This is a genomic window from Enterococcus sp. DIV0170 (assembly GCF_051710765.1).
Taxonomy (GTDB): domain Bacteria; phylum Bacillota; class Bacilli; order Lactobacillales; family Enterococcaceae; genus Enterococcus_A; species Enterococcus_A raffinosus.
On record NZ_JBIOLG010000001.1, the window covers coordinates 3,048,428 to 3,106,098 of the forward strand.

Below are 57,671 nucleotides of genomic sequence, written 5' to 3' on the forward strand. Positions count from 1 at the left end.
ATGCCGCAAAGAAAAAGGAAGCTTACGGAAACTTAGTAGATTCACAGTCTTGGGTGATTCAGAATGGTTTATCTGAAGATGACTACTACGGCGACACATTAACGACCTTAGTAACCTTGCAAATGAATCAAAAATGAAAAAGGGAGTGACAAAAATCTTGTCACTCCCTTTTTACTAGGAAATAGTGTTCCAGAAGCAACTTCTGTCATATCCCTTTCTCTTATCGAAAAATATCAAATTCATTCAACAGGTTCTTCAAATTTTGTACGTCCCATGGCAATAGCTCAGCGATCGTCAAGCCCACGACTTCACTCTGTTCCGCGATTGCCTGCATCGTTTCCTTTACTTCCTGCAACGACATCTTACCAGCTGCCGCTCCAAACTCCGTGACGCCAGGTTCTGCAAAGTACAAGGAACGAAACTCATTCGGATCTAACACATCTAAGTCAAAGTGAACAGCAACCTTAGTAAACTGATGCCCACTTAACCAGCTCTTAATCTCTTCTGGTGTGAGCCTCACTTGATCTTGAACCCTGTAGTCTATTCCCAATCGTTCCAGAATGTTTTTCTCATCAGCTGTTGGTTCTTGAAGCCCAACATATAGCACATCTTGTGGAGCAAACGGATGCTGGACTTTTGAGGCAAGCGCCGGATCGCCGTCCTTTAGCAGATTACCTAAAACCATCGCATGCTCATTGTAGAAGATATCTGGTGTGGAAATATCCGGATGAGCATCCATCCAAATGATTCCTAACTCCTCACCGTATTGCCCATGCAAATAATCAAAAGGCGCCTGCGAGACTAAGCAATCGCCCCCCATCGTGATGATTTTGTCAGGAGCTTCTTCTTGGATCAGTGTGCTTGTTTTATCCACGATGTCAGCGACAATACTTTGCGCGATCACACCGTTTTCCTTCACTAAAGGAACTTCATACTCAGGAACAGGCACTAAAATTTCTTCTTGCTCCAAATTTTTAGGAATGATAAACGAAAGCAGATCAGCGCCCAGTGAGTAGGTTGGATTGTTGCCGCCTTGCCATTGAGGTACTTTTAACCGAAGTGTTTTAATCAAGGGTCCCTCTCCTTCACTCGTTTGTTTACTACTTCTTTCATCATACCTGTAATCAGCAAGCTGTTGCAAATTTGACCTCTCGTATGCCGTTAGTTTGCGCCGTATTGGCCAATCAAATATCCGTATTGCAGCAGGTGACCATCCATCGCTTCCAGAAGTTCCTTTTTATTGGCTGAAGCGGGCAACTCTAAGGAAGTATCCAAAACGAAGACATTGTATTTATAGCGGTGGGAGCCAAAGGGAGGCTTGGGTCCACGATACCGATGTTTTCCATAGCCTATTCCTTGGACCGCGTTTGTTAACTCTGCGACTTTCTTCCCTGCTGGGATGCCTGACGGAATTTTTTCCTGAACGGGAATATTCCAGATCAGCCAATGATTATAGACGCCCACAAGCGGATGATCCACATCATCCATGATGACTGCTAGCGTCTCGGCATTCTTATCCACTCCTGTTAAACACAGCTCCGGCGACAGATCCTTCCCATTACCGGTATAATCTACGGGAATCTCACCATCGTTCGCAAATGCTGGACTTGTAATGTTCAACTTCGGAATCCCTTCAATCACGATATCTTTTTGGCGTTTGACGGCTAAAGCAATTCCAATAAATAGGACGACTCCACCAAATATCCCAAGAATCATTTTGCTAGCCCTCCTCATCAGTTTTCCTCTCTCAGCGTCCGACGAATGCGGCTCAATGAAACAGGGGTAACACCGATATAAGAAGCAATATACCCATGATTTACTCGTTGATCAATATCCGGGATCTCTGCTTTTAATTTTATATAACGCTCTGTCGCACTTTCTGAAAGCAAAGCGGCTTCTCGAATCAGTTTGATTCTTAACGTTTCCTCCAGAATACCGATATAAACTTGAGTCAGCAAAGGTTCTTTTTTCATCAGAGCCTGAACTCGCTCGTAATCAAAACAAACCATTTTACAGGACTCCAGCGCCTCAAAATTACACATGACCTGACCACTAAAAACAACATGCTGTGTACTAAAGACCTGACCGCTCTCTAAAAACTGGTGGGTCAGATCATTTCCCTGATAATCCAAATAATACTTGCGGATTAATCCATCAATCAATAAATACAATTTGTTTTCATCGTCCCCCGCCGCAACGATTAACTCATTTGCCGCGAATTCGACAAGTTCCCCAAGAGCAGCCAATTGAGAAAGAACGTCGTCTTTGATAGTTATCTTAGTATAACGAGTCGCTAATTGCTCCACTGCTTGTCTAATTTCTGTCATCGTCGGCTCCTTCCAAGTTTTTATTTATTGTACCGAAGGATGAAAGCCTTGTCATTAACATAGGATAAGACAAAAGTGGAAGCATTTGACGAAGCTGAAAGAAGCCTTGAAACCTAATTCAATGTTGCTTTAGGATATTATCGAAAAATCATTTTTATCTAGCAGTGATACCAACATATCTCCTAACTGATAGCCTCTTCCCCACATTGTTTTTAATTCATTTTCATCAAAACCGACATGGACCATTTTTTCACGAATACAGCTGACCAAAAAAGAAAGCTGACAGACATTGGACGTATTCATCCCCGTTCCCCAAATTTCTTCGCAAAGTTTTTCTCTGGACAATTGCGCGCCCTTTGCCTGAGATAGATAATACAAAACCTTTCTCTCATTTTTTGTCAGTCTGGAAATGAATTTTTTGTAGGACTTGCTTGTGTCGTTTTTCATCTCGCCGATTTGTTCCTTCATTTCAGCAATTTTCTCAATGAATTCTTCCATGGGCGTTTGATCTGTTACCCAGCCATCAATGTGTGGAAGCATCCACTCCAAGTCAGTGTCCTTTAGCTGCTCGCTATTTCCCTTTCGTAACAGCAATAAATCTTTTTGCTTCAAGGTGTCTAAATGCTTGGAAAGCTCCAAACTAGAAATCGTGTCACTCACAATCGCGATAGAAAAGTAGCCCACCACCTCTGGATAAAAATCAACCTGTTCTAATAGGCTTGAGCTGCAAAAAACCTCATCATTGATTTTTTGAAGCGCAAGCTGCAGTGCTTGCTCCGCCAGAGGATTTTTCGTGATAATCAATATTTTTGCCATAGTACATCCCGCCTTCTTTTTTGTTCTATTCTGAATACAACGCACTCAGATTCGTAATCAATAAAACCAATATCCTATCAACAACATCACCAATATTCTCCTCAAAGCTCATCGCAAACCACTTTTCCACGATAGAAATTACACCGTTTGTAATAAATAACGAATAATACTCAATTCTAGCCCCTTCTACGGATTGATAGAAACGTTGAGGAAGCGCCTGAACAAAATGATCATGATAATTCTTTTGCAGGATTTTGATAAAATCTAGCTTTTCATGATCCATGCCATAAAAGGCCAGTACTAATTTCTTATTGCAATAAAAATAGTCGAGAATTTTATATGTATAGGGATACAGTGCTTGGTATGCATCTTTTTTCTTGCTGATGTTCATTCGTTCCAATAGACCTTGATCCCCTTTTAACAGCTCATTAAAGGTCTCCAAAAACTGATCCAATAATTCATTCAGCAGCGCGTCCTTATTTTTGAAATAGTTGTAAAAGGTAACCCTGCTAACATAGGAGTTTTCAACAATCTCATTGACAGTGATTTCTTCATATTTCGCTACGGTCAATAGCTCTAAAAAGGCATCAAAAATACTCTTTTTTACAAGATTTTTGTTCAAAGTATTGTTTTCTCCTTTCTCCATTTGGCTCAGCATTCAAATCAAGTTACAATCGCATTAGGGGGTGTAGCTATGTTCGATGAAAAACGCAATTTGATTGAACAAGCTTTTCTTGATTTGTTGTGTTCAAATACTTTTAAAAGCATCAGAGTCAACGACATTGCAGCAAAAGCTGGTGTCAGTCGTGTAACCTTTTATAAAAAATTTCAAAATAAAGAAGATTTGTTAGACAGTATTGTTGAAGAATTTTTAGCCGAATTAACCGTTGTTTTCCAATCAAATGCAAATTTTTATGATAAAACAGGCATTCCCAACGCAGAGCGTATCCGTTCAAATCTAGTTATTCGGATTGAAAATGTGATCCACTTTTTTTGGGAAAATCGTGAAAAAATAAAAATTCTCACTTCACAAAACAGCGAAATCGACTTGTTGAAACATATAAGAACGCTCTTCAATAAATATTTCAAAGGAAATCTTCCATTAATCTTCTCCGTTAACTTTGATCCCTATACGCTGAATCAGTATCTAGATTATTTGTCAAAGGGCAGCTATCTGATTATTGGCACATGGATTCGCAAAAATTTTGAGGAGAGTCCTGAGGAGATTACAGAAATATTAGTCAACACCTCATTGCCAATCTTTCTTGAGCTTTATCAGAAAAAAGGTCTTGACCACTAAGGCGTTTCTTCTGTGATAAACCTATCGCTTTGTATATTCAACACTATTTTTTATAAATACCACGCCATCATATTCGAATCATGTTTAAAAACCAAATTTCTTGCTCATTTAGAACAGTAGATTTAAAAATAAGATTCGATTTTTTAAAAATGACCACAATAATATTTACTTGTTGCAAATTTAGATAAGTTATCTTTATATTTATTAGAACTCTTTAATAAATTAACATCTTGAAACTATTTTTAGGTTTACAAAAATGGTCTTCGTGTTAATATATCCCTTCAACTAAATAAAATAACAATAGTTATTTATTTTCTTGAAATTTATTTTTGTGTGGGAATACTTCTTCCACACAAAACTTACTTTTTCGTGCCTATGGCACTTTAAAGTACGTACTATACATCTTCCTATCCTCCTCATATACTGGTGTTCTGAAACTTATAGGAGGGACTCATATGATACATTCATTGAAGGAAAACGTGCGATTAAACAACGGAACAGAAATTCCAGGATTGGGACTAGGCGTCTTTCAAATTCCTGACGAAGATACTGCTGAGGTCGTAAAAAAAGGGATTATCACCGGCTATCGCTTGATTGATACCGCTCAAATTTATGGAAATGAAACGGGGACTGGGCTTGGGATCAAAGAAGGCTTAGCCGCAACAGGACTAAGCCGAGAAGAGCTATTCGTTACCTCAAAGGTGTGGAATAATCATCTAACCTATGAAGAAACCATAAATGCCTTTGAGGAGAGCCTTGACCGTTTGGCATTGGATTATTTAGATCTGTACCTGATCCATTGGCCGGGCAATAATGCATTCAAAGAATCTTGGCAAGCAATGGAAGACCTGTATGAAGCAGGGAAAATTAAAGCCATCGGTGTCAGCAACTTCGAGATTCATCATTTAGAGGACCTGTTGTCCTATGCGAAAGTCGTTCCTGTCATTAACCAAGTGGAGCTCCATCCAAAATTATCTCAGCAAGCTTTGCGAGATTTTTGCGAAAAACACAACATCAACATTCAGGCGTGGTCGCCTTTAATGCAAGGAAAATTATTAACAGAGCCTGCCATTGTGGAAATCGCTGAAAAGCATCAAAAAACACCTGCTCAGGTCATTCTGCGTTGGGATATCCAACAAGATATTTTACTCGTTGTAAAATCGGTTCATGAACAACGAATGCAAAGCAATGCGGCTGTTTTTGATTTTGAATTAGACGATGCGGATATGTCTCGTTTGAATGAACTGAATGAATCACTGCGCAGTGGTCCTGATCCTGAGGCTTTCAATTTTTAATAGTTAGGAAGGGATTTGTAGAGAATTCACCTTTCGATCACTATCGCCAGCGATAGCCCCTCACGAATTTGAGGGGCTATTTTTGTACCTGTTCTATTCATTTACTATAGAAAATTTGGAGGATAGGATGGCAAAAAAACGCACCTTCCGTTATCCTTTTATTAGAAAGAAACAGCAACGGAGGGAGATCATGTGGCATAACTTTGAAGGTGAATATCTAAAAGAAGGCAATCGACACTTTTTAAAAATTCCATTTAATGTTTGGGAAATTTGTGGGCAAAAGGGCAATCTTCCTGTTGCTGCCACAGTTGAAAATATCCCTTTCGAATGCAAACTGATTCCTAAAGGTGAGGGAAAATACTATCTTCCTGTAGCAAAAAAAATAATAGCAAAGCTTCCAAAAAAAGCACGCTATCAGGGAAGCTTTAAAGTAATCGATCAGCTAACACGTATCAATCATAACAGTCCCTATTCCCAGCCCATTCGAAAAGTCGATACGATCGAATTAGTCAAGCAGCCTGAGGAGGGATTATGCGGTCAGGCTTGTATGGCGATGCTGACTCGTTTACCAATATATGACATTATTACTATTATGGATGCAAAAAAATGGCAAGCTTCTTTAAGTAAGGTCATCGAAACGCTAGACTATTTTAAATTTACCCACGCTGAAAAAATGATTTATAAAAAAGAAGCCTTCAACCAACTGCCAAACTTATGTCTGCTAAATGTAAAATCACCTAGTCAAAACGCTCAATACAGCCATCTATTAATCTATTTCAATGGCAAGTACTACGATCCTGCTTCTGGCATCCACACACATTATGATTCTAAACAGATAATCAGCTATTTAGAACTCTTCAATGTGTGAAGCTATTTTTGAAGATAAGCTAAATAAGCGATTAAGGCAGATCAGCCTTAATCGCTTATTGTTCTTTTGTTTTAAAATAGTGGTTAAAAAAAATATAGCTGGAGAAAAACGAAGCGATGGGCAGAATAACCACTGCGGCCATCCCCGTCAGCAAACTAATTAATAGCTCCCCAACAAAAGCTTTAGAATTAATGATCTCAAGAAAAGAGTAATTCAAATCCTGAATCCAAATAATCAAGGCCAAGCTCGAACCCATAAACGCAAATAGCAACGTGTTGATCGTCGAACTGAAGATCTCATGCACGACAGTCATGCTGGAATGCAGCAATTCCTTAAAGGTCCGATTTCCAGTGCGTCGATAGATTTCATAGGTTGAGCTGCTGACCGCGATACTGCTGTCGATCACTGCGCCGGAAAAACTCATCAGAATAATCGAGAGATTCAATTCTGAAAAAGGAACAGCCACCGAGAGATCCGTCATTTGTAATTCATCTAGCTCCTCTAACGCAAACCCATGTACCTTAACAAGCTGGATCAGCGGCAGGGTAACTAGAGTGAAGGCGATCAAGAAGAACAGCACACAAAGAAATGCCGCTTTTGTTTTTTGATTGACGTCATTGATATAAAACAATGTCACGACTGTTACACCCAAAAAGATCAAAAAAGTGATCGGATAAACCGGAAATCCTTTACTCAATAAATAAAGCAGTAAAATGAACAAACAAAAATTGGCAAAGGTTCCTGTAATCATGTAAATCGAATTCTTTTTAAAGAGCACCACCATCAACACCAGCAGAATCAAAGTAAGGCAGATCAGGACACTCATCGCAACGCCCTCCCCTTCATTTTCTCCGCCACACTAAACGCCAGCAACGCGGCTGGAACAGACAAGACAATGGCAAATCCGCCACACAGCGTTCGTAGGATTTCTAACGACAAATGCATTCCTAAAACCTCAGAGAAATTCCAGCCATTTGCCATATAGAAGACCACGGAAGGAATCGCTCCGCTAAGATAAGCGAACATCAAGACATTGATCATCGATGAGGCGGTATCCTGAGCGATCTTCCTACCAGACTGGAGTAATTTCTTCAGTGAAAGCTGGTCATTTTGTGCCCGAATCTCATCTAAAGCAGAAATGATCGTTACGACATTATCCATGCTGGCACCAATCGCTCCAATCAGTAAGCCAGCTAAGAATACCGAGCGGTAGGGACGGGTGATAAATTGCATCTCTTCATAACGTAAGCCTTCATCCTTTAATAAATTCATTGCGATTACGCAAATTAAAAACGCGAGAAAAACACTCACTAATGTCCCAAAGAGCTTCCGTCCGTCGAGTTTTTTAAAGCCATAGGATGTGCCCATCGCCACAAAAACTGCGATCACTGTGTAAATACTCATGAGAAGCATCAAGGATAAGCCGTTATTCTGTTGACTGAACCAAAGAAAAAAGAGCAGCAGAGCACTGTTTAAGGCTAAGCCGATCAAAGAACGAAGGCCTTTTTTCCCGCTGATGAACAGTACGGTCAAAATGAACAGCCCAAGTAAAATGAATACATAGCCATCTCTTTTCAATGCTGCAACGCGCCAATAATTATCAGATTTTTGCAGGATTAGCTGATTGCCTTTGCGATACAAAGGCGAGACACTCTCATTTTCATAGTACGTTGTTTCTAACGTTACTGTCCCCTTCTTGTTCAACAGTGTTCCTTTTATTTTCTGTGTATTTGAAGCGGTGTTCACCGTTACTTCCTCGACACGCAGTATGGGTTCTGAATAGAACACGCTGCTCTTTGTTTGGATGAAAAAGCCTAGCAGGATAATGGCGAATAAAGCGATTATATAGGTTAGGATTTTTTTCATAGAGACCCCCTTCTAGTGTTCTAATCTATTCATTCTAACATCTCTATGCAAAGTTAGGCATGCCTACAATTGTTCCTTAATAAAAATTAGAAGAAAAAATCTCCTAGTCAGATGGTTGATTAGGAGATTGGACTTGCTATTTTTTCACTTGATTTCGTTTGGCTTCTTTAATGATTTTTAACGCCCGTTTGCGTGTTTTGATATTCGGACTTTTTAAGCGGCGATAAGCACTCGCTCGATCTGTTTTTTCCATGAGTCCTCTCCTTCTTCCTTCAATTAATGGGCCAGCATTTCCTGAGCAATCGTGTGTCCGCTCATTTTCACTGGGTAATAAGTCGGCCAATTGTCCATTTCCTCCAGCAGAGCCTTCTGACTTTCGCCACCGAAATAAATATGGAAATGCGCGGCTTTGGCTGGAGCTATTCCGTGATCGCTGAATTGCACATATTTGTAGTTTCCAGCATCTGGATCTTTTGTTTCAAAGGTAAAACGAACGCCGCGATTGCCCTTTTCATAGGTTAGAATTTCGTACCCCTTGTACTCATACGTGTATTTGTGTTGTTTGCCATCAACGATAAAATCGATTTGCTTGTCTGTGATTTTGATTTCATTGACATCCGTTTTATACCCTGTTTCATAATATGCTTTGTATTCGGCAGCTGTTTTATCCTTCTTTATTTTTGCTTTGTAATCAAAAACCTGATCTAAGGCTCCCTCTTGCAATAACGGATAAACCGATTGCCAATCACCGGCATAATCCGATAATTTCCGATCCTTCACCTGAGAATCCTTGAAATAACCGTTATAGACCGTTTGCTCTGTCTCTGCTTGTGCTTCCGGTTTAATCTCTTTTCCCGCCACATCTGTGGTCTTCTTCAAGGCAGATAAATTTTCCTTCATAACGGAAATGTAGTCCTCTCCGGCGTCCATTTGTTTCTTCGTCAAGCTCTCTAATGGATTAAGTACTTCTAAGTTCACTTTGGTTTCATCCGCAAGTGTTTTGGCTGCTTTTCCTTGATTATTATTTTCAAAATAAATGTATCTTATGTCATTGTCTTCAACGTAATGCTTCAACTCTGCAATACGTGATGGGTCTGGCTCCTGATCGGGGTTGATTCCCGAGATCCCCACCTGATTCAATCCATAATCCAAGGCTAAATAACCAAAGGCTGTATGCTGCGTGACAAAGTTCTTTTGTTTTGCTGCTTTTAACGTGTCAGAGTACTCTTTATCCAACGCCTCAAGCTTGGTTAAATAGGCCTTCGTATTTTTTTCAAAATCTGCTTTCTTTTCTGGATATAATTTGGCTAATTGATTTTTGATTGACGTTACTTCCTTGATCGCTCGATGGGGAGATACCCACGTGTGAGGATCATAGTCATGATGATGCCCCTCTTCATGGCTGTGGTCATGCTCTTCTTCGCCTCCTGGCAACAGAAGCATGTCCTTAGTTCCCTCGATAACATTAGGCTCACCTTTTTTCCAAGATTTCACAGCACTTGGTACCCAAGCTTCCATGTTTTCGTTGTGATAGACAAATACATCCGCATCCGTAATCTTCGCCATGTCTTTAGCAGAAGGCTCGTAATCATGCGGCTCCGAGCCAGCAGGCATTAATAAACTTACCTCACCATCCTCTCCAACAATGTTTTTCGTAAAGTCATACATTGGATAAAATGTCGCGACAATTTGTAATTTCTTGTCTTTGTTTTCCGAAGCCGCTTGATTGTCTTTACAAGCACCCAGACCAACTAGCGCCAATAAACTAATCAATGCCATTCCTATCTTTTTCTTCATTTGGATCTCTTCCCCTATTCCTACGCGAATTCTTCCTGTTTTCATCCTTCACGTTTATTAAAAAAACAATTTTTTTATTTTTGACCTTCATTCTTATTCAGTCATTGAACCAAAGCCAAAACAAATTCTAATATCCCTCCTATTTGAAGTTCGAAATAGTATTGATTTAATCATTACTATTTACGTCACCCAAATCGTAATCGTTACGATTCAACAGCAATACTTTATCATTGCTTAAAAAGCGTGTCAAGATAAAATAACATGAAATTCCATTCATGTGAGTAGTTCATCATTTCTTCTTTCGATTCCTGGTAAACTCTTTTAACTTAAAACACTTTTTAAGCAAAAAAAGAAACGACTAAAATCATTTTGATTTTAATCGCTTCAACCGTTTATGCTAATTGTTCCTTCTCAAACTGACTATTATATAAGTCAGCGTAAAAGCCCTGTTCATCCATCAGCTCTTCATGGTTCCCTTGCTCGATAATGTTTCCTTCTTTCATGACTAAAATCAGATCCGCATTTCGAATGGTGGATAGTCGATGAGCGATGACAAAGGAGGTCCGATTATGCATTAATTGATCCATCGCTGCTTGAATCAACTCCTCTGTTCGGGTATCCACAGAACTGGTAGCCTCATCTAGAATCAGCATCGGTGCATCTTTAATAATCGCACGAGCAATCGTCAATAATTGTTTTTGTCCAACGGATAAGCTCACACTATCATCTAGGTAAGTATCATAGCCCTTCGGCAGTGTTCGGATAAAGTGATCAATCCCTACTGCTTTACAAGCCTTTACCACCGCTTCGTCGGTAACATGCTGCTGATTGTAAATCAGATTTTCTTTGATCGTTCCTTCAAATAGCCAAGTATCCTGCAATACCATGCAAAATTGGTCGTGGACCTCTTCTCGCGTCATATCCTTTGTAGAGACACCATCAATTATAATCTCTCCATGATTGGTTTCGTAAAAGCGCATCAACAGATTAACGATCGTTGTCTTCCCTGCTCCAGTTGGACCAACAATCGCGATTTTTTGACCCGCCTTTGCTTCAACGCTGAAATGATGAATGATCGTCCGTTCTTTTTCATAGCCAAAGCTGACATTCTCGAAGCGAACATTGCCTTCCGGCTTCCGTAATTTGGTTGTTTTTTCTGATTCATCAGCCAATTCCTCTTCGGCTAAAAATTCAAACACACGATTCATTGCCGCTGCCGCCGACTGCAGATTCGAAAAAGCTTGCGCCAACTGTGATAGCGGCTGTGAAAACAAGCGGATATAGACAGTAAACGCGACGATCACTCCAAGAGTGATGTCGCCTCTCAGAGCTAAAACGGCGCCAACTACGCAGACTGCAACATACCCAAAATTTCCGATAAAGCCCATTAACGGCTGCATGATCCCAGATAAGAATTGTGCCTTCCACACACTGCCATAAAAATCCTGATTCATCTCACCAAACTCAGTCTTCATATCCTCTGCGGCACTGTATGCATTAATGACCTGTTGTCCAGAATACGCCTCTTCAGCAAAGCCGCTGATATTCGCAAGCTTTTCCTGTTGCTGATTAAAATGGACTTGGGATTTAGCCATAATGACCGCCATGAATAAAAAGCCTAATAGAACAGAAATGACTGAGGTGATCGTTAATATAAGATTTGTTCGAAACATCATGATCAGACAACCGATAAAGAGCGTGATTGATGGAAACAAGGAGCTCAAGCTTTGATTCAAGGATTGGCTCACTGTATCCAGGTCATTGGTCACACGACTCAAGGTATCCCCCTGACTGTGAGAATCAAAATAATTCAACGGCACAGCATTAATCTTTTCCGATATCTGACGACGCATTTGTTTTGAAAAGCGTTGTGTTACTGTCGCTACGATGAAGCCTTGAAAATAAGAGAGAACCGCACCGATTACATATAATAGAACTAAACTTAAGCCAATCTGGCTGATTTGTGTGAGATTGATCGATCCTCGCAGGCCTTGAGTAATCAAATCTGTAATCTCACTTAATCGATTCGGTCCGACGATTTGTGTGATACTCCCGATCGTTGCAAAGATGATCGCTAAAATCAGTGGCCATTTGTATTGATTCAACGCGTTTAAAATATTTTTGCGCAAAGGATGTGCCTTTGGTTGTGTTTGAATGTTTTCCAATGTATTATCCATTAACTAATTCCTCCTTCGACAGCTGTGAATACGCAATCTCTTGATAGACTGAGTTGGTCGCCAATAATTCGTCATGGGTTCCTTGTCCGACGATTCGTCCTTCATCCAAAACAAGGATCTGATCCGCATCCATGATGGTACTGATTCGTTGAGCAACAATCAGTTTTGTCGTATCAGCTAATTTTTCTTTTAGTACCTGACGTAATTTTTTATCCGTTTTGTAATCTAGCGCAGAAAAGGAATCATCGAACAATAGAATTTCTGGCTGCCTTGCAATCACACGAGCAATTGCTAGACGCTGCTTCTGTCCACCGGAGAAATTGCTGCCGTTTTGAGCGACCGGACTCTTTAGCTTGCCCTCTTTTTCATTCACAAATTCACTAGCCTGTGCAATGGACAAGGCTTCCTGCATTTTTTCTTCATTCAGCGTCTGATTACTGCTGGTTCCGAAATCAAGATTCGACTGGATCGTTCCGCTAAATAAAATTGGCTTTTGGGGAATGTAGCCGACAATATCATTTAAATTCACGTGACTATACGTATTGATCGGCTGCCCATCAATTGAAATATTCCCTTCGGTTGTTTCATAAAAGCGAGGAATCAAATTCAGGATTGTACTTTTTCCGCTGCCGGTCGAACCGATAAAGGCAACAGTATCCCCCTGATCGGCCTTAAAGCTAATGTCATGAATCACAGGTTCAGAGGCATCCGGATAGCGAAAGGATACATGATCGAATTCTACGGTTCCTTTGATCTCTGATTGTGTTTTCTCGCCTTCCGTTGGAAATTCAACGGAGGATTTTTTCGTTAAAACTTCGTTGATCCGTCTAGCGGATACGGTCGCTCGAGGTAAAATCATAAAAATCATCGACATTAAAACAAAGCTCATTACTACCTGCATCGCATAAGAAGAAAAGACGATCATATCACTGAATAAGGAAAGCTTTAGTCCCCCTTGAGCTTGTTGAATCATGTAGGCACCGATCCAATAGACTGCTAGTGTCAGTCCGCCTGAAATCAGGCTCATTCCCGGACTCAGCAATGCCATTACGCGACCCGCGAATAAATTCGTTGCTGTGAGATCCTGATTAGCCTTCTCGAATTTCTCTTCTTGATAGTCTTCTGCGTTATATGCTCGAACCACTCGCAGACCCGTTAGATTTTCCCGTGTGATACTGTTAACTTTATCGGTTAATTGCTGCACTTTGGCAAAGCGCGGCTGCACTAGTGTCAAAACGACCGATAGCATAATCAATAGAATCAAAACAGCAACTCCTGTCGTAGTGGTCCACTGCCAATTTTTTCCGGCAATTTTCAATACCGCCCAGACCGCCGTGATAGGTCCTTTAATCATTACTTGCAGCCCCATCGCGACAACCTGTTGAATTTGCGTTAAATCATTGGTTGTCCGAGTCGTTAAACTGGGGATCGAGAATTGCTGAATCTCATACGTGGAATAATCCATTACTTGTCCAAACATCTCTTGACGCAGGCGGCAAGTCAAGCTCGCTGCTAGCTTTGCAGCGAATAAACCGACGATTGAAGAAAAGACAAAGCTCATTAGAGAGAGCAAGATCATCCAACTGCCAGGCTTCAAAAGCTCATTGATTGCTGTACCGGGACGTTGCAATAAAGTGGTAATTTGTGACATATAATCAGGGACCTTCAAGTCCATCCAGACTTGTCCAACGATGAACAAAACACTTGCTAGCACTAACAACCGTTCTTTTGTATTGGTTCGTTTTATTAGTTGTATCATAAGAAACCTCCTTGTTTGTTGCGTTAACACCGTTGAATAACGGGTAAAAATGCTGCTTTATATTAGCATGCTAACTATTAGTAGAAATAGAAATCTGATCGTCAGGACAACCAGATTATTGTTGAATATTTTTTTTGAACTTTTGCATTGTAGCATAAAATTGTGCAAGTTCTTCTTCTGAAATCCCTTGCTTCAAAATATTTTCAATATCCTCGATATTTTTTTCAACCTCGATCGTCGTTTGAATCGCTTTTTCCGTGACAATCAATTGCTTTAATCGTTTGTCCTTTTGCGAAGGAGCTGTCGTTAAAAAGCCATTCTTAATCATCCGGTCTACTAAATTACTGGCCGTAGATTTTCGAATTGACAACTGTTCCTCAAGATCCTTTTGATAGATTTCTTTGTCACGATTATGTACCAAATATCCTAAAGCAAAGCCCTGAGGTCCTCTGATATGACCCCCATCACTCGTTTTTTCGATATGTCGAGCAATCAAAATTGATAATTCTCTAATCGCGAATCCAATTGTTTCTGGCTCCTTCATTCTATTCTCTCCTCAAATAGTTATCATGCTAACTATATTAAAACGATTTTTCTTTTTTGTCAATCATATTTTTTGAGATATAACGTCACACCATCACTAACGAGAATACAAAGTACGCATGCAACGAAGACGCAAATTATCTTGTTACTGGCAGAAGGTTCACCAAATTTGAACCACAAATACAGAATCATCGATGCAGTGAAAAATAAGCTGCCAAACAAGCGATTGGAAAATTGCCAGATGCGTTTCCCGTAGCAGAGAAAAGCAATCCCCCGATAACCGATACCACCTGTATAGGGTTGCAGACTGATCAGTAAAACAACAAGACCCACCGCGCCAAATAACAAGGGAATCGAGTCGACATGTGCTCTTTCAATCGCGTTCACCACTAACATTGTTTTCCCTCCTGTTTTCTACCTACGATCCTTTGTCTTAATTATAGTCCTTTCTTTTGATAAAAATATAGGCTAAATTCGACGCAACTCTTATCTTTGTAAACAAAAAGGTGTGCCTAAAGTAACCGGCACACCCTTCATTGCTTATTCTGCTTCGTAATTTAACTCTTTTAAATTGGATTCTTCTCTGGCTAATCGCTTGATTCCGCCGATATAGAAGACACCCGTCAAAAGAGCCGCACATGCATCAGCGAAAGGCGCCGCATGAAGCAGCCCGTCCATTCCCCAAGTTTGAGAGAACAGCAAAATCGCCGGAATCAATAAGATGATTTGACGTGTCAGTGTTAAGAAAATAGCAGAACGCGTCCGTCCCGTCGCTTGAAAGAAATTCGACGCAACGATTTGAAAACCAATAACAGGTAAGAATAGAAACCAGGTTTGAAGAGCCTTTGCGCCAAAGGCGAGTAATTCCGGCTCATTATTAAATAAACGCACCAATTGTTCTGGCATGAACCGAGTCGCTAACCAGCCAAGTAAAACAATGATCGTCGCGATCGTAATCGCATACTTTTGAGTTTCTCTTACACGTTGAAATTTCTTCGCGCCAAAGTTAAAGCTGACGATCGGCTGAGCCCCTTGGACCAACCCAGTGATCGGCATCAATAAAATCGTTTGAATACTATTTACGATTCCCATACCGGATACCGCAATATCGCCTCCATAGCTTAAAAGCGTCATATTCAGCACGACATTCAACACACTGTTTCCCAACTGTAAAAGAAAATTCGGCATTCCCAACGCCGTGATCCTTGTGGCAATCGAAAGCTTGATCGGCATATTTTTTACTTGAATCTGATGATGGCTTCGCTTACTTAAGAAATACGACAAAATCCAAACCATTGAAATAAATTGAGACAAAATCGTTGCTAGAGCCGCCCCGGCCATTCCCATATCCAACACGTAGATGAAGACTGGATCAAGAATGATATTTACGCCAGCTCCCATGAACATCGTGATCATCGCTAACTTTGGTTGCCCATCTGCTCGTAAAAAGTTATTCAAACCAATACTGACGATTTGGAACACCGCCCCAGAAAAGATGATCCGCATATAACTCATGGCAAACGGTAAAATCTTTTCACTAGCGCCAAATGCGGACAACACCGGTGATAGGAAAATATGCCCCAGCAGCATAAATAAAAGACCGCTAATAATCAACAGTGAAAAAGCATTTCCTAATGCAAGCTCTGCGTCCTTGGTTTTTCCTTCTCCCAGCTTCATGGAGAAAAGTGTCGCACCGCCTACTCCAAACAAAATACCAATCGACAGTAAAATGATCATGATCGGAAAACCAATCGTGATCCCTGCTAAACCATTTGCCCCCAACCCTGGAGCATGTCCGATATAAATTCGATCCACCACGTTGTACAACGCGTTAACCACCATACCAATAATTGCTGGAATCGAGAATTGCCATAATAATTTTGAAACTTTTTCAGTTCCTAACGGATTTGCCGCCTCCATTTTTTACCCTCCTTTTAAATCATGCTGTTCAGTTTTTTCAACCATTTCCTCCAACAACTCAAAAAGCAGCTCTTGCTTTGCTTCGTCCATCCCCTCTAGCACGATCTTGTTCCAGCCGGAGAATTTCTCTATCATTGCTTCTCGCATGTCCAAGCCTTTTTGGGTTAAAGAGATTTTATTGCAGCGTTTGTCCTTTTCATCTTTTTCCTTCGTGACTAAGCCCTTTTCTAATAGGGACTGTACGGTTCGAGTCGTCAATGCCTTGTCTACTTGAAGATAGGCGCTGATTTCCTCCTGCGTGACCGCGTCATGTCGATAGAGATACATCAAGATCGGCTGTTCCGCGGTTGTAATGTTTAACGGCTTCATCGCCGCATTTAAATAAATTTGATTTTTTCGATACAAAATCGAGATCAAACGTCCAACACTTCGTTTCATAGGCCTCATCCACTTTCAAAATAAATTAGTTGACTACTCAACTAATTTACCAAATAATAGTTGAGTGGTCAACCATTATTTGAACAAAAGAAAAAACGATTGAACATAACATCAATCGTTTCCTCTTTTACTATTCAACCTAATAGCGGCTGCATCTTGTTTCCACAATACTGACTCGTAGCTTTCAATAATGGACCGATCATTATTACACCAATAATTGGTCCAATCATAAATTTTCCCCCTAAAATCATGCCGGTCACAAAACAGATCAGGTCAAGACCCATCCGAACCTTTGCTAGATCAAACGTTAGTCGTTTGCTTAAGGCAAAACTAAGGGCAATGTACCCTTCTTTTCCCGCGTTGGTCGCAGCGGCAATTCCAGAACCGATCCCGATAAAGGAAATCCCGACGATAACGACCAGCACTTTTACCCCTGTTCCGACATTCAGCGATATCTGATTGATAATCACGTCGGTAAAAATACTGGTAGCGATGGGATTTAAAATGGTCGCGAGACCTAACTCCTTTTTATCCAGCAAAGCGACGATAATCAGACAGGTACAAGTGACTAATAATGAGGCTTGTCCGACGGTAATCGGCAAATGCTTGGCGATCCCTTCCCACAAAACACCCAAGGCATCCGCACCCAATCCCGTCACTACACAAAGCCCGACACCCACACCAACTAAGGAAGAGCCCAGAACAGAGATTACATTTCGTAAAAACATCTTCATTAATCCAATTTCGTTCCATTTGAGGCGATGACCTCTTTGTACCAATAGAAGGAGTCTTTTCTTATTCGCTTGCACTCTTTTGCATCATCGTCTGTTCGATCAACATAGATCAAGCCGTAACGCTTTTTGTATCCATTGCTAGTAGACAGCAGATCAAGGGCTGACCACGGCATGTATCCAACAACCTCAACCCCGAGATCCATCGCACGTTTCGTTGCTTGGATATGCTCACGGAAGTAGTCAATACGGTAATCGTCATGAACTTTGCCGTCTGGTGTCAGCTCATCGTAGGCGCCTAAACCGTTCTCTGTGATCATGAATGGTACGCGGTAACGTGTATAAAGATCACGGTAGACATATTCCAAACCAATAGGATCAATCGCCCAATCCCAGTCAGTCGTCTTCAATTCTGGATTTGGACACATTTGATAAAAGCCAGGGTGAGTCTCAAAGCCGGACATATCGCCTTTTTTACCCGTTAAATTATAACCAGACCATCTGTGCTCAGTGATATCCTCTGGACAAGCATGGGCACATTGACTGTCATAGTAGTTAATCGCGAAGAAATCGGACAGGTTTTCAGCAAATAATTGCTCATCGCCTTCCTCCATCTCTGGAGCCAAGCCATGCTGCTGCAAATAAGTCAACGCTGCCACATTGTAATAGCCGCGGAAGTAAACATCTAAGTAATACGTGTTCCGCAGATCATTGGCATTCAACGCCGCGATTTGATCCTCTGGTTTACAGGTACGAGCATAGACAGGGGCATAACCCAAAGCTGGACCAGCTAAGCCTCCCACCTCATGAACATATTTGCACGCAAGCGCCTGTGCTAAGTTCATATGATGATTGATCTGATAGCGCAATTGATTGTTGTCTTGATATTCTGGCAGGATATAGCATTTTTGTGTCCAATACTGCACGATGATACTTTGTTCATTGATAGTGATCCAATACTTGATATCATCTTTGAACTCATTGATGACATATTTCGCAAACCGTGCAAAATCATCGACTACTTTACGAGACAGCCAGCCGCCGTATCGCTCTACCAATGGCCAAGGCAAGTCATAATGATACAAAGTCGGGATTGGCTCGATGCCGTTTGCTTTCAACTCGTTGATTAGATCCCGATAGAATTGGACACCCGCTTCATTCACTTCGCCATCGCCATCTGGAAAAATTCGAGACCAAGCAATCGAGAAGCGATAGCTAGTAAAGCCCATCTCTTTAAATAAAGCGATATCTTCCTTGTACATATGGTAGTGATCACTCGCCACACTGGCATCCGCAAAGCCGAATTTTTCGCGACGTTCACTGTTTACGACATCTTGCTGAGATAAGCCTTTCCCATCTTCTTGTGCTGCGCCTTCGACCTGATACGCGCTGGTGGATGCTCCCCATAGGAAGTCTTTTGGAAATGCATTGTTCATGTGTTTTCTCTCCTCATCTTTTCTTTATTATTAAAACTGAAGGATGAGTCAATAACGGACTGCTTCAGGTTTCACATTGATTATTCTTTTTGATCGACGAAGCTGGTATCACCGATCTTTTTAACAGTGTATTTCCCATCTTTATACGTCAAAGTTGTCACACTGCAATTCGCGATTTTTTCACCTTGATATTCTCCTGGCGCGACACTTTCCAATAAAATCGGGATGATCCCACCCGAGGAAACGATCAGGATATTGCCGCCTTTTTTCGCGACCTTCTTCATTACCTGCGGCATCGCTTTTTCCACCCGTTGTTTCATCTGATCATAGGTCTCAGCGGTTTTTGTCGGATCAACTTCGGCTACTTTATTCGCTAATTCTTCTTCAGTTAACTGCTCCTTCAAGAAATCCCATAGCTCATCACTGCCTTCGGGATAGTCTAAATTCAAAGCTTTCGCAACCGCCAGATTCATCGCATCATTGGATTGTCCTTCGAAGCCGCCAAAATTTTTCTCCCTGAATCCTTTATTCTCAATGATCTGCGGTACCTTGTTGGTATTTTGAGCTAATATCAGCTGAGCGGTTTTGCGCTGCCGACCTAAATCACTGGAATAAGCACCGGTAAATTTAATATTTTTTAACCCTTCTCCAACTAACTTGGCCTGCGCTTCGCCTTCTTCTGTTAGCAAGCTGTCGCAAAATCCTTGGACTTGATTTTGAGTATTGAACCAAGTTTTTCCGTGTCTGACTACATAGATGGTTGTTTCTTTAGTCGGTTTCGTTTCTTTTGCCGCCTCCGCTGTTACTCCATTGAAATTTACCAACAGGATGGTCAACAGAGACAACACTGCAATTATTTTTTTCTTCATGCACCCTTCTCCTATTTCGTCATCACTAATTCAAATAAATCAACTAAATCCCTAGTCATGTTGACCTCACTGGTGATCGTCATTAAATGATCCTGTGCATGAGTAAACAGCAAACTTGGTGCATAGCACTTGCCTGCAGCTTCATTTTGGATCACTTCTGTCTGTGACCGGTGTGCCAAAACAATGTTGTCTTTTGCTTCTTTTAAGGCCTCTCTGGCACCTTCAAAATTCTGTTCCTTTGCAAATTTGATCGCTTCTTGTGCTTTGGTACGCCCATTTCCAGCGTGGATAATAATCTGCATGGCAACAGGAATCAATTCATTTTCTTCTTCCTCTAACAAATCTTTTTCATCCATCATAATAAAATTCCACCTTTTCTTTTTTAGGACGTTTTCCCGTCACGACCACATGACAGGAAAACGAGTCTTTCTTACACCGCTTCTGCCGGAGCAGTCATCGGTTCGTTCGCTTTTTCTTGTTGATGCTCCTCTGCGAGTACTTCCTTTTCGTAGACCTTGAAGAATGGGTACCACGTAAGCAGATACATCGCGAACAAAAGAACGTACCAGAGAATCGCTCGGAAATCCTGCAAGATCATCACACTGGAAATCGGTGCTGGAATCTGAGCAACCTGCATTAAATCCTGCGGAATATTCAATAGCCCGCCTCGCATAGCGAACCAAACAACACAGCTTCCTGTAATTGAATTAATCCACATCGGCATCATCAAGATCGGATTCATCACCACTGGCGTACTAAAGACGATTGGTTCATTGATATTAAAAAGTGAAGGACCTATACAAATACGTCCTAAAGTTTTCAACTTCTTGGCTTTTGAAAAGCACATTAACAAGTTCAATGTTAAGGTAGCTCCCGTTCCGCCCATCATGATCAGCCCTAAACTATAAACGGTTTCATTTGTTACGATATTCATTCCCACATCGCCATTCTTCATTGCTAAGGCATTCGCAGCAATGCCAGCGATAAATATCGGATTTTGAATTGCAGACCATAACCAGGTTGAGATGCCCATTGAATAAAAGAAGGCCGGAATCAACACAAGTAAGATCAACCCAGGCAATGACTGCCCGAAACTTTGAATCGGCTCAAACAAATTGATGATTACTTCGAAAACATCGATCTTCAATGCAAAAATCAAGGTTGACCATAAGGCTAAGCTTAAGAAAATCGGGATGATATTATTGATCCACTCTACAACAAAGTCTGGCAGCTCCGAATGCTGCAGCAGATGCAATTTACTGAAATAATGGAAGATGATACTGACAACCGCTCCAACGATTACACCGATCAGAATTCCTGTCGGCCCTATGCGTCCCATGTCGTAGACCCCTTCTTTCGCGGCAACCGGATGCAGCGTCATCATCAAGACACAGACAGAGACGATTCCAGCTGTAATGGCATAGTTAGGATGTTTAAACTTCTCCATGTATTGATTCGCCACCATGAAAGCCGCGATCAAACCGATCATTCCGAATGAATAATTTGAAATATTGCCCAAATCCGGTAATTGCGGAATATACGAACGAAAAACATTATAAAAGAAGACAATTGAGCCCGTCATAATGAAGGGAATCAATTTCTGCATGGCACTTGATAAGCCAGCTACAGAAGGCTTTTGAGTCAGCTTCTTCGCCTTTGGTGCAAAAGAATTCGCCAACCAATCCATAAATTTTTTCATTTTCCTTGTTCCTCCTCATTATTTTTCTAGTTTACTAAGTGCAAAATCCAACAAGCCTTCCCCATCAAGCATGCCGTAAATATCCTGTGGAATCACATCCACCACCACATTATGAGGGGCTGCTTGTTCAGCCATTTCTTCTTTAAAGGAAGCGTAGTGAGGACCTAATAACAAGATATCGATCGAATCTAAGTACGAAGCCACTTCACTTTCACTCCGAGCATCGATTGACCCGGAAATCCCGCGTTTTTTCGCAGCCTTTCTCGTTTTCTGAGCTAAAAAGCCACTAGACATTCCTGCACCGCAACATAATAAAATATTTAACGTTTCCATGACAAAGTCCTCCTAAGTTGTTTTTTCTGCACGTGCTGTTCTCTTTTACCTCTCTATTATTTCGATTTTTCACATTTCTCTCAACTAGACTCTTGCACGCAGGTCGTGCAACTCTCTATTTTTTCTTCTAGACTTTCACGCTATAATAAACAAAACGACCTATGGAGGGATGAGGCTATGAAAGAAAAGCAAGAAAATCTGCTAAAACTACTGCTGCAGCAAGATACTCCTATCTCTTCAAGAATGCTGGCGGAACAAATGAACCTTTCTGTACGTACCATCAAAAATTATATTTATGATTTAAACAAATTGGGTGCCTCTCCTGTGATCACTTCCTCTAACGCAGGCTATCAAGTGATCCGTGAGGAAGCCGAGAAATTATTAGATAAGCCAAAAAATGATACCGTTTTACCGCAAAGCTTCAAGGAACGTTCTTTTTTCATTATTAAACGGATTTTGATGGAGAATCAGCGGCTCAATATTTTTGATTTGTCAGAGGAATTATTTGTCAGCTATTCCACCTTAAAATCCGATCTTTCCCGTATGAACAAGGCCTACGAGAAATACCATGTGAAATTTGTGCTTAAGCAAGAGGAAATTCAGATCCTCGGTGAGGAGAAGGAAAAGCGTCGCTTGATCTCCTATATTATTTTTGAAGAAGTGCCTCATAAATTTATTGATAAACAAATTTTAGAGGCTACTTTTGATAAGGAGGACATTGAAAAGCTCTCTGGAATCATTCATTCGATTATGCAGGAATCAAATTATCACCTGAACGACTTTTCCTTCGTCAACTTAATGCTGCATCTGCTGATCCTGCTGGAATCTGTTCGCAATGATAACTCCTTAGTCAGCCGCAATTGGTTCAGCTCTTGGCTGCGGGAGGATAAAGCCAAGCTGGTGACAAAGATGATCGGTCAGATCGAAAGGGAATTTGACTTGACCTTGAACCGCTTAGAAAAAGAAGAAATTCATATGATTTTTCAAGCAAATGCCAATTACATTCCTTCCAACAATTTAAAAGAGCTGGAGCAGATTGTCGGAAAGGAAATCTCTCAAACCGTCGAGAACGTTTTAGAGGATGTCCGCCAAACCTTTGGGATCAACTTAATGAGCGAAAACTTCATCGTTCCCTTTTCTTTACATGTCAGCGGCCTTTTTTCACGTGCCAAGCAAGAGACTTCTCTGAAAAACCCAATGCTGAACTCCTTAAAGAAGGATTTCCCGATGGTTTACGATATCGCGGTTTATCTCTCTTTACGATTAAGCCGCCGATTCGACATTACCATCAGTGAAGACGAAACCGCCTATATTGCTTTACATATTGGTTCGGAATTGGAGGGGCAAAAACGAAATTTGTCGAAAATTCGTACCGTTCTCCTCTGTCCTAAGTATATGAACTTAGACGAACAGCTCTATGAAAAGTTGAATCATCACTTTGGCAATGATTTAATCATTCAAACCGTTGTCTCTAAATTTTCGGAAATTGAGGCGCTGGATTTCGAGCTGTTGATCACCACACTGCCTGTACCAGAAACGACAGATTTTATTGTGATCGAGGTGTCGCCGATTTTTAATGAAGAGCAGCGACTGATGCTGATTACAGAAATCGGAGATATTCGCTTGGATCGGAAGAAAAGTATTCTGAGGAAAAACTTTGAGGATTACTTTGACAAAAAATTCTTCACTAGCCAGTTAACGATGGATTTTTCTGATGCGGTAATCGATGAACTTTGCTGCGTGCTAGAGAAGGAGGCAATCGTTCCACCAGAATTTCGAACCCATGTCCTAGAACGAGAGCATGCTTCTTCAACAGCCTTTGAAGCGATCGCGATCCCCCACTCCGTTTATATGGATGCCCATCAAACCGTAATCAGTGTCGCCATCTCGGAAAAAGGGATTCGATGGGGAGAAAAAAGGGTGCATGTCGTTCTATTAGCAGCCATTAACGACATTGATCGCCGCTTGTTCACGGATATTTACGAAGCGCTGATCTCATTATTCGACTCTCCTCAAAGCTACCAGGAAATCAAAAAAATCAAGACGTTTGATGCTTTCCGCTCCTTTATTGATACAAAAATCAAACGAAATTATTGATACAAAAAAGCGATTGAAACCTATTGATTTCAATCGCTTTTCCATTTATTTTTTAAGCTTGTTTTGTATTGTCGTAGCTTGATCCTGCTTTTGCTTCGTCATTACTTGATGCCGCTAGTCCTTTGATAGCTGCACGAATAATCATGGATGCTGTAAAGCCAACCAATGCCAACACGGCAAAGATTCGCAAGACATTCGTATAAGAATGGAACATTTCAGTGACCTTCCCTAAGAAGATCGGTCCAAACATTCCCGCCGCGGCCCACGCAGTTAAGATATAGCCGTGAATCGCCCCTACTTCCTTTGAACCGAAGACATCTCCGATATAAGCCGGAACGATGGAGAACCCTGCACCATAGCAAGTCATTAGCAAACAAATCAACGCGGCAAACAGCAATGGAGAGCTTACCACGGAGAGACTCAACAAGACCACAATATCGATCACAAAAAGAATCGTAAAGACATTTTTTCGACCAAGAACATCTGATATTAATGCCCAAACCAGACGGCCGCAACCATTGAAGACACCCATGACCCCCACCATCGTTGCCGCCATTCCAGCTGTCATACCGGTAATTTCTTGCGCCATTGGTGAAGCTTCTGAAACAAGCGAGATCCCGCAAGTAATATTTAGAAATAGCATAAACCATAATAACCAAAAAGTTTTCGTCTTAATTGCTTGATTGGCGGTCAATTGAACACCACGGTATTGAACCTTTACTTCTTCTTTTGGATTCGGCGCCTCAAAACCCTCAGGCGTCCAGCCAACTGGCGGTTTTTCCAAATAACGCGACGCTGTAAACATCACTAAGAAATAAGCAATCCCTAAAATATAGAAGGTTCTAGATACACCTACATGCACCATCAATTGTTGGGCGATTGGTCCGGTAATCATGGAAGCAAAACCAAAGCCCATAATGGCAAGGCCTGTAGCCAGTCCTTTTCTATCCGGGAACCAGCGGATCATCGTTGACACTGGGGTGACATATCCAGCCCCCAAACCAATTCCGCCAATAATTCCGTACGTCAGATACAGCATTGGCAATGACTGACTTGAAACGGCAAAACCTGTCGAGACAATTCCTAATCCAAATAAAATGGATGCCACCGTTCCTGTTTTTCTAGGGCCAAATTTTTCTACAAATTTCCCCATAAACGCTGCGGATGTTCCTAAACAGAAAATCGCTAAACTAAATGCAAAAGAGATCGACGATTTATCCCAACCCGTCAACTCTCCGATCGGCTCCTTAAATACACTCCACGCGTATGCTGAACCGATAGACAGATGAATCGCTACTCCTGATAAGGCGATCAGCCATCTATTTTTTTCCCTGCGCATCTTCTTCCCTCCTGATTTCAATGCATTTGTATGATTGGGCGCGGCAAAAGATAACAAACGTTATCTTTTTTTATTTAAAAAAAGATTTTTTTCAAACACCCAATAACCTCGAGTATACGCTCTCATTTAATTAAATTCAACAAAAATTTTAATATAATCAGACGACATGATTGACTATTAAAAAAAAGAATTCTGTTTCATAAAAATATGGGATTTAATCTTATTTTTAGGTTAAACCAAACAAAAACCTGCTAAACGATAGACGCTCAGCAGGTATACACTTCTTCCAAAATTCTTTTTAAATTATTCGACCTTTTTCTTAACTGGCGCATAGAAGGAGACTTTTCCGACGCCTGTGTATTCTTCTAAATTGAAATTTCCAGCGATTTGATAGGTGTCATTCTGCATCAATTCACCGTAGCTTTGACCAATCAATTGATCCAGCTCTACTTGATCGGTGTAGCTCAATTCAAAACAAGCATAGCTTCCTGTCGGTAGCTCAAACGCTGAAGGACGTGTCTCTGCACTGTCCGTATTCCCCACTAAATAGCATTGGTCGCCATCAATCACCGCATTCACTGCTAACAAATCGCCTTCGACCTTTGACGCATACGCTTCTTTTGCTCGCATTTTTTGTTTGCTTATCTCAGCTAGTTCCTCCGGTGAATTGGTCGACTGCAGTGTCGTGATCCAGCCATAAACCGTCTGTGCTTCTCTCTCAACTATCTTTAACATGGTTCGCATCCCTCTTTCTTTCAGCTATCAAGCCATAAACTTTTTTCAAAAAAAGAAAATCTAACCTTTCTACTACACGCTAAATATATGCCCCTCCGTTACTCGATGCAATAAAAACGCTTGCTAATTAAATTCATTAAGATCCAGCTCTTACTGCAACAAACCTGTCTTTTAGTGCAACAAATGAAAAAAAGATTCTTTCTGCTGGAAATCCTTGCTATGCTAAAGACACAAAGGAGGCAACCAATGAACATCAACTTTACCTGGGTAAAAGAAAAACCATTAAACGAAATTGATATCTGCGCAAATCCTGAAAATAAATCGAAGCTACAGGTGCTTGAAAAACACTTACAACAAGAAAAGATCATTCTGGCGACAGATCCCAAAAACAATCGCTCCGTCAAAGTTCCGTTAACTCAAATCGAAGCCTTTGAAACAATGGGGCATCTAGCCAAAGTGATCTTGACGAATCAGCAGACCTATCTGCTGCAAAAACGTTTGAAGGAACTCGTTCATTTTGAATCCGATCATTTTTTCCGGATCAATAATTCGCAAATTTTAAATCTCAATAGTGTTCACTCTTTCCAATTAGGAGAACATGCTCGTCTAGAAGTACACACGAAAACAAACACTGTCTATGTCGTCAGCCGCTATTATGCCAAAAATATTAAGGAGAAACTCTCATGTTTAAACAATTAAAAAATAATTTCTTTCAAGCCGCTTTCGGTTCATTAGTCTGGATTACCATTCTTTGTTCACTCACAGACTTTCGTTCACAAATCCCATTTAGTTACATCTGGCATTTGATTGGGATTAGTCTTTTGATAGGAATCGTTTTTGGTATCATTTACCCTTATTTATGGAACTACTCTACCTTGAAAGCTGCAACTAACATCGTCCTTTGTACACTGATTAATACCTTATGCGCCTATGCAGGTGTCTATCTCTATTCGACTCAGATGTTTGCATTCATTCGTCCGTTTTTTATCGGGGTTTTATTATTAACCTTGATCCTGCATATCGTTTCCTTCTATTTTTATTCCAAATATGACAATAAAAAGATGGCATCAAGTTTGAATCAACTGAATCATTAAAAAAATCCCTGACTGGTTCAACCATGTCAGGGATTCTTTCCTTATTAAAACGTCACGACTTTATCCGCCCATTCCACCATTTCTACACAATCGAACATCGTGGAAATCGGACAAGCGGTGTGATCTTCCAGCTGTCTAGATTTCAGACAGGTCCCACAAGCTAACAATTCTCCACCTTGTTTCGCCAGCTTTTTCATTTCAGCTGGTACGTCGTATTGCTCATCTTCAATGCTTTCAACTTCTACTGCTTCGCCCATTAAGAAGAATTTCACTTCATGCGCTTTTTTTAGTGCTGCTACACCAAAGCGAAACGCATTCCATGCTTTTTCATGCTCCTTTGTCTCCAAAATGATTGCTACTTTCATCTCTCCCGCTCCTTGTCTTAAAAAACACTGTATTTTCTTAAAGTATAGCGTTTTCAATGATTAAAAACAATTGGCTTATTGATTGATATACTTCCCCTGAAAGGAAACCGATGTCAGGTTAAAACCTTGATTTTTTTCTTCTCCTATTTATTACGTTACATGTTTACTTTGATTAACCTGTGTTTCATTTAGAAAAATTCTCTTATGTATAACTAAAAATGATGATTACTAACATTCTCATTCATCAATTTTGTTTGTCTCACTATTTTGTCTTAAGCTAGATTTGGAGAAATTTTCATCACTAAAGATAAGTAATATTTTGCATCCATTTTCTTTGGATTCTATAAATATTGTGATTCATCCATTTAATAACAATTAAGCGATTCAATTTTCACTTATGGTACCATTATCATAAATAAATGTTTACTAGACATTTGTCGATTGTTGAAATTTAACTGTATTAAGGTTCTTCAAGATTTTTTCACGTGAGAGTTAAGCTTTTTCTGCAAAACTCGGACCAACAAATTAAAAACTGCTGAAGCAATAGTCTCCCTTGTGGATAGCCCCTTGACTATTCCTCTAGAACTTTCATTAGCCGCAACCAATTGATCGTGGTCGAAGCATTATTTACACGTTTCTAAGACAATTATCCTTAAATCCACCACCAATTCTTCACTGGGTGAGTGCACAACAATCTAGGAAAGTAGTTGAAAACGTTGTTCCAGCCTATAAACTTATTAATTATTGGAGGTTCAATGATCATCGATAAATCTTTGGGCGTCAGAATCGGCTTTTTTTTAAAGTATCCATGGATTTCTAGATTGATTCAATTCATAGCGCTTTTTTGTATAGCCTTCTCGATTATACAAATCAGAAGATAGATTTGATAAGAGTCAATTGAAAAAGATTAATTTGACAGTTTTTTATGATTCATTGAATCGAGAGGTTACACACTTTGGTTATTTTGTCTGTTCCTTTGCATTCAAGTCGTCTCCCAAATCTTCAAAAGTTAAAAAGGGTGATCATACTATGGAAAAATATATCATTGATGGAGAAAATCTGAGTTCTGACAAAAATTTCATAATTACGAATGATAAAGGAGAACCAGCCTTTCGAGTAGTTATTAGCAAAAAACCAAGTGTGCATAAAAGAATATATGAAATCTTTGACAATTCGTCTAACTCTATTGGAAAATTAGTATTGGATCGATACCTTTTGAATATGCTAAGAGAATTTGAATTACGAGTTAAAACAAAAAATAATGAAAACGTGAAGTTTAAAAGGATTATTGAAGCATTTGAAATGAAGTATATTATTGAAGGAAATTCTATTTCAATTCAAGGAGATTGGACTAGTGCACACTTTAGCATTTTCAAAGCAAATATCAAAATTGCTGAAGTTGAGACAAAGGATAGCTTCATTAAAGTATTAGTTACCGATCAAGATTCTGTCTCTTTATCTGTATGTCTCATAACAGCAATTAGCTTCATTAAAGAAATTGAGCGATTTTAGATATTGATAATAATCGAGTAGCTCACACCACCGTACGTACGGACACGTATACAGCAGTTCAATAAGTTGAGTGTACGAACTGGTACTTCAAGGAGATGTCCTAATATCCTTGGTGTGCCAGTTCTTTGTCTGTTAATGTTCGATGAAAAATAGGACTTTTGGAGATTGACCAAATACCTTTACTACTTGAAGGTACGCTTGATTGAGATTGTTACGCTCAAGCACTTTTCCAAACAGATTATCTACACCATCTTGTCTTTCGCTAACAGTTCCTACTGCCAAGCCTGTAGTGGACTTTCACCATCAATTTTTCACTCGTGCAGGGCGCACGCAAAAAGGCAAGAAAATGTGATCACATTTTCTTGCCTTTTATTCGCTTTAAAGAGAACTTTTGATTCAGGCTCTTCTCAATTATTATTCTTCAGAATGGATGACAGTTTCCTGCATTTTTCCTTGCGCAAGGATATCTACTCGGGTTTGCATCTCTTCATATAATGACATGACGGATTGACGTGATTCAATGACTTCATCAGAAATTTCTTTTGCTTGTTCGTTGATCAGCGCCAGCTCTCTCTTCGCTTCTTGAATGATTCGGTGAGCATCCATTTTAGATTTCTCTACCATGCGATTGGCTTGTTTTCGAGCGGAGATCAGAACTTCTCCAATTTCTTGTTGAGTTGAAATGGCCTCTTGCTTCAGCTGCTCATTTTCTGCTTTGAGTGTCGCAACCTTTTCACGCAGTTCAGCTGTTTCTTTTTCTTGTATTGCCTTAGCCGCCTGCTCTTCGATCATTCGATCCATGACTTGGTCTTTCTCAACAATTACTTTATCCAGTTGAGAATACTGCTCGTCCTTCTCATTGATTTCTGCAATCAGATCGTTGATTTGGCCTTCTAGCTGATGAATTTTTTCAAGGCGTTGGATCTCTTCATCTTTTTGCTGAGCAACTAATGCTTGGTGTTCTTCGTGAATTTCTTCCAACTCCCGTTCTACTGTTTCCAAATGTGCGACCGAATCTCTCAATTTCTTGTTTTCTTGCTGTACTTGTTCCAATTGCTGCTTCAAGTTATCCAGCTCTTGTGTTTCTTTCAGACGCTGAACTTCTTGCCGTGCTCGTTGAACTTCAGCCTCCAGATCTTGAATTTGGCGACGATTTTGTGCTTTCTCCTCACCCATTCGTAAAACAGATTGACGATAATTCTCATTTTCTTTCGTTAATTGCTGCGTTTGGGCAGTCATTTCTTTTTTATATTTTTGTAAAACCTGCTCTTTTTCAAAAATCAAACGCTTCAATTCTTTGATTTCTTCCGCTTGTTTCTCTGCTGAGTCTGGAATGGTATTATCAGAAACCATTTTTAATGCTGGAGCAGGTTTAGGCTGCGATTGTACCGGTGCAGCTGTGGGTGCCTGCGGTTGTGCGCTCGTCATTGTTTCATTTTCGACTTTCTCTTCTGGAACGGAATTGATCTCATCGATAATGTTCTTATTGAAAAACCATCCGCTCTTCTTTTGTTGTGCTACCATTTTTTTCCCTTCTTTCCATTAGTCTTCTTGGATCATTACAAACTTATCTTCTCCATTCTCACGAGAGAAAGTACAACTATAATCTTGTTTCTGTTGCTCTCCGTCCCTTACGTTCAGCTGGAAGGTAATCTGAGTCAGATTACTTATTGCTTCTGCTTCAGCCGCAAAAGCCTTGATGTTGTCCTTGATTTGCTGACGATTGTCCTCACTAGTCAAGTCTCCTGCCAAAGCAATATTCAACGTTTGAGTCGGTATATCTAAGACGATCAGAGTCGTCGGCAAACCAAAGTAAGGACTGAGCTTATTGGAAAGATCACTCTCCATCGTATATTGATTTTCTCTGCTATCATCTGAAAACAGCTCATCCCACGCATAATCCTGTAAGCCTATCCCTTCGCTGGGATACTCCTTAACAGGAATTTTGTTGACTAATTTTTTTTGTTCCTTTTTCATTACTTGAACGTCATCTCTCAGTGTACTGTTCTGTTCATTCATCGCATACAGCTGATCTTGTACCTGAAACAAGCTATACGAGGTTAACAGCAGCCCTACAGCTAAACAGAAGGTAACAAATAATAACGCCGATATATGTTTCGTTTGCTGAATTTGTTTCACATAGTCCAGCTTCCGCTGGAAAGTCGCCGATGCATCTCGTGGTGGCTTAATCAGTTGCAATCGAACATTGATAATCATTCGATACAACCACACCAGCAGCACTAAAATAATGAGTCCTACACAAACCCAATTAATGATTATCACGTGTTTTCCCCTTTTCTTTTTAGTTTTCTACTTTAGCGAGATGAATCGCTGGGAATCGGAATTGAACGGTTCCCTCGATGGATTTTCGATGAACGAAACCAAAGGATCGACTATCCTTAGAAACCTCTACATGATCGCCAATAACAAAGTAAACATCTTCTGGAATTTTATTTAACGTTTGAAACTCATCGGCCACAGTCGGCGACAAATGATACGTATTCGTCGTTTCAAAATCCCCTTGCTCTCCAATATTCAAGACCATCCGATCATTTCGGACAAACATGCTGTCACCAGGCAGTCCAATCACTCGTTTGACAAACATTCCCTCTTCCCGATCTACTGAAAAAGCGATAATATCATATCGTTGAACTTGGACCTTTTTCTTCACTAACACTTGATCTCTTTCTGTCAACGTAGGAATCATGGATGTCCCTGAAATCGTATGGACACTATAATGCTTTTGCAGTTGTCCTCTCACAACAAACAGCATCGTTACAGATAGAATGAGGAGAAGAACAACGGTTAACAGTAATGTCCTCCTGTCATTTGGCGGATCCTCTGTGTGTACGTAGCGCTTATTTGCCATGAGTGATGGCACCCCTTTATTTTGCTTTAATATAAGTAACTAAATCAGATTTCGCTAAATTCGCGTCGATAACCCGATAAGAAATCACCGTTCCTCCATAGACATTGCCTTCCGAAATCAAGATCCCCTCTGGTCGAACAACTTCAACAAACGCAACGTGACCATAACGCGGGTCTGATCCAGCCGTGCCTGGTGTGAAGGAAATCAACCAACCAGCTTTAGGTTCACGACTGACTTCATAGCCTAACGCCTTGCCCTTTGTTCCCCATTCACCGCCGTTGCCCATAAAGTCGTCTACACTCTTGCCTAACTGTTTCACGCGGTTATAGGCGTACCAAGTACATTGACCCACTGGGTATGAACCGGAAGTATTGTAGTTGACGCCGTTATAGTCTGGGTAACGCATCATAGAACGATATTCTTCTGGAATCTCATCCTTGCCTTTGATGAATACTCCTGATGACTGATCAACCTTTACTCGATCGTATTGTGTTAAATTATAAACCGCTATGATCGAGTTCAACTTTCTATTATAGGAAGTATCTGTCGCATAAGTACCTGTTAGCGCATGTGTCGACCGTAAATAATTCTTAGCGGTCGAACGCCAAGTTTTTTGATAATAATTCGAATTGCCAGAAATCCCGCCACGGAGTAACTGAACGTAATCTCCTAATGAGGCCGCATAGTTTGGATACTTGCGGAACGCAGAATTAATCGAATACAGCTCTCCATTTCCGCGATCCTCTTGAGTCGCCAACGAAACGGCTTGGCCCTGATAGGTTCCCTTCACTCCGAATAGATTATAGTTCGGCGGTAATGATAAGCTGCTGCTGCCTGAACCACTTTCTAACAATGCCTGTGCGATCATTACAGAAGCGAAAACATCGTATTCCTGACCTAACTTACGAGCATCCTCAGCAATCGTTTCTATAAATTTCTTTGATGCCTCATTTTCGGTAAAATTGATTGAAGCGGGATATTCCTTCAAAATAGTTTGACCGTACTCTGTCAATGTCACGTTAGGCAAAGCTTGTACGAACAGCTCTTCATCAATATCCATAGGCTGAAGAACCACCTGCCGCTGTTTTTCTTTTTTATCTGATTCGTCAGCGTCTTCCGTCTCATCCTTAGTCTCAGTCGCTGACTCTTCGTTAGTATCCTCAGCGGTTGATTCAGAAGCCTCTACTTCTACATCCTCAACCGTTAAGTAATAGTCTTTTCCGATGTAGACCCCGACTATTTCAAACTGTTCCTTTTTCTTTTGGTAAAGCAGGCTTCCGATGCTGATCTCTTCCGCTTGCTTCTCTGGAGTTCCTACAATCTCGGTCGCAAAAAGTTCGCTGTAAAGCGTTGTCGCTAATTGCTCCGCAGTGAAGCTTTCCTCTTGTTCAATACCGAGTTTTTTGATCCCATCATAAATCAAGGCCGCGTGTGCTTCATTTTCAAAACTTGAAAGTAGCGGCAGCTCGTACCCCTTTAGATCAGATTGCGCCACTTCTGCCGTCTTCAAATCACTCGGTAATTGTAAAGTACTAGTTTCTGAAAAAGCCTCTGGTGTTGTTTGAATAACCGCAGTGCTGGTTTGTACTTTAGGCTCGCTAGGTGTCGGCGGCGTCGGTGTATTTGGCGCTGGATTTTGTATCGTTCCTGGCGGTGTCACCGCTGGTGGCGTACTCGACTGCGGCGGTTCCTGACTGGTTGCTGGCGGTGTCGTGGACGAACTTGTTGTTGTGCCTGTTGCCCCTCCGCTGCTGGAACTAGTCGAACTGCTCGATGCACTGCCGGAAGTCGACGTACCGCTTGTAGAAGTACTAGAATCTGTTGTACTAGAAGTTTGACTCGTAGAAGACGCGCTGGTTGAGCTTTCACTCGGTGTTGCGCTGCTAGTTGAGCTCTCCGTGTTTTCCCCTTCATTTTCTGAAGATTCAACCATACTGGTTTCCGTCGTTTCCGGAGCCTCCTCGTTTTCAACTGGTGCAGTTTCTTTAAGTGGCTGTTCCGTCGGTGCTTCAGGTGGAGCTGCTGGTTCAGTTGCAGGTGCCTCAGGCGCTGGCGTTTCTGGAACTGACGATGGTTCCACCGGCAACTCTGGCTCTGTTTCTGCCGCTGGCTCCGGAGCTGCGACTGTTGAACTTTCTGGAACTGTTGTCTCTACAACAGAAGATTCTTGAAGCAAGTTATCTGCTTTTAGCGCCCCACTGCGCAGGCTAGCTACTCCCCAACAAACTATTGCTAACCCACAAATTGCCATAACAATCTTTTTCATGAACATTTCCCCTTCTTCCTATACTGAATCAAACAAACCATTTATAAATACTGGGGGCGACCAATGCTTTTAAAAAAAATCAAGGATGCTGACAATAATCCGCATCCTTGATTCAATCTTCGATAATGATGCATCCATCTCAAAAAATATCCAAATGAATGCTGATCATCCTTACGCCGCTCATCGCTAAGACTTTAAATAGCATCTGATAAGTCACAATATTTCACTGATTCGCGGCATTTTGGCCTCTCCATAAATTAAGAGAGATGCTAATCAACATGTTCCACTGATTGAGTACCCATCAACCATCAGCATGCTGTCAGTAATAAATTACAATGACCGGATCTTTTATGTATTTTTTATGAACTTTTATGTTAATCAATCGCCCGCTATACTAACCTACCAAAAACGCTTCTATTGTAACCCAATAAAGTCAGAAAAAACGCCATTGCGCGCACCTCTGGTTACAGTATTATTCTACCTTCATTTATAAGGAAAGTCTCAGCCATTTTTGAAATATAAAATTTAATTTTTGGATAAAAATAAGCTCACCAAACCATTGAATACGCTTCCAAGTTTGTGGTTGCTTAAATCTAGCTAACTTCCGAAAGGATAGGTTTAGGCAAAGTGCAAAAATTCTTTTTTTTGTCTTTTTATTCACTTTTTGGATAATTAAGTCCTTCGTGGTTTTATTATAAATAAATAGAATTTATCAAGAAAAAAACTGTAAATTCTCTCCATTATATAATGGATGAATCTACAGTCTAAATGTGCATTTACCTGTTGCTCTTACCTTTAATTTACAGCAGCTTCAATTTTATTCTCACGTATTCTTTGAATCGTTGAATGCTCCTGTAAAATTTCGGCTAACTCCAATAAATTTTTCACACAAAAATCGGCGCCATGCTGATAAAATTTTTCGGCTGTTTGCTGGTTTCGTTGGTCCATCTCCTCCTTTGAGAGACTTTTGTATTCCGCCAAAGACAGCCCCATCTCAGAACTGCCTTCTGTTACTGCAATACTCAACACTCCGGCATTTTTTCCTTCTTTAATATCCGAGATAGTATCTCCGACCTTGATGACTTCCTCCAACGATAGATTTTGAAAATGACGCATATTCTCAAAAATCATATAGGGGAATGGGCGCCCTAACGAACCCACCTCATCTGGTGTCACGACATAGTCAGGATGGTAGCCTTCCTTTTTAGCTGTTTCGAAGACAATCGCCATCATTTCCTTAGTGTAGCCTGTCGTAGAGCCAATGTTATAGCCTAGCTGTTTGATTTTTTTCATGGCTTGCTTCGTTTCCGGCTTTAGATGACTGTTTTCTGCTAAATCGGCAAATAAGTATTTCTCAAAATCCTGATAGATAGCATATACGTCTTCTTCCTCCGGGGCCCTTCCATGAAGCTTGAGCCATTGTTCTTTTACCTGTTCAAGTGAGAGTAATTGCTTGATATGATCAATTTTTAGCATTCCCATAGGCTGTCGAATTTCATCATACGTAAGTTGGATATTTTTATTGTCAAAAGCTTTCTTAAAGGCTTCGACGGGCGCCATACAGCCAAAGTCAACGGTCGTCCCAGCCCAGTCTAAAATGATCGTGTTAACTGACATACGCCACCTCCGTGTATTTTTCAATAACTTCAACTAATCGGTCAATGTCTTCTGGATAGATATCACCAATATTTCCAATCCGGAAACAATCAACTGCACTGATTTTCCCTGGATAGATCACAAACCCATTTTGTTTTAAATGCTGGTAAAAGGTATTAAACGTAAAATTTGCTTGCTTTGGATACAAGAAAGAGGTAATAAACGGTCCTTGATGATTCTTGATAAACGGTCGGTAACCTAGCTCCTCCATTTTTTGACGAAGCAGTCGATTATTGGTCAAATACCGCATGTAGCGCTGATAGATACCACCTTCTTGGTCTAATTCCTGCAAAGCCTGATGGAAAGCCAAGACAGTATGCGTAGGTGACGTAAATCGCCATTTACCATCTTTTTCCATTGTTTCATATTGGTCGTAAAGATCCAAAGACACCGTTCGAGCAAAATTTCGGCGTTGTTCCAGCTGTTCTCTTTTCGCCAAAGTAAAGGAGAAGCCTGGAACGCCTTGAATGCACTTATTCGAACTGGATACTAGGAAATCAATCGACAGCGCAGAGACATCGATGGGAATCCCGCCAAAGCTAGACATTGCATCAACAATGAACAGTAAGCCATTCTCTTTCGCTAACGCTGCGATCCCCTCCAGCTCATTTAAAATACCGGAAGTCGTTTCACTATGAACCATTGCAATCGCTGTAATGGTTGGATCTTCTTCAAGGATTTTCGCGATTGCTGCTGCCTCCGGAATCTCATCTTCCGCAACTTCATAAACTGTATAAAGCAACGCATATCGTTCACACATACTGACCATTCGTCGGCCATATGCGCCATTCACACAAATTAGCACATGATCCTTTGGTCCAATCATAGAACTCAAGACTGACTCTACGCCAAACGAACCGCTTCCCTGCATTAAAATCGTTGTATAATCCGCTTCAGATACCCCCGCTAAGTCCAACAGCTTTTGACGAATCTCTTGCGTGATCGTTTTATACTCCTGATCCCAAGTGCAATGATCGACCCTCATCGCCTGTTTGACTGTTGCTGTTGTTGTTAAAGGTCCTGGTGTCAATAATTTATATCCCATGCCGCACCTCTCTAATCAACCAATTTTTGGTGTTTTTCTAATAGTTCTGCCGTTAACTCATCTGGGAAGACTTTTTGATTCTTCGCAACTTTTGCCGAATCCACGGTTTCTCCCTTATACAACGCACTAGGATAAATCTTCAATAAATCCTTGCGACCTTTTTCTAAGATCAAATTCAGCATTTTCTCTGCTTCTGGATTGGTCTTTTCCCCTTTATCGATCACAGCTAAAGATTCTGTCAATGTGTAGGTTCCTTCAGTTGGTTCGACAAAATCAATCGGCAAGCCATCCTGTTTATCCTTGACTGCCTGATGACGCAAACCAAAACCAATCGCTACTTCCCCTAAGCGAACTTTTTTCAATGGACCGGACCCAGAGCTTTCTAGGTGGTCTCCAGCATTCTTATAGATTCCTTGCAGGATTGTTTTGGCCTCCTCTTGCCCGTAATTGTCCACCAATGCTTGAAACAATAACCAAGCTGTAGAGGATTGTTTAATATCTGAAATAGCTATCGCATCCTTATATTTAGGATCCGCCAACTCTTTTAAGCTAGTTGGCACTGGCAGCTTCATTTCCTTCATCATGTCCGTATTATAGAAGATGGTTCCTTCCTGCACTGTAAAAGGGGCGGCGTAATCAGGAATCTTCGCCAAGGAATCCATCGGCAGCTCCAGTTTTTTAAACATGTTCTCTTTTTTCTGAGCGCTAGTTAAATAGAAGGTACTCATTGTCACCAAGTCCGCTTCAATATTCTTCCCTTCTGCTAAAAGCTTTCCACCTAATTCAGACGTGCCAAAAGATTGTAAATTGTATTTGCCCTTATAGCCATTTTGATCCAAAACATTCTTGATCACTTCTACTGGTTCTTCGTCGGCATTGGTATAAATCGTGACTTTCTCGTCCGCCGCGTTACCTTTGCTGCAACCTCCTAATAATAGAAGGAAAAGCAGACTTCCAAGTAAAGTGACTAGTTTCTTTTTATTCATTGATCATGCTCCTTTTTTATATTCAAGTATTCATTTCCAATCCGTATATCTTTCCCCTAAGCCTTTTCTCTATGGATAGTCGTTATTTTCGCTTTCGGCTTTCTTCTCATTTGTCTCGTTGAAAAAATGGAAGTAGGCATTCGTTTAATCAGCTGTATAAGTCCTTGCATGATTACGTTGATCAGTAGTAAAAACAAGGAAAGCATAAATATATCGTTAAATCGCCCGAAGTGCTGAAGCTCTTTTAGCTTGGCGGTAATAACCATTGTATTCGCACTGGTCAAGAAAATAACGGCACTGATCGTCACCATTGAATTGAAAAAATAGTAGCCAAAAATATCTATGATGGTCACTTTAGAATTAGGGATCAAGATACGCCAGACCGTTTTTAACCAGCTATCTCCCATTAATTTGGCCGTGTTCTCCCAATTCAAATTCATCTTCTGCAGTGCTTCTTTCGCCATTTGATAAGGGGTTGAAAAATAATGAACGATCGTCACAATCACTAAGATCATCAATGTGTTATGCAGCTGACTGCCACTGAAAAGCAATAAATATGCCACCCCTAAAACCATTCCGGGGATCGAATTCGTAATCGTCGCGATGCTATCGATAAGCTGATTCATCCTATAAAGTTTGCGTTCTCTGGAAGTCAAAATCGCTGCCAAATAGGCAATGATCGTTCCAAATCCCGCAGTCAACAAGGCCATCCACAGGGAATTTTTCAAAGTCTGAACCAAGCTGTCATCTTGTAAAAAACGAGTAAAATTATTGAATGTCGGTGTCAATTCATACGGCCAGTTCGTTACCATCGGAATAATAATTAAAACCGCGAATACACCCAAAATAAAGAAGGACAGTCCTAGAAAAAGAACCCGATAGCACCAATCTCTTACTGCATTCTTTTTGATCACTGCTTGACGCGGCCGCTCATAACGTACCACCTTCTTTTGCAGATGGTTTAAGATTAAGATACTAACGATTGACGGAAGCAGCATGGTTAATGCGACCAGTGAACCGAATTGAAAATTCGGAATCGTCCCCATAAAGCCTTCATATAATAGTGTAGTAATAAAAGGTGTTTGTCCTCCCACCGCACTAGGAATCCCAAAATCAGTGAAGGCCATAAAGAAGCCCTGTAGAAAAGCAACTGCCAAGACCCGTGTTAATGGGTTCAAAATTGTTTTGTACAGCGAACGGTACCAACGATCGCCCATCAGACGAGAAACAATGAATAGTTGGGTATCCAAATATTTCATCGAGTTGTTGATCAAAATAAAGATTGGCGGCAGGGTGTAAATGATAAAGCCTAATAAAATACCGATAGAACCATAGATGTGGAACAGTTCCTGTTGAAAAACCTTGCTCCACAACCCTTGCTTCCCAAAAGCATAAATTAGGACAAACCCATACGTGATCGTCGGCAAAAGCATCGGAAAATGCAGGATGCTCTCATTGACCTTCAAGAACCTCCGATTGATACGCGTAAAATTATTTCCATAAGCCAAGAAAAAGCCTAAGATTGTCGAACAGCTAGTTGCTGCCAACGAATATTTCAAACTATTCGTAAACGAAGTACCCCACTCTTTAGTAAAAATATGCAGGCTCTCTCCATCCGTCTGGGAAAAAGCCGTTAGGACAATCTGGATAATTGGATAAGCCAAAAATAAAAAGAAAAAGAGCAGGACTAGCCAGCTAATGGCCTTTTTCAGTGAAAATGAGGCTCTCATGATGCCACTCTTCTCATAGATTGTTGAAAAATTTGTTGGATATTTTGCTGCTTGATCGCTAATTGATTGACGATAAACTCTTCAACAAAATGACAAGACGCCTGACTCATAATCTCAATCGGTGAGCTGCATTGAGCAATTCTTCCTTCATCAAGAACAACGATTTTATCAGACATCGTCAAAGCCTCCTCAGGATCATGGGTAACGATCACGATAGTCAGATGAAGTTTTCGAGCGATCTCTTGGATTTTTTCCTTGATGGATTCTTTGATCACACCGTCTAAAGCACTTAACGGCTCATCAAGCAGCAATAATTGCGGCTTCATCACTAATGTTCGTCCAAGCGCGACCCGTTGCTTTTGTCCCCCTGACAATTGATGGATTGGCTTGTCTAGATGCTTCTCTAAATTCAATAGCTGAATCAATTCGTCAACCTCCGCTTTGGTGGAGCAATCCTTTTTATTGCGTAAGCCATAGGTCAAATTTTGATAAGCGGTCAAATTAGGGAATAGCGCATAATCCTGAAAAACAATATTAAATGGACGTTTCTCCATCAACGTATGAGTAATCCTTTTTTCATTAAAGTAAATTTCTCCTGCACTGGGTTCTTCCAAACCCAAAATCAAATTCAACAGCGTCGTTTTACCAGAGCCGGATTGTCCAAGAATCGAAACAATCTCGCCAGCTTCAATTTCTAAATTGATATTTTCCAATACGGTCGTCTCTTGAAATTTTTTTGTGATGTTTTCAAGTTTTAGCACACTTATCTCTCCTTTTTAGGTAAATACGGAACACTCAACCAACTGTTTGCTGCTGTATAAAATGAACCGAGCAACTGAGCCCCCTCGATAAAAAGTATAACGATGGATTGTAAAGACCCCGTCAAGTTCACGAAAAGATAAAATAAAGATTGTTTTGTTTATGTAAAGAATGTTAATTGTTGCACAGGACTATTGATAAAAAAGTCTTTGCCCCCTTCTGTCCCGAGTCATAAAGAAGAAGGTTTAATCGTTGCGCCCGCAACTTTTTTCTTTTATACTATTAACTGTTTGTTTAGTGCTTCAGGAGATTATCAGAGGAGGAGCTTCAGGTGGATTCTTTTGTAAAAATGATTAACCGTATCGCGCGACTTTCAGCGTTCTATCGGGAAAAGGAATTTAAAAAATTAGGATTGGGAGAAATGCATCACGCGTATATTCTAAGTATCTGCTCTGAACCGGGGATTTCACAAGAAGAGCTGGCCTGGAAACTCTTTATCAATAAAAGCAATGTTGCTCGGCAGTTGGCCCAGCTGGAGCAAAAGGGCTTTATTATTCGCAAAAACGATCAACAGGATGCACGACGGCTAAGAATTTACCCGACAGACAAATCCTTAGCTATAGAAGAAGAAATCCGTTCCATCTTAGGGGCCTGGAATCAAACACTACTGGCTGAGATTCCAGTAGAGCAACAGGAGGCTGTATTGTCTGGATTGCAGCACATGATGGAAAAGGCAGAGATAGAAATGTGTCGTAAGGAGGAAAAATGAAGCTAATTATTCACTACTTGAAGCCCTATCGTTCTCGTGTCACGTTAGGGGTTATTATAAAATTTTTAGGAACCATGATGGAATTGGTTCTTCCATGGAACTTGGCGTATATTCTCGATCACGTCATTCCGCAAAAGGATCCTAAGAAGATTCTTTTTTGGGGCGGTGTGATGCTAGCGGCCTCCGCTTTCGCTTTATGGGCGAACATCATTGCCAATCGAATGGTTTCGCGGATCGCGAAAGATACCACCGAACATATTCGTGGCGACCTCTTTCAAAAAATCACTTATTTGGACACGACCCAAATGGAAGATGTCGGTGTCTCCTCATTGGTTTCACGTGTAACATCTGATACGTACAATATTCATTTGACTCTCGGTGTCATGATGCGGATGGGGATTCGCGCACCGATCCTATTAGTGGGCGGAATCCTCATTACCACAACACTCGATCCGGTTTTGACTTTAGTTTTGGTTGCTGTGATGCCGATTATCTTTGTCATGGTCACACATATCTCTAAAAAAGGCGTACCGTTATTTGGCAAGCTGCAAAAGCAAGTCGATCAGCTCGTTTTGACAGTACGGGAAAATGTCACAGGTTCTCGTGTCATTAAAGCATTATCAAAAGAAGCCTTTGAACGGCGGCGATTCGAAAATGTCAATCAATCTTTAGTGAATGCTGAGACAACCGCTAATGTTACTTTAGCCGCTTCACCGCCTCTTTTAGATTTATTCCTAAATTTGGGACTGACACTTGTCATCGTGGTCAGTGCCTACCGAGTGAACGCTGGGCTGACTCAACCAGGCGTTATCGTCGCTTTTCTGACTTACTTCACGATTATTTTGAATGCGATGCTTTCAATTACGAGAATCTTCGTTTTGTATTCTCGCGGCCTCGCTTCTGCGAATCGGATCAACGAAGTCATGCGTAAAAAGCCTTCACTAGTTCCAGGAACGTTAGAGCAAAGAAAAACCGCATCTACTAAATTGGTTTTTGATGACGTTACCTTTGCCTACCCTGATGGCGCGCCAGCGATCAAAGGGATCAGCTTCAGCGTTAAGCCCGGTGAAACATTAGGAATTATGGGGGCCACCGGTAGTGGTAAAACGACGATTGCCAGCTTGATCTTACGGCTGTATGATCGAACTTCCGGTCAAATTCTGCTGGATGGGCAAGAAATCAAGCATTACTCGCTGGATGCCTTGCATCAAAAAATCGGAGCTGTTTTACAAAAGGACGTTCTGTTTGCTGATAGCATCCGCGAAAATATTTTGTTCGGACGTTCCTTTACCGAAGAACAGATCCAGCAGGCGATTGATGACGCGCAGGCTCGTGAGTTCATTGATAAATTAGCGGATGGCTTGGAACACCATTTGGAGGCTAAAGGACAAAATCTCAGCGGCGGACAAAAACAACGGGTGCTTTTGGCCCGTGCGCTGATCGGTCAACCCGATTTACTAATACTAGATGATTCCTCAAGTGCCTTAGATTATCATACCGATGCGAATTTACGAAAAGCGCTTCGCACACATTTTAGTGAAACAACAAAAATCCTGATTGCTCAACGAATCAGTTCGATTCAGCATGCGGATAAGATTCTGCTGCTGGATAAAGGAAGAATGATCGGCTATGGTTCCCACGAAGAATTATTAGCGGAGAATCCAACTTATCAGGAAATATATCAAGGTCAGACGGGAGGGCAAACCATTGAAGAATAAGAATTCACGAAAAGGTACCCTGCTCCGTTTATGGGGATACTTATACCAATTCAAATGGCTGCTGTTTTTAGCCGTGATCCTAACGATCGCCAGCAATCTATTTGCTTTAGTGGGGCCTCTTCTTTCTGGTTATGCCATTGATGCCATCCAAATCGGTAAAGGCCAAGTCGCTTTCCAAAAAGTTTTCTTCTATTGTAGTTTGATGGTGGGATTCTATTTAGCTTCAGCGATTTTAAGCTATGGCATCAGCCGATTGATGATCTATTTAAGTCAGAAGATTGCTTTTCGCTTGCGGAAGGATCTTTTCGAAAAAATCGTTTCGCTGCCGGTTGGTTACTTCGACCAGCATCAGACGGGAGACATCGTGAGTCGGATGAGCTACGACATTGATACGATCAACACTTCCCTAGCGAGTGATTCAGTCCAGGTTCTAAGCAGCATAGTGACAATCGTCGGCTCTTTTGTCATGATGCTGGTGATCTCCCCCTTGATGGTAACCATTTTCTTAGTAACCGTCCCAGCGTCGATTTTACTGACACGCTTTTTAACGAATAAATTCCAACCCCTTTTTCGGAAGCGTTCAGCCAAATTAGGTGAATTGAACGGGTTAACAGAAGAGCTTTTATCCGGTGAACAAACGACCAAAGTCTACCATCAAGAAGAAACGATGATCGCTCGCTTCGCCAAAAAGAATGAAGAAGCGATGACGGCTTATTACAACGCAGAGTACTACGGCAGCATGACTGGACCTTCTGTAAACTTTATCAACAATGTTTCACTTTCGTTAATCAGTATTTTAGGAGCCTTCTTATTCTTGTTTGGTCACTTAACGTTAGGTAAGCTTTCGTCCTTCGTCTTGTACTCACGGAAATTTTCCGGACCAATCAATGAGCTGGCAAATATATTCAGCGATCTGCAGTCTTCTATCGCAGCGGCTGAACGAATCTTTAAGCTGTTGGATGAAGAACCGGAAGTTCAAGATGTACCAGATGCCCACGTCTTCAAGAAAGCTCGCGGAGATGTTCGCTTTGATCATGTTTCCTTCAGCTACCAAAAAGAACAGCCAGTCATTAAGGACCTATCTTTTGATATTTCTGCTGGCAGCGTAGTAGCCATTGTGGGGCCGACAGGAGCAGGCAAAACAACCATTGTGAATTTACTGATGCGCTTTTATGATCCAGATAGCGGGGCGATTTACTTAGATGGACAAAACATTAAAGAAGCGACTCGAGGCAGTCTGCGAAAACAATACGCTATGGTTCTGCAGGATACCTGGCTCTTCACCGGAACCATCTTTGAGAATCTGACCTACGGAAACGAGCAGGCAACGCTGGAAGATGTGATTAAAGCCACCAAAGCTGCTCACATCCATGAGTTCATCTCCCAGCTGCCGAAGGGCTATGACACGGTGATGACTGAGGATGGTTTAGCCATCTCTCAAGGACAGAAGCAACTATTGACCATAGCTCGGGCGATGCTCCTTAACGCTGAACTGCTGATCCTGGATGAAGCAACTTCGAACGTCGATACGCAGACAGAGTTACAGATCCAAGAGGCTATGGGCAAATTGATGGTGGACAAAACCTCCTTTATCATCGCCCATCGTCTCTCAACGATTCGTGAAGCCGACTTGATCCTAGTGGTCAACGATGGCAATATCGTCGAGCAAGGCACTCATGAAGAACTATTGGCTAAGCGTGGACGCTATTATCAACTCCACCAAGCTCAATTTGAAAATTAGAAAATAGCCAGAGTATCTAAGGAAAATTTCCTAGATACTCTGGCTATTATTTTGTCCTTTCAGCAAGCTGCTGAACAACTTCCACAAATCGTTCGGGTTCATTCATCCATGGGTTATGACCGGAATGCTCGAACCAAATGATCTCCTTCTCAGGCGCCTCCAGCTTTTCATAGTAGTCTTCCACCAGACTGGTTGGAGCATTAAGGTCATGCTTACCCAATAGAAAATAAACTGGAACTTCTAACTTGGGATAGTCCTTCCGTAGATCAATCCCATAAAGCTGAGGGTAGACATGATTAAAGGTTTGTAAAATCCCACGAAGATAATTCACTTTATCTAGTAAGCCGTATTCTTTTGCAGAAAGATCACGCAACGTTGCAAAACCAGCATTTTGAATCTCAGGATTTTTTGCCATGGCTTGGCTTAGATAATTTAAATATGCCGAGCTCTTGACGGTTACTGCTTTGCCGTAATAAGGTGGTTCCCCATTTTTCAGTAGTGTATCTACAACCTTTTGATCACCATTTTCTTTCGCCAGCTTCATTGCTAACGCATAATCGATTTTCTCCGTCTCTTCAAAAGCCACCATCTGACCAGTTCCCATAAACGCATGATACAGCTCAGGACGCTCCTTCACCATAAATACGCCTAACGCACTTCCCCAAGATTCTCCCATTAGATAGAGCTTTTCTTGTTGGAATTCTTTTAATAATGAGCGGACTAGAGCTGTCCCATCCTTAACATAGATTTCAGGTGTTAATTGTTTTTTTACGATTGCTGAATACGACTTTCCTGCTCCTGGCTGCTCCCAATTAACCACGACAAAGTTCTTTTCCAGTTCCGCTAATTCATATCTTGTAGCCGCAAGCTGTGACCCGCCTGGCCCTCCTGCTAAAAATAGCAGCAGCGGCTTGTCTCGATTCTCCCCGCGAATACTGACCCATTCCTTGCGACCATTCAAACGAACTTCCCTTAGCTCCGCAATACTGTTCTCTTTTGCGATTTTAGGTGTTGCTGCAGTAAGCTGTGTAAAGAGCACAAAAATGATTCCAACAGCTGCAATGATTCCCATTCCAAGAACTCCTTTTTTTACTCTTTTTGTTGCAAACACGGCCTCTTTTCCCAGTAAGCGCTTTAAAACGTAAAGAAAAAGCTTCATCAGCAAAATAAATCCAACCAGAAAAAACAACAACACAATGAAAAGAAATCCCCCTACCGTTAACAAAATAACTCCCCCTTTATTTTTTGACCACCGTTCAACAATTTCATCATATCAATTTTTTGAACGACAGTCAACTTTTTGTGGTATACTATTTTGGGAGGTTGAGAGAATGAAAAAACGAGAATTGATTCTAGATGCCTTGCAAGAATTACTCTATGAAGGGACTGCCGGTACCGCTTCAGTCCAAGACATTGCAAGTAAAGCCGGGATTGCGAAGGGCGGACTTTATTACTATTTTAAAAGCAAAGAAGAAGTGTTAGATGCCTTAGTCGAGCGCCAATACAATCACGTCATCGAAACTTGTCGAACGAAGCTCTCTGAGATTGAGGCTCCCGCTTTAGAAAAAATGAAATTACTGCTTTATTTTTATCGTAGTACCGCTGTTGATCGTGCCCTTGACGCGGCTCTGCATGAACCGCAAAATGCGGCCATTCATCAAAAATCCAATGCCTTCATCATGCAGAAGCTTGCACCAATCGTTAGCGAAATTCTAGCTCAAGGCATGGAAGAAAAAACTTTTGTCTGTGAGCAGCCGGAAGAAATTGCCGAACTATTTTTATCTCCCATCATTTTTTTACTTGATCCTGGCTTGTTCACCTGGACTGATCAAGAGGTTCAAAGAAAATTGAAAGCCTTAGCCAAAATGTTTGAGGCCAGTCTGCAGGCACCTGCTGGAGCCTTTGATTTTCTCTATCAAAATTGGACACAGCAACGCCTAAAATAAAAAAGTTGAAGACCGTGATTTTCGGCCTTCAACTTTTTAACTATTCAGCATATTTTCAACCATTTCTTTTCCAAGAAAGGTTTTTTCTCCTAATTCTTCTACGGTCATTCCATCTGCGGCAAGCCGCTTCACCATGACTGTCAGATCCTCCCCGACTTGGATAACGTGCTTATCCGGATCATAGAAGCAGGCAACCTTCTGCCCCCAAGGCATCGTCGCGATGTCTCGCAAAAACGCTAAGTTCTCACCTTTCGTCCGTTCGATGAAACCATCGAAATCCTTCGTCTCAAAATAAAATTCTACTGTATTATTCTGATAGTTGAAGCTCTCCTTGTCACAACCCGTAAATCGAATCCATGATTCTTCTGTTTGTAGTGACAAACCGCCATTGAAGGTCACATTCTCGCCAAAATCAGAAACAATATCTACCTCCAAAATCTTACGATAGAAGGCCTTTGACTGCTCCATATCCTTTACTACCAGCATAGGTCCTCGATATTCCATTGCATTCCTCCATTCTTTTAAAGCGTTTACATTATTGTTTACTATATCACAAATACGTCCCTTCGTGTCTAGAAAATTTCTCCTCCAACAAAGCGTAGTTGATAGCTGCTTTATTCATTGGATTTTTCTGTAACTTAATCATTAAAAAAACTTGGAGCCGAATGACCCCAAGTTTTCCAAATTATTTTGCTGCTACATAAGTCAGCTTCTTACCAGTCATTTCTTCATAGTCCGTCACCATAATATCCCATGCCTTGGCAATGTCTTCATCTAAACCGAATAATCCGCTGCGACCTACGATATAAATATCCGGACCGGCTGCATCAATTCGTTTAAAGGATTTGCGGTTAGAAGAGCCATCCATCTCAATCACATAGCCATAGCCCTTTTCTTCTCGCAGTTCACGTAAAGCCACGATTTTATCTAAGGTGCTCTCGATGAAACGCTGCCCGGCGAAGCCTGGATCAATCGTCATAATCGTGATTTTATCAACCAATTCAATATAAGGGAAGATTGTTTCAATCGGTGTTTCAGGATTCAAGACGATCCCGGCCTTCAAGCCGGCATCATGAATCTGGTCGATTAATCTGAATGCCAAGCCATCTAATACCTCTGCGTGCATGCAGATCCATTCGCATTGCAGATCCACTAATTGCTGCACCCAAAAGCTTGGATCGGTCACCATCAAATGGGCCGACATCGGCAGTGTAGTAATTTTTCTTAATTCCTCGATAAACCATGGGGATAAGGTAATATTAGGGACGTAATGGCCATCCATAATATCAATATGATAAGAATCTACATGGTCGTTTAAAAAGGTAATCTGTTCCTTGAACTTGTCTAAATCCATCGTCATTAATGATGGAGAGAATTCTACTTTTTTCATGTGTCGTCACTCTTTCTGGATTAGAAGATTTGAATATCTTCTAAGTTAATGTCTTCTTCTTCTTTTTCAACTTGCATCGCTGCGTCTTCTTCTGTGACGTTTTTCTTGATCACTGCCAACACAACAGCGGTTACTACTACATTGACTAAGATAGCAATTACACCTGCCCATGGTCGTGACATGGTAGGAATCATCAATACTCCACCAAAAGGAACCGTTGCATCTGCGCCTAGAAGCATCGTTGTAGCTCCCCCGGCAAAGCCATCAATGGCTGTAGCTACAACCCCACGAACAATATCGTTCATAACCAATGGGATAACTCCTTCAACAATATTGATGACCCCCATTGGTACCGCTGATTTCAATGTTTCCACTTCTAGCTTCGTGTAAATGTTTTTACCAAATAATTTCGCGATAAAGAAGGCTAAACCAAACCCAATTGGTGTTGCGGTATTTACTAACTGTAAGGCGGTAATTGGTCCATTTAAACCTTCTGCCTGCATCGTTAATACAAAAGCGAAAACTGTTTTGTTGATAGGTCCGCCGTAGTCGACACCACTCAATAGTCCAATCACACCACCAAAGACTAGCAGGGATGAATTGCCTAATCCGTCTAAGAAGTTTGTCAGTAATGAAGTCAACGCTGCAATCGGTGCACCAATGATATACACCATGATCAAGCCGCCGATAATCGATGTTAAGAATGGAATAATCAAGGTTGGCATCAAGCCTTTAGCCCAATTTGGTAATTTGACATATTTTAAAATTGCTAATACTAAGTAACCTGCTAAGTAACCACCTAAAATCCCGCCGATAAATCCTGCGCCGATCGCGTTTGCCGTCAACCCAATAATGAAGCCGGGGGCGATCCCTGGTTTTCCACCGATTGAATATGAAATCCCAGTCGCGATAACAACAGGTAACAGCCCTAAGCCTTTACCACCCATCGTAGCTAACGCATCCCAGATCGTAAATTTCCCTTGTACCAAAGCATCTTGACTAGAACCGCCAAAGGCCATCCCGATAGCGATCAAGAACCCGGCGCCACAGACGATCGGAATCAAGTACGAGATCGCCGTCAATAAGTGCCCTTTTAGATTTAATTCTTTAATTTTTTTCATTTCTCTTCCTCCATTTAACTAAGCGAATGCTTCAACAACATCTTCTGGCTTTTTCGCCTGCAACAGATTGCCAACGACTTCATCATTTCCAAGTTTTCTGGCAAATAGGGACAATAATTTCAAATGATTGGTTGCCCCATCGTTGTCATTTCCCACGGCGAATAGAATGATTCCCTTCACGCCTTTGCCATCTAAACTTTCCCAAGGAATTTCTTCCTGATTAATGCCGATCGCTACACCTACTTTATTTACGTAAGAGCTTTTTCCGTGAGGAATGGCGATGTAATTTCCGATGCCTGTTTGACCTTCTGCTTCGCGGGCATAAATGTCTTTGATGAACCCGTCTACTTCTGAAATATAGCCATTGTCCAATAGCTGATTCGCCAAATCATTCAACGCGTCGTCCTTCGTTTTAGCGGTCATATTGGTTTTGACGATGTCTAAATCCACGATGTCCTTTACTTCCATGTCAATTCCTCCTAAACCTTCTGAGCAACAACCTCTTGGGCTTTTTCAATCAATTTGTTTGGTGATTTCACCGCAACCTCTGTTGGTACTTGGATGATGCGTTTGCCGTCAAAACGTTCCCGACCTGAAATTTTTACATCCACGGCTAAGATCACGATGTCTGCTTGATCGATCTCTTCTTGAGTCAAGGCATTTTCAATCCCGATTGTTCCTTGTGTTTCTACTTTCATTTCGCAACCCGCTTTTTTTGCGGCGTTTTCTAATTTTTCTTGCGCGATGTAGGTATGGGCAATTCCCACGGTACATGCGGCTACTCCAACGATTTTCATAATGGTTCCTCCTAGTTGTTTTCTGCTAATAGCTGATAAAAATGGGCTTCATTTTCAGCAGTGAGTAATTTCTCTAAAAATTCATCGTCTGCTAATCGGCGCGTGAATTGCGCGATTTGTTTCTTTATTTCTTGGCTCTCATCGTTCTTCAAGAGAATCGCGATAATCAGTTTTACTTCTGGTGTTTTCTCATCAAAATCAAGCGGATCTGCTAAACGGATCAGCAAAACTTGGCTTTGTTTGATCTTTGGACTTTCTAGATGAGGCAAAATCACATGCTCTGCGATCATGGTATTGCCGACCTTTTCACGTTGCTTCAATAAAGCGATAAGTTCCTCCGCTTCCGCTTCATTCGCAAACTCTGCGATAAAACGTTGAATCGATTCTTTGTCTTTAAATGGCTGATCCAAGAAGACTTGGAAAAAATTATCGTTCATCATAGATTGCCTCGATTTTCTTTTGTAGTCGGTTTTGATCGTCTCTCGTGAACATCGCGCTCACCAATAAAGATGGCACTGGAATCGTATCACTGACACTGATGGTTGTTAAAATCAAATCAATCCCTGGATATTTTTCTGTAAAATGCTTCGCGTCCCGTGAAGCGATCACATCCACGATCTCCAATTCAGGAAACTTCTTCTCGATCTTCACCCGTAAAAGCTCAGAAGTCCCAACCCCTGTCGTACACATGATGATGGTGCGGATCGGCAGTTGATTCGTTTCAATAATTCGGGCGAAATATAAAGTAATAAAACCATTTTCGTCTTCATTGATTTTTGGGAAGGCAAAGCGCTGACTGACTTCATCAGAAACATCCGCCACATCCTTAAAAATCGTTTCATAGGTCATCTTTATTTGATCCAATAAGCTATTCTTCACGTGAATCCCATGCTCTAAACGATTGATCATCGGCTTGATATGATTCGCCAGGTCTAAGAAAATGGACTCACCCTTAATGGGGATATTTAATCGCTGACTCATCCCGTTTAAATACATATTGGTAATCTCTACGACCTTCGAAGAAAACTTGGTTACCTTACTCAAGCTCCCCTGCATTCGTGAAGAGGAGAGGTATTGGTACAGATAGTAGATTTCTGACTCAGGCAGCTCGCTTTGTAAATAATTCTCAACATTTTCAATGGCTGCCTTTGCTACTTGATAAAGTGCCGCGTCCTGCTCCAAACGTTCCTGCTCTTTTTTAGAAAGCGGACTCATTTCTTCATTCGGCAGCTTGCGAACCTTTCGCAAACGACTGATCAAAATGTATAAATGAGAAAAAATATTTACGTTGTATGGATACGGGATCGTCATCTGCAATTGCTTTTCGATTAGCTTCAGCTGGTCTAAAATAAACAATACGTCGTAATTATTGAAGTTCAATTCTGAATTATTTTTCAGCTCGTCGATCTCAATAATGTTGTGCATCTGAATCAAATCAGCGATCGCACGACGAATGTTGGCCTCTTTTCCTAAAACGGCTAATGTCCGCTGTCTCCGTTCTAATTTCAGTTCGTAACGCTGCAGATGTTCCGCGATCAGCTGTTCATCGCTAAAGATAACGGACTCCCCAACATAATAATCTTCGAATAGATCATAAACATTTTTGGCATTTGGTGAGGAAAGCAATAATTCCTCCGTTACTCGATTCCTGCGCTCCTGTGGTGAATATTGGCTGCGCTGGCTTGTTTGAATCGTCGTTTGACTGATGTATTTTTCATAATCTAATTTGTAGCCTCGCCCCTTTTCTGACTGGATCAGTCCTTCGCCATGTGTTTCATTGATTTTTTTTATTAGGCGATAAATCGTTTTTTGCGAAGTTCCTAGGTACTCCGCCAATTCATCGGACGTAATATAATCATGTCGTTTCGTTAGAAGTAGTAACAGCCTTTGTTCACGATTTTTCTTTGCTCCCACGGCTATCAACCTCCCCTTCTTGTTTTTATCATAACCCGTCGAAAAGAAAACGCTTCACTCGTTTTTGACCGTTGCAACGGACAAAAAATAAAAGTCTTCCTATTTATTATAATCAGGAAGCCTTCAAGAAGGAGTAAATATTCGAATCATTCACGAATTTTATCGTTTGCGGTCTATTTAAAAAAGCATGAGACAAAAATCGTCCCATGCTCGTTTCCTAGCTATTTTATTACCAGCCGCCTGAAGCACCGCCTCCACCGGATGACCCGCCGCCGAAGGAGCCCCAAGAAGAGCCACCGCCAGAGCCGCTGTCATTATCTGACCAGTTATTGGAATTGTAGTTCGAGGCCAGATAAGCGGTCGTTAAAACATCGCCGTTGCCTGAATATAAGGTGTCCCCGATCAAAATACGACCGAACATTTTCTTTTCAGCGGCAGGGTTGCGCAATAATCTGCCTTGGATAATCGCACGCTTGACGCCGCCTACAGACATCCCGATCACTAATCCGCTGAGGAGAATTTGATAAAGCTCTGTGTGTTTGACTGTCCGTTTCAATTCTGTCTCACCTGTGACCGATGCGGTCTCTGATTGGTACTTCTTGTAGTTTTCTTTTAAGAAAATGCGCGCCCGTATCAGATTAACGACGAGTAACAGACTGACGAAAAGAAGCAGACCTAAGACGACTAGCCCTGTCCAATGGAAGAACATCAGCTGCGTCCGTTGGCTCTTAACATTCTTGATCTGAGAATCTACTAAAGCCGTCTTTGTATTCATGATGGCGAAAACTTCATCCAAGACTTGGTTGACACCTTGATCATAGTTCTCGTCTTTAAAGGCGTCTACCACATCGTCATCGTTGATAATATCGTCCGCTTTGCCATCAGGGATCAGTCCTTCTAAGCCATAGCCGACTTCTAAACGAAATTCTCGTTCATCCAAAGCGATCAAATACAACACACCGTTGTTTTCGTTTTTATTCCCGATTCCTAACTGATTGAAGATCGTATTGGCATACGACTCGATATCTTCTCCCCGTGGTAATTCTGATACTGTGACTACTTCCAACTGTGCCCCATTTGTACTTGCGGCTAATTGCTTGTTCAATTGATAGATTTTTTGCTTTGTCTCCTGACTCAGCATGTTGGCATTGTCAGAAACAAAGATATTGTTCTTGTTGATGGTCAAACGTCCATCTGTTCCTTCAATTGCCACATCATAATTATTGGCCGTTTTAGGATATTCCTTCAACTTCTCCAAATTGTCATCCAGCGTTGATTTGAAGGATTGATTAACCGTAACTTTTTTACCAGACAAAATGTCTTCTCGATCTTGCTCCAAGGTCGTCAGCTGCTGATCATAGGCTTCCTTCTTCTCACTATACCCATTGCTTGCAAAAAGATTGACGAAACCAAATCCGCTAAGCAGCATCACCAGTACTAAAATAATGGAAAAGACCCCATTACGTTTGCGTACCTTGCGATAATTGCCAATGACTTCTTTATGGAGCTGTTTCCCTGAAGTACGCTCTTCCCTTTTCATTTTTCCTCACCCATTCTTATTCAAAGCTGACATCTGGTACTTCTTTGGCCTTTTCGTCAGCTTTAAAATTCGCCTTCTTATCAAAGCCTAAGACCTTCGCTGCCATGTTTTTCGGGAAGCGAACGAGACTTTGATTGTAGTCATTGACCTCTTCAATGTAATTTTTTCGTTCAACTGAAATCCGGTTCTCTGTTCCTTCCAGCTGCACCATCAACGTTTTGACATTTTCATTCGAAGCCAAGGTTGGATAGTTTTCCTGAATTACATTTACCATCGTTCCTAAGCTTTGATCAATTTGCTCATTGGCGGCATTTTTTTCAGCCGGTGTCTTCGCGCTATTGTATGCCTTACGCGCATCAGTAATTTCTTTAACAATTTTTTCTTCATGATTCATGCTGCCTTGGACACTGTTCACTAGATTCGGAATCAAATCTGCCCGTCGCTGCATCACATTTTCTACCTGCGACCATTTTGCATCCACATCATTTTCCGCTGAAGCTAATGAGTTATATGTCGTTATCAAATAGGCGCCGATTGCCAAGACAATGACGGCAATGCCAACAATAATACCTGAACCTCTTCTTTTCATTTTTATCCCAACCTTTTTCTGATTTTTTTGTTCTTTGTGATTGAGCTAATTATATCACTCGGGGAAACCTGCACCTCAGACCTTCGACCGATTTTTCAACGAAACGGTTGACAAAAAAATTAGCCGAATTTTTCCTTCATATAATAGCGTTAAAACGCTTGCGAACTTTTTTTAGAAAATTTCGCAAGCGCTGCTTATTCAATTAAAATGTACGGGTCGTGCTTCGATATATCCGCGATAGCCTTGGGGTTCCAATTGGATACGCGGGACATCCTTTTCCGCCCACTGACAATTATTCAGGCTGGGATCGTATTGATCGATCTGCTCCATTACTAGATTGATTGCTTCGGCAAAGCGAGCTTCGTCGTAAGGATCCCCTTGAAATAGCAGCATGGTGCAAGCGGGAAGGTCTATCATTTCGAAGCCTTCTGGAACAATTCCTTGATAATCAGCCGGAACCTCGACTCCCTGCGCATACATAGAGGTTCCCGATGGACGGAGATTTTCTGGCAGCCACAGGCCCACAGGTTCATACAAGGCTTCCTTAATACTCGCAAGAACACCCCAGACATCACAGCCGACTTCTTTTGCGTAGTCAATGTAGGTTTCGGCCCTCTTCCCCCGCAGTAAAATCAGCTTACGCGCTGGAAAATCAATCAATCGAACATGTAAATTTTTCGACAGTGGCGGCAGATCCTCATGCTCTTCTCCCATCAAATAGTAGCTTTCCACCGGATAAGGAGTGAACAATGGAATTGGCGGTGTCATTTTCTGATAGCTTTTTGGGGTTACACCGAATTGCTTGCGAAAGGCTCGTGTAAAGCCCTCATGGGAATCAAAAACAAAATCCAAAGCAACATCAATCACCCGAAGCTGCTCATCCCGTAAAACTAAAGCTGCCTTCGACAAGCGTAATTTTCGAATGTACTCAAAAGGCGACTTGTTGGTATACTCCTTAAACATTTTGGCACAATGCCACGGTGAATACCCTGCTTGCTGGGCCAACGCATGCAGGGTAATCTCTTCCTCTAAATTTTCTTCTATATATGTCTGCATCCGAGTAACTGCCGCCGCATGTTCTAAATTCGCCATAGGTATCCTCCATTAAATTCGTAAGTGGAACGCACATCACAAGGAAGGTCAAGAAATGCTCTCCTAGCTCTTCTATACTTATGGTATCAACTAAAGGGAGTGTTGCAAAGTGGAAAATAGTAAAAAAAGACTGGTACGTCATATGGAAAAATTGTGTGGAGAAATCGGTCCGCGAGCAACTGGCTCAGCGGGAAATAGAGCCGCTGTTGATTATGCGGCGGAAACCTTTCGCTCGTTGGGGTATGAAGTGCGGTTGCAGGAATTTTCTTGTATGGATTGGCAAAATAGCGGGGCGGAACTAATTGCAGATGGGCAAAGCGTTGAAGTGGAGGCAGCAGAATATGCGATGCCTTGCGATGTACAGGGTGACTTAGTTTTCGTCCAAACAATTCAAGAATTGAAAGCTGCCGCGTTAACCGATAAGATTTGCGTGATGTACGGTGATTTGTGTAAGGAAACCCTTATGCCGAAAAGTATGACCTTTTGGAATCCTGAAGAGCATCAAGCCATCATTCGCGAACTAGAAGAAAAGCAACCTTTAGCGGTCATTACCGTCAGCTTTCTTGAAGAGGTCGCCGTACCGATCATTCAAGATGGCGACTTCGATGTTCCATGTGGAACAGTCAAAGGTTGTTATTTATCGACATTATTAAGTAAAAAAAGCGCAACACTAAAACTATTTACGGAACGAAGAGCCGCTGTCGCCGCAAATGTGATCGCTACTTATAAAAATCATGAAACCAATGAGACTAAAAAGAAGCTTGCCTATTCCGCCCACATCGACACCAAGCCAACCACTCCAGGAGCGTTAGATAACGGAACTGGTGTCGCTTTACTGCTTACACTAGCTGAAGAATTGCTTCAAACACCTGTAGAACATCCACTTGAATTTGTTTTATTTAACGGCGAAGACTACTATTCAATGCCAGGAGAAATGACCTTCATGGAACAATCATTGAATCAGCCAGAAAACTATGCCTTCGCTGTGAACATTGATGGGGCTGGTATGCAGAATAGTACAATTTCCTATTCACTTTATGAATGTCCCGAACCATTAACCACACAGTTGGATCAATTTACCGCGGATTATCCAACGGTTGAAAAAGTCGAACCTTGGCCGATGGGCGATCATATGCTCTTTGCGGGAGCGGGTATTCCCGCACTCGCTGTCGCGTCTACAAACATGTATTTATTAATGGACGCGGTTATGCATACTCCTAAAGACAATCTAACCATCGTTGATTTTCAGCGTTTGGAAGAAGTGGTCCACTATTTAACCAAATTAAGTCACGCGGTAAAACCTTAATCGTCAAAAAACAGCCATTCCCTTTTTCGATAAAAACGGGGATGGCTGCTTTTTTGTTATTTTTACTGTTTACTCCACTCGCAAATAAACTCGGCACATTTTTCGATATCATCAGAGGCACTGGCTTTGCGACGAATGAGATAAAAATTACGCTTGAAACTCTCATCCAATCTTCGGTGGTTAATTCCTTCAGCCGCTCTTTCAGAGATTAATGAACAGCCGAAGCCTTGCTTCAGTAAACTCACGATCACTTCATTGCTTTGAATTTCCATAGTAGGACCATTTATGTCTTTTTCCTCTAAAAACCGCTTCGTGTAATAATAAACACCGGATGTGTTCTCCCTCACTAGCCAAGGGCCTTTTTCCGTATCGCCTGCCAAAACTAGCTGATCTTCCATCAGTGAAAACCGTTTAATCGTTGGTGCAGACAACGGCTTCTCAATAAATCCGATATCCACAGCATGGTGCTCTAATGCTTGCAGCACTTCTAAAGAATTCATCATCTGAACACTAAAGCGTATTTGCGGAAACTGCTGATGCAGTTGGATCAAAAGTGCGGGCAAAACATAATTGGCAAACGTGTGAGAAGCGCCAATCACACAACGAACGATCTGCTGTTGATTGGTTTGGACAGCTTGATATAAATTGTCCCAATCGTCCATCAAGTCAACGACTCGCTCGTACAAAATTTCCGCCTGCGGTGTAACTAGCACTTCCTTCCGTCCGCTGCGGATGAATAGCTGCGTACCGAATTCGTTTTCCAGCTGCTTGATTTGGGAGGAAACGGTTGGTTGGGAAATAAACAAAATTTCCGATGCCTTCGAGAAATTTTTCGTTTCATAAACTACCTTGAAGGTTTCGAGCCATTTAAATATCGTAATCACTTCCATTATCTTTTTCTATCTAAGGTATTATATCAATAAATTATAATAATGAAAGATATCAGTTATAATTTGTTGGTCAAATGAAAATCATCTGAGTTTTTCCATAAAAGGTACCTTAAAAATAAAGAGCGCTCATCGACTTATTTTACCTGCACAACCTTAATTCAAAATTAACGATAGAAAGGAATTTGTATATGTTTACTCGTTTTTACACTAAATCTAAACCTATCCTGCCCG

At 41.3% G+C, this 57,671-nt stretch carries 59 protein-coding genes (2 of these 59 running past the window's edge); 14 read left to right on the plus strand and 45 right to left on the minus strand.

Going from position 1 to position 57,671, the window contains the following annotated elements; translation table 11 throughout:
• Positions 1-137: the 3' end of a glycosyl hydrolase family 8 gene (locus IGI50_RS14735; RefSeq protein ID WP_438777459.1), read on the plus strand. Its footprint begins 982 nt before the window's first position; only the last 137 of its 1,119 coding nucleotides appear in the window; its start codon lies beyond the left edge, outside the window; its stop codon occupies positions 135-137.
• Between the two features lie 83 nt (positions 138-220).
• On the opposite strand, the gene IGI50_RS14740 is transcribed toward IGI50_RS14735, so the two are convergent.
• The 5 genes from IGI50_RS14740 to IGI50_RS14760 all read right to left on the minus strand — a co-directional run bounded on the left by IGI50_RS14740 (position 221) and on the right by IGI50_RS14760 (position 3,789).
• Positions 221-1,072, minus strand: coding sequence for an arginase family protein (locus IGI50_RS14740; RefSeq protein ID WP_438777460.1), 852 nt, complete (start codon positions 1,070-1,072; stop codon positions 221-223).
• 89 nt (positions 1,073-1,161) lie between these two features.
• Positions 1,162-1,716 carry a YbhB/YbcL family Raf kinase inhibitor-like protein gene (locus tag IGI50_RS14745; protein ID WP_438777461.1) on the minus strand — a complete coding sequence of 185 codons (555 nt, stop codon included), beginning with the start codon at positions 1,714-1,716 and terminating at the stop codon, positions 1,162-1,164.
• 17 nt (positions 1,717-1,733) lie between these two features.
• Entirely contained in the window at positions 1,734-2,327 is a 594-nt protein-coding gene (locus tag IGI50_RS14750) for a Crp/Fnr family transcriptional regulator (protein WP_438777462.1), read from the minus strand.
• 129 nt (positions 2,328-2,456) lie between these two features.
• On the minus strand, positions 2,457-3,143 hold the full coding sequence (locus IGI50_RS14755) for a winged helix-turn-helix domain-containing protein (protein WP_438777463.1): 687 nt from the start codon (positions 3,141-3,143) through the stop codon (positions 2,457-2,459).
• A gap of 25 nt (positions 3,144-3,168) precedes the next feature.
• The gene (locus IGI50_RS14760; RefSeq protein WP_438777464.1) at positions 3,169-3,789 is read right to left on the minus strand and encodes a TetR/AcrR family transcriptional regulator; all 621 of its coding nucleotides are present in this window, start codon (positions 3,787-3,789) and stop codon (positions 3,169-3,171) included.
• A gap of 48 nt (positions 3,790-3,837) precedes the next feature.
• On the opposite strand from IGI50_RS14760, the gene IGI50_RS14765 reads away from it, so the two are divergent.
• The 3 genes from IGI50_RS14765 (at position 3,838) to IGI50_RS14775 (ending at position 6,606) form a co-directional block, all read left to right on the plus strand.
• Entirely contained in the window at positions 3,838-4,443 is a 606-nt protein-coding gene (locus tag IGI50_RS14765) for a TetR/AcrR family transcriptional regulator (protein ID WP_438777465.1), read from the plus strand.
• A 455-nt stretch (positions 4,444-4,898) separates the two neighbouring features.
• Positions 4,899-5,738, plus strand: coding sequence for an aldo/keto reductase (locus tag IGI50_RS14770; RefSeq protein WP_438777466.1), 840 nt, complete (start codon positions 4,899-4,901; stop codon positions 5,736-5,738).
• A gap of 127 nt (positions 5,739-5,865) precedes the next feature.
• A complete protein-coding gene (locus IGI50_RS14775; protein ID WP_438777467.1) occupies positions 5,866-6,606 on the plus strand; it encodes a DUF1905 domain-containing protein in 741 nt (246 codons plus the stop codon).
• 55 nt (positions 6,607-6,661) lie between these two features.
• Here IGI50_RS14775 and IGI50_RS14780 read toward each other — a convergent pair whose 3' ends face one another.
• The 16 genes from IGI50_RS14780 to IGI50_RS14855 form a co-directional block, all read right to left on the minus strand.
• Positions 6,662-7,432, minus strand: coding sequence for a YibE/F family protein (locus tag IGI50_RS14780; protein WP_438777468.1), 771 nt, complete (start codon positions 7,430-7,432; stop codon positions 6,662-6,664).
• Positions 7,429-8,472 carry a YibE/F family protein gene (locus IGI50_RS14785; RefSeq protein WP_438777469.1) on the minus strand — a complete coding sequence of 348 codons (1,044 nt, stop codon included), beginning with the start codon at positions 8,470-8,472 and terminating at the stop codon, positions 7,429-7,431. The genes IGI50_RS14780 and IGI50_RS14785 overlap by 4 nt, the downstream gene beginning before the upstream one ends.
• 136 nt (positions 8,473-8,608) lie before the next feature.
• Positions 8,609-8,725: a putative metal homeostasis protein gene (locus tag IGI50_RS14790; protein WP_438777470.1), complete on the minus strand. Its 117-nt coding sequence runs from the start codon at positions 8,723-8,725 to the stop codon at positions 8,609-8,611.
• A gap of 23 nt (positions 8,726-8,748) precedes the next feature.
• Entirely contained in the window at positions 8,749-10,269 is a 1,521-nt protein-coding gene (locus IGI50_RS14795; RefSeq protein ID WP_438777471.1) for a metal ABC transporter solute-binding protein, Zn/Mn family, read from the minus strand.
• A gap of 392 nt (positions 10,270-10,661) precedes the next feature.
• Positions 10,662-12,446 carry an ABC transporter ATP-binding protein gene (locus tag IGI50_RS14800; protein ID WP_438777472.1) on the minus strand — a complete coding sequence of 595 codons (1,785 nt, stop codon included), beginning with the start codon at positions 12,444-12,446 and terminating at the stop codon, positions 10,662-10,664.
• Positions 12,439-14,205 carry an ABC transporter ATP-binding protein gene (locus tag IGI50_RS14805; RefSeq protein WP_438777473.1) on the minus strand — a complete coding sequence of 589 codons (1,767 nt, stop codon included), beginning with the start codon at positions 14,203-14,205 and terminating at the stop codon, positions 12,439-12,441. The genes IGI50_RS14800 and IGI50_RS14805 overlap by 8 nt, the downstream gene beginning before the upstream one ends.
• A 115-nt stretch (positions 14,206-14,320) precedes the next feature.
• Positions 14,321-14,749 (minus strand): MarR family winged helix-turn-helix transcriptional regulator, encoded by a 429-nt coding sequence (locus tag IGI50_RS14810; RefSeq protein ID WP_438777474.1) that lies wholly within the window; start codon positions 14,747-14,749, stop codon positions 14,321-14,323.
• 59 nt (positions 14,750-14,808) lie between these two features.
• Complete coding sequence (locus IGI50_RS14815) at positions 14,809-15,144, minus strand: hypothetical protein (protein ID WP_438777475.1); 336 nt, start codon at positions 15,142-15,144, stop codon at positions 14,809-14,811.
• Between the two features lie 144 nt (positions 15,145-15,288).
• Positions 15,289-16,668, minus strand: coding sequence for an MATE family efflux transporter (locus IGI50_RS14820; protein WP_438777476.1), 1,380 nt, complete (start codon positions 16,666-16,668; stop codon positions 15,289-15,291).
• A 3-nt stretch (positions 16,669-16,671) separates the two neighbouring features.
• Positions 16,672-17,106 carry a MarR family winged helix-turn-helix transcriptional regulator gene (locus IGI50_RS14825; protein ID WP_010745124.1) on the minus strand — a complete coding sequence of 145 codons (435 nt, stop codon included), beginning with the start codon at positions 17,104-17,106 and terminating at the stop codon, positions 16,672-16,674.
• Positions 17,107-17,240: 134 nt separating this feature from the next.
• Entirely contained in the window at positions 17,241-17,840 is a 600-nt protein-coding gene (locus IGI50_RS14830) for a YitT family protein (protein WP_438777477.1), read from the minus strand.
• Positions 17,840-19,273 carry a glycoside hydrolase family 1 protein gene (locus IGI50_RS14835; protein ID WP_438777478.1) on the minus strand — a complete coding sequence of 478 codons (1,434 nt, stop codon included), beginning with the start codon at positions 19,271-19,273 and terminating at the stop codon, positions 17,840-17,842. The genes IGI50_RS14830 and IGI50_RS14835 overlap by 1 nt, the downstream gene beginning before the upstream one ends.
• An 80-nt stretch (positions 19,274-19,353) precedes the next feature.
• Complete coding sequence (locus IGI50_RS14840) at positions 19,354-20,142, minus strand: histidine phosphatase family protein (protein ID WP_438777479.1); 789 nt, start codon at positions 20,140-20,142, stop codon at positions 19,354-19,356.
• An 11-nt stretch (positions 20,143-20,153) separates the two neighbouring features.
• On the minus strand, positions 20,154-20,498 hold the full coding sequence (locus IGI50_RS14845) for a PTS lactose/cellobiose transporter subunit IIA (protein ID WP_438777601.1): 345 nt from the start codon (positions 20,496-20,498) through the stop codon (positions 20,154-20,156).
• A 74-nt stretch (positions 20,499-20,572) separates the two neighbouring features.
• Positions 20,573-21,841, minus strand: coding sequence for a PTS sugar transporter subunit IIC (locus IGI50_RS14850; protein ID WP_438777480.1), 1,269 nt, complete (start codon positions 21,839-21,841; stop codon positions 20,573-20,575).
• An 18-nt stretch (positions 21,842-21,859) separates the two neighbouring features.
• Positions 21,860-22,174 carry a PTS sugar transporter subunit IIB gene (locus IGI50_RS14855; RefSeq protein WP_438777481.1) on the minus strand — a complete coding sequence of 105 codons (315 nt, stop codon included), beginning with the start codon at positions 22,172-22,174 and terminating at the stop codon, positions 21,860-21,862.
• A gap of 177 nt (positions 22,175-22,351) precedes the next feature.
• Between IGI50_RS14855 and IGI50_RS14860 the strand changes: the two genes are divergently transcribed.
• Positions 22,352-24,271: a BglG family transcription antiterminator gene (locus IGI50_RS14860; RefSeq protein WP_438777482.1), complete on the plus strand. Its 1,920-nt coding sequence runs from the start codon at positions 22,352-22,354 to the stop codon at positions 24,269-24,271.
• A 52-nt stretch (positions 24,272-24,323) separates the two neighbouring features.
• On the opposite strand, the gene IGI50_RS14865 is transcribed toward IGI50_RS14860, so the two are convergent.
• On the minus strand, positions 24,324-25,610 hold the full coding sequence (locus IGI50_RS14865) for an L-lactate MFS transporter (RefSeq protein ID WP_438777483.1): 1,287 nt from the start codon (positions 25,608-25,610) through the stop codon (positions 24,324-24,326).
• A gap of 303 nt (positions 25,611-25,913) precedes the next feature.
• Complete coding sequence (locus tag IGI50_RS14870; RefSeq protein ID WP_438777484.1) at positions 25,914-26,345, minus strand: effector binding domain-containing protein; 432 nt, start codon at positions 26,343-26,345, stop codon at positions 25,914-25,916.
• Positions 26,346-26,591: 246 nt separating this feature from the next.
• Here IGI50_RS14870 and IGI50_RS14875 point away from each other — a divergent pair, with 246 nt between their 5' ends.
• Both IGI50_RS14875 and IGI50_RS14880 read left to right on the plus strand, forming a co-directional pair.
• The gene (locus tag IGI50_RS14875) at positions 26,592-27,044 is read left to right on the plus strand and encodes a LytTR family DNA-binding domain-containing protein (protein WP_438777485.1); all 453 of its coding nucleotides are present in this window, start codon (positions 26,592-26,594) and stop codon (positions 27,042-27,044) included.
• Entirely contained in the window at positions 27,029-27,439 is a 411-nt protein-coding gene (locus tag IGI50_RS14880) for a hypothetical protein (RefSeq protein WP_010745112.1), read from the plus strand. Before IGI50_RS14875 ends, IGI50_RS14880 begins: the two co-directional genes overlap by 16 nt.
• Before the next feature lie 44 nt (positions 27,440-27,483).
• Here the strand turns inward: IGI50_RS14880 and IGI50_RS14885 are convergent, their stop codons facing one another.
• Positions 27,484-27,804, minus strand: a complete 321-nt coding sequence (locus IGI50_RS14885) for a DsrE/DsrF/TusD sulfur relay family protein (protein WP_438777486.1) — start codon at positions 27,802-27,804, stop codon at positions 27,484-27,486.
• Between the two features lie 1,029 nt (positions 27,805-28,833).
• Between IGI50_RS14885 and IGI50_RS14890 the strand changes: the two genes are divergently transcribed.
• Positions 28,834-29,316, plus strand: a complete 483-nt coding sequence (locus IGI50_RS14890) for a hypothetical protein (protein ID WP_438777487.1) — start codon at positions 28,834-28,836, stop codon at positions 29,314-29,316.
• Between the two features lie 414 nt (positions 29,317-29,730).
• Here IGI50_RS14890 and IGI50_RS14895 read toward each other — a convergent pair whose 3' ends face one another.
• From IGI50_RS14895 to IGI50_RS14935, 9 genes are all read right to left on the minus strand, one after another.
• Positions 29,731-30,840: a hypothetical protein gene (locus IGI50_RS14895; protein ID WP_438777488.1), complete on the minus strand. Its 1,110-nt coding sequence runs from the start codon at positions 30,838-30,840 to the stop codon at positions 29,731-29,733.
• 18 nt (positions 30,841-30,858) lie between these two features.
• On the minus strand, positions 30,859-31,599 hold the full coding sequence (locus IGI50_RS14900; RefSeq protein WP_010745105.1) for a hypothetical protein: 741 nt from the start codon (positions 31,597-31,599) through the stop codon (positions 30,859-30,861).
• Between the two features lie 19 nt (positions 31,600-31,618).
• Entirely contained in the window at positions 31,619-32,185 is a 567-nt protein-coding gene (lepB, locus tag IGI50_RS14905) for a signal peptidase I (protein WP_010745104.1), read from the minus strand.
• 16 nt (positions 32,186-32,201) lie between these two features.
• A complete protein-coding gene (locus IGI50_RS14910; RefSeq protein ID WP_438777489.1) occupies positions 32,202-34,451 on the minus strand; it encodes a glucosaminidase domain-containing protein in 2,250 nt (749 codons plus the stop codon).
• A 795-nt stretch (positions 34,452-35,246) separates the two neighbouring features.
• Positions 35,247-36,068 carry a phosphonoacetaldehyde hydrolase gene (phnX, locus tag IGI50_RS14915; protein ID WP_438777490.1) on the minus strand — a complete coding sequence of 274 codons (822 nt, stop codon included), beginning with the start codon at positions 36,066-36,068 and terminating at the stop codon, positions 35,247-35,249.
• A complete protein-coding gene (gene phnW / locus IGI50_RS14920) occupies positions 36,058-37,152 on the minus strand; it encodes a 2-aminoethylphosphonate--pyruvate transaminase (protein WP_438777491.1) in 1,095 nt (364 codons plus the stop codon). The genes phnX and phnW overlap by 11 nt, the downstream gene beginning before the upstream one ends.
• A gap of 11 nt (positions 37,153-37,163) precedes the next feature.
• Positions 37,164-38,138 carry an extracellular solute-binding protein gene (locus IGI50_RS14925; protein WP_438777492.1) on the minus strand — a complete coding sequence of 325 codons (975 nt, stop codon included), beginning with the start codon at positions 38,136-38,138 and terminating at the stop codon, positions 37,164-37,166.
• A gap of 56 nt (positions 38,139-38,194) precedes the next feature.
• Entirely contained in the window at positions 38,195-39,868 is a 1,674-nt protein-coding gene (locus IGI50_RS14930) for an ABC transporter permease subunit (RefSeq protein WP_438777493.1), read from the minus strand.
• Positions 39,865-40,629 (minus strand): ABC transporter ATP-binding protein, encoded by a 765-nt coding sequence (locus IGI50_RS14935; protein WP_010745098.1) that lies wholly within the window; start codon positions 40,627-40,629, stop codon positions 39,865-39,867. Before IGI50_RS14935 ends, IGI50_RS14930 begins: the two co-directional genes overlap by 4 nt.
• A gap of 329 nt (positions 40,630-40,958) precedes the next feature.
• On the opposite strand from IGI50_RS14935, the gene IGI50_RS14940 reads away from it, so the two are divergent.
• The 3 genes from IGI50_RS14940 to IGI50_RS14950 are packed head-to-tail and all read left to right on the plus strand — an operon-like array spanning position 40,959 to position 44,855.
• A complete protein-coding gene (locus IGI50_RS14940) occupies positions 40,959-41,396 on the plus strand; it encodes a MarR family winged helix-turn-helix transcriptional regulator (protein ID WP_438777494.1) in 438 nt (145 codons plus the stop codon).
• Positions 41,393-43,114, plus strand: coding sequence for an ABC transporter ATP-binding protein (locus IGI50_RS14945; protein ID WP_438777495.1), 1,722 nt, complete (start codon positions 41,393-41,395; stop codon positions 43,112-43,114). Before IGI50_RS14940 ends, IGI50_RS14945 begins: the two co-directional genes overlap by 4 nt.
• Complete coding sequence (locus IGI50_RS14950; protein ID WP_438777496.1) at positions 43,104-44,855, plus strand: ABC transporter ATP-binding protein; 1,752 nt, start codon at positions 43,104-43,106, stop codon at positions 44,853-44,855. The genes IGI50_RS14945 and IGI50_RS14950 overlap by 11 nt, the downstream gene beginning before the upstream one ends.
• A gap of 46 nt (positions 44,856-44,901) precedes the next feature.
• Here the strand turns inward: IGI50_RS14950 and IGI50_RS14955 are convergent, their stop codons facing one another.
• Entirely contained in the window at positions 44,902-45,927 is a 1,026-nt protein-coding gene (locus IGI50_RS14955; protein ID WP_438777497.1) for an alpha/beta fold hydrolase, read from the minus strand.
• Positions 45,928-46,186: 259 nt separating this feature from the next.
• Between IGI50_RS14955 and IGI50_RS14960 the strand changes: the two genes are divergently transcribed.
• Positions 46,187-46,801: a TetR/AcrR family transcriptional regulator gene (locus IGI50_RS14960; RefSeq protein ID WP_438777498.1), complete on the plus strand. Its 615-nt coding sequence runs from the start codon at positions 46,187-46,189 to the stop codon at positions 46,799-46,801.
• Between the two features lie 36 nt (positions 46,802-46,837).
• On the opposite strand, the gene IGI50_RS14965 is transcribed toward IGI50_RS14960, so the two are convergent.
• The 10 genes from IGI50_RS14965 to IGI50_RS15010 all read right to left on the minus strand — a co-directional run bounded on the left by IGI50_RS14965 (position 46,838) and on the right by IGI50_RS15010 (position 55,244).
• Complete coding sequence (locus IGI50_RS14965; RefSeq protein ID WP_438777499.1) at positions 46,838-47,305, minus strand: VOC family protein; 468 nt, start codon at positions 47,303-47,305, stop codon at positions 46,838-46,840.
• 181 nt (positions 47,306-47,486) lie between these two features.
• The gene (alsE, locus tag IGI50_RS14970) at positions 47,487-48,191 is read right to left on the minus strand and encodes a D-allulose 6-phosphate 3-epimerase (RefSeq protein WP_438777500.1); all 705 of its coding nucleotides are present in this window, start codon (positions 48,189-48,191) and stop codon (positions 47,487-47,489) included.
• 20 nt (positions 48,192-48,211) lie between these two features.
• Entirely contained in the window at positions 48,212-49,312 is a 1,101-nt protein-coding gene (locus tag IGI50_RS14975; RefSeq protein WP_438777501.1) for a PTS fructose transporter subunit IIC, read from the minus strand.
• An 18-nt stretch (positions 49,313-49,330) separates the two neighbouring features.
• Positions 49,331-49,780 carry a PTS sugar transporter subunit IIA gene (locus IGI50_RS14980; protein ID WP_438777502.1) on the minus strand — a complete coding sequence of 150 codons (450 nt, stop codon included), beginning with the start codon at positions 49,778-49,780 and terminating at the stop codon, positions 49,331-49,333.
• 11 nt (positions 49,781-49,791) lie between these two features.
• The gene (locus IGI50_RS14985; protein ID WP_218256195.1) at positions 49,792-50,109 is read right to left on the minus strand and encodes a PTS fructose transporter subunit IIB; all 318 of its coding nucleotides are present in this window, start codon (positions 50,107-50,109) and stop codon (positions 49,792-49,794) included.
• Positions 50,110-50,120: 11 nt separating this feature from the next.
• Positions 50,121-50,549: a PTS sugar transporter subunit IIA gene (locus IGI50_RS14990; protein ID WP_438777503.1), complete on the minus strand. Its 429-nt coding sequence runs from the start codon at positions 50,547-50,549 to the stop codon at positions 50,121-50,123.
• A complete protein-coding gene (locus tag IGI50_RS14995) occupies positions 50,536-52,023 on the minus strand; it encodes a BglG family transcription antiterminator (RefSeq protein ID WP_438777504.1) in 1,488 nt (495 codons plus the stop codon). Before IGI50_RS14995 ends, IGI50_RS14990 begins: the two co-directional genes overlap by 14 nt.
• A 229-nt stretch (positions 52,024-52,252) precedes the next feature.
• Entirely contained in the window at positions 52,253-53,563 is a 1,311-nt protein-coding gene (locus IGI50_RS15000) for a TPM domain-containing protein (protein ID WP_438777505.1), read from the minus strand.
• A 16-nt stretch (positions 53,564-53,579) separates the two neighbouring features.
• Positions 53,580-54,152, minus strand: a complete 573-nt coding sequence (locus tag IGI50_RS15005; RefSeq protein WP_438777506.1) for a LemA family protein — start codon at positions 54,150-54,152, stop codon at positions 53,580-53,582.
• A gap of 198 nt (positions 54,153-54,350) precedes the next feature.
• Entirely contained in the window at positions 54,351-55,244 is an 894-nt protein-coding gene (locus IGI50_RS15010) for a helix-turn-helix domain-containing protein (RefSeq protein WP_438777507.1), read from the minus strand.
• A gap of 109 nt (positions 55,245-55,353) precedes the next feature.
• Here IGI50_RS15010 and IGI50_RS15015 point away from each other — a divergent pair, with 109 nt between their 5' ends.
• A complete protein-coding gene (locus IGI50_RS15015) occupies positions 55,354-56,550 on the plus strand; it encodes a M28 family peptidase (protein WP_438777508.1) in 1,197 nt (398 codons plus the stop codon).
• A gap of 62 nt (positions 56,551-56,612) precedes the next feature.
• Here the strand turns inward: IGI50_RS15015 and IGI50_RS15020 are convergent, their stop codons facing one another.
• Positions 56,613-57,440 carry a LysR family transcriptional regulator gene (locus IGI50_RS15020; protein WP_218256202.1) on the minus strand — a complete coding sequence of 276 codons (828 nt, stop codon included), beginning with the start codon at positions 57,438-57,440 and terminating at the stop codon, positions 56,613-56,615.
• A gap of 188 nt (positions 57,441-57,628) precedes the next feature.
• Here IGI50_RS15020 and IGI50_RS15025 point away from each other — a divergent pair, with 188 nt between their 5' ends.
• Positions 57,629-57,671, plus strand: the 5' portion of a protein-coding gene (locus IGI50_RS15025) for a YeiH family protein (RefSeq protein WP_438777509.1). Its footprint extends 965 nt past the window's final position; the window shows 43 of its 1,008 coding nt (coding positions 1-43); it begins with the start codon at positions 57,629-57,631; its stop codon lies beyond the right edge, outside the window.

Excerpts from the sequence above, each read along its gene's own strand:
- IGI50_RS15005 (WP_438777506.1), bottom strand. The coding sequence starts at position 54,152 with ATGAAAAGAAGAGGTTCAGGTATTATTGTTGGCATTGCCGTCATTGTC.
- IGI50_RS14805 (WP_438777473.1), bottom strand. The coding sequence starts at position 14,205 with ATGATACAACTAATAAAACGAACCAATACAAAAGAACGGTTGTTAGTG.
- phnW (WP_438777491.1), bottom strand. The coding sequence starts at position 37,152 with ATGGGATATAAATTATTGACACCAGGACCTTTAACAACAACAGCAACA.
- IGI50_RS14850 (WP_438777480.1), bottom strand. The coding sequence starts at position 21,841 with ATGAAAAAATTTATGGATTGGTTGGCGAATTCTTTTGCACCAAAGGCG.
- IGI50_RS14835 (WP_438777478.1), bottom strand. The coding sequence starts at position 19,273 with ATGAACAATGCATTTCCAAAAGACTTCCTATGGGGAGCATCCACCAGC.
- IGI50_RS15020 (WP_218256202.1), bottom strand. The coding sequence starts at position 57,440 with ATGGAAGTGATTACGATATTTAAATGGCTCGAAACCTTCAAGGTAGTT.
- IGI50_RS14990 (WP_438777503.1), bottom strand. The coding sequence starts at position 50,549 with ATGATGAACGATAATTTTTTCCAAGTCTTCTTGGATCAGCCATTTAAA.
- IGI50_RS14985 (WP_218256195.1), bottom strand. The coding sequence starts at position 50,109 with ATGAAAATCGTTGGAGTAGCCGCATGTACCGTGGGAATTGCCCATACC.
- IGI50_RS14955 (WP_438777497.1), bottom strand. The coding sequence starts at position 45,927 with ATGGGAATCATTGCAGCTGTTGGAATCATTTTTGTGCTCTTTACACAG.
- IGI50_RS14880 (WP_010745112.1), top strand. The coding sequence starts at position 27,029 with ATGTTTAAACAATTAAAAAATAATTTCTTTCAAGCCGCTTTCGGTTCA.
- IGI50_RS14845 (WP_438777601.1), bottom strand. The coding sequence starts at position 20,498 with ATGGATGAAAAAGATTTGTTAGAGGAAGAAGAAAATGAATTGATTCCT.
- IGI50_RS14785 (WP_438777469.1), bottom strand. The coding sequence starts at position 8,472 with ATGAAAAAAATCCTAACCTATATAATCGCTTTATTCGCCATTATCCTG.
- IGI50_RS14815 (WP_438777475.1), bottom strand. The coding sequence starts at position 15,144 with ATGTTAGTGGTGAACGCGATTGAAAGAGCACATGTCGACTCGATTCCC.
- IGI50_RS14820 (WP_438777476.1), bottom strand. The coding sequence starts at position 16,668 with ATGGAGGCGGCAAATCCGTTAGGAACTGAAAAAGTTTCAAAATTATTA.
- IGI50_RS14775 (WP_438777467.1), top strand. The coding sequence starts at position 5,866 with ATGGCAAAAAAACGCACCTTCCGTTATCCTTTTATTAGAAAGAAACAG.
- IGI50_RS14930 (WP_438777493.1), bottom strand. The coding sequence starts at position 39,868 with ATGAGAGCCTCATTTTCACTGAAAAAGGCCATTAGCTGGCTAGTCCTG.
- IGI50_RS14885 (WP_438777486.1), bottom strand. The coding sequence starts at position 27,804 with ATGAAAGTAGCAATCATTTTGGAGACAAAGGAGCATGAAAAAGCATGG.
- IGI50_RS14840 (WP_438777479.1), bottom strand. The coding sequence starts at position 20,142 with ATGAAGAAAAAAATAATTGCAGTGTTGTCTCTGTTGACCATCCTGTTG.
- IGI50_RS14925 (WP_438777492.1), bottom strand. The coding sequence starts at position 38,138 with ATGAATAAAAAGAAACTAGTCACTTTACTTGGAAGTCTGCTTTTCCTT.
- lepB (WP_010745104.1), bottom strand. The coding sequence starts at position 32,185 with ATGGCAAATAAGCGCTACGTACACACAGAGGATCCGCCAAATGACAGG.
- IGI50_RS14760 (WP_438777464.1), bottom strand. The coding sequence starts at position 3,789 with ATGGAGAAAGGAGAAAACAATACTTTGAACAAAAATCTTGTAAAAAAG.
- IGI50_RS14860 (WP_438777482.1), top strand. The coding sequence starts at position 22,352 with ATGAAAGAAAAGCAAGAAAATCTGCTAAAACTACTGCTGCAGCAAGAT.
- IGI50_RS14980 (WP_438777502.1), bottom strand. The coding sequence starts at position 49,780 with ATGGAAGTAAAGGACATCGTGGATTTAGACATCGTCAAAACCAATATG.
- IGI50_RS14910 (WP_438777489.1), bottom strand. The coding sequence starts at position 34,451 with ATGAAAAAGATTGTTATGGCAATTTGTGGGTTAGCAATAGTTTGTTGG.
- IGI50_RS14890 (WP_438777487.1), top strand. The coding sequence starts at position 28,834 with ATGGAAAAATATATCATTGATGGAGAAAATCTGAGTTCTGACAAAAAT.
- IGI50_RS14795 (WP_438777471.1), bottom strand. The coding sequence starts at position 10,269 with ATGAAGAAAAAGATAGGAATGGCATTGATTAGTTTATTGGCGCTAGTT.
- IGI50_RS14945 (WP_438777495.1), top strand. The coding sequence starts at position 41,393 with ATGAAGCTAATTATTCACTACTTGAAGCCCTATCGTTCTCGTGTCACG.
- IGI50_RS14830 (WP_438777477.1), bottom strand. The coding sequence starts at position 17,840 with ATGAAGATGTTTTTACGAAATGTAATCTCTGTTCTGGGCTCTTCCTTA.
- IGI50_RS14975 (WP_438777501.1), bottom strand. The coding sequence starts at position 49,312 with ATGAAAAAAATTAAAGAATTAAATCTAAAAGGGCACTTATTGACGGCG.
- IGI50_RS14790 (WP_438777470.1), bottom strand. The coding sequence starts at position 8,725 with ATGGAAAAAACAGATCGAGCGAGTGCTTATCGCCGCTTAAAAAGTCCG.
- IGI50_RS15010 (WP_438777507.1), bottom strand. The coding sequence starts at position 55,244 with ATGGCGAATTTAGAACATGCGGCGGCAGTTACTCGGATGCAGACATAT.
- IGI50_RS14825 (WP_010745124.1), bottom strand. The coding sequence starts at position 17,106 with ATGAAACGAAGTGTTGGACGTTTGATCTCGATTTTGTATCGAAAAAAT.
- IGI50_RS14895 (WP_438777488.1), bottom strand. The coding sequence starts at position 30,840 with ATGGTAGCACAACAAAAGAAGAGCGGATGGTTTTTCAATAAGAACATT.
- IGI50_RS15000 (WP_438777505.1), bottom strand. The coding sequence starts at position 53,563 with ATGAAAAGGGAAGAGCGTACTTCAGGGAAACAGCTCCATAAAGAAGTC.
- IGI50_RS14870 (WP_438777484.1), bottom strand. The coding sequence starts at position 26,345 with ATGTTAAAGATAGTTGAGAGAGAAGCACAGACGGTTTATGGCTGGATC.
- IGI50_RS14810 (WP_438777474.1), bottom strand. The coding sequence starts at position 14,749 with ATGAAGGAGCCAGAAACAATTGGATTCGCGATTAGAGAATTATCAATT.
- phnX (WP_438777490.1), bottom strand. The coding sequence starts at position 36,068 with ATGTCAGTTAACACGATCATTTTAGACTGGGCTGGGACGACCGTTGAC.
- IGI50_RS14770 (WP_438777466.1), top strand. The coding sequence starts at position 4,899 with ATGATACATTCATTGAAGGAAAACGTGCGATTAAACAACGGAACAGAA.
- IGI50_RS14745 (WP_438777461.1), bottom strand. The coding sequence starts at position 1,716 with ATGATTCTTGGGATATTTGGTGGAGTCGTCCTATTTATTGGAATTGCT.
- IGI50_RS14875 (WP_438777485.1), top strand. The coding sequence starts at position 26,592 with ATGAACATCAACTTTACCTGGGTAAAAGAAAAACCATTAAACGAAATT.
- IGI50_RS14750 (WP_438777462.1), bottom strand. The coding sequence starts at position 2,327 with ATGACAGAAATTAGACAAGCAGTGGAGCAATTAGCGACTCGTTATACT.
- IGI50_RS14800 (WP_438777472.1), bottom strand. The coding sequence starts at position 12,446 with ATGGATAATACATTGGAAAACATTCAAACACAACCAAAGGCACATCCT.
- IGI50_RS14755 (WP_438777463.1), bottom strand. The coding sequence starts at position 3,143 with ATGGCAAAAATATTGATTATCACGAAAAATCCTCTGGCGGAGCAAGCA.
- alsE (WP_438777500.1), bottom strand. The coding sequence starts at position 48,191 with ATGAAAAAAGTAGAATTCTCTCCATCATTAATGACGATGGATTTAGAC.
- IGI50_RS14960 (WP_438777498.1), top strand. The coding sequence starts at position 46,187 with ATGAAAAAACGAGAATTGATTCTAGATGCCTTGCAAGAATTACTCTAT.
- IGI50_RS14855 (WP_438777481.1), bottom strand. The coding sequence starts at position 22,174 with ATGGAAACGTTAAATATTTTATTATGTTGCGGTGCAGGAATGTCTAGT.
- IGI50_RS14780 (WP_438777468.1), bottom strand. The coding sequence starts at position 7,432 with ATGAGTGTCCTGATCTGCCTTACTTTGATTCTGCTGGTGTTGATGGTG.
- IGI50_RS14865 (WP_438777483.1), bottom strand. The coding sequence starts at position 25,610 with ATGCGCAGGGAAAAAAATAGATGGCTGATCGCCTTATCAGGAGTAGCG.
- IGI50_RS14965 (WP_438777499.1), bottom strand. The coding sequence starts at position 47,305 with ATGGAATATCGAGGACCTATGCTGGTAGTAAAGGATATGGAGCAGTCA.
- IGI50_RS14765 (WP_438777465.1), top strand. The coding sequence starts at position 3,838 with ATGTTCGATGAAAAACGCAATTTGATTGAACAAGCTTTTCTTGATTTG.